Below are 57,671 nucleotides of genomic sequence, written 5' to 3'. Positions count from 1 at the left end.
AGAAGTATCTCCACGGACGGCGCCGATCCGGGAGCCGTGACGACGAATACCGTCTCGACGATGGGCTGGTTGCGTTCCACCGTGTCTGCGCCTGACATGGGGTTGACGTAGCGGTACTCGAAGTATGTGAAGGAACGGCCACGGAACTCCCCCGTGGTGTAGTGCCAGGCACTCAGATTGCTCCCGCGCCCGGGCATGGGCCCCGCGCCGCAATACCGGTCGATCCGGCCGTGCGTGCGCACCTCGTACGTCCACCCGCGTTCCGGAGCCATCCGGGCAAGCCGTGCGTAATCCTCTCTTGTCTGGGCCCTCTTCTTGCGGCCGCATGCGGACACCATGAACACGACGGTGAACACGCCCACGATGAACGCGACGAACAGCACCTTGACGAGAGTCCCAGCCCATTGCTCCATGGGCTCAGAGTATGGCGGACGGAGTCGTCTCGGGAATGCGGGCTTCCGCTTGGTCGCAACTGTCTGGGAGGCGGGGTGCTGTCGCGGCCGAGCCGGCGACCGCTGCTGCTCCACGGAGTGCGGAAGCGCGCCTGCCGAGCCGCACCGCTGGGACGCGTGTGTAAGTTCTGCGAAGATCGCGCAGCGGCGCCGCACGGACAGGGGCAGCGGTGTCCAGGATGGGCCGACGCCCCCGAGCGTGCAGGGCCGGCCACTCGTGCCACCGCCGCCAGCCACGCGCAAATCGGTCAAACCGCGACCCCTGGTGCGGTCTCGTAACCGAGTCAACACATATGCAGCTTGGACCCGTTGAGCAGGTTGACTAGAGTGGTCAAGTGCTGTGAGTCGCGGCTCGCTTTGCGATCGTACGGTGAGTGGACGACCGGTCTCGCGCTCGGTCGAGACTGATGGTGTACGGGGAAAACGGGGAGGAGCGTCGTGCTTCCGGCAGACATGGTGGGGGGCGTGTCGGCGACCAGGGCGGCGAACCTGGAAGCCAGCGGTGAGGCGCTGGATACGTTCGTGAAGCGGGTGGACAACGTCCTCAAGACCCTTGAAGGGTCGGCAGGCAACCCGGCGAAGATCGGTGCTCAGACGATCAACGCGGCGTCGCTGACGTCCGGCGGGAGGGACATCTTCCCCGAAGCGCACGGTCTGTACGACCAGTACAAGCGGGTCCATGGTGAGCTGACGCGGCTGTCCAGGAACCTGCATCTGCAGATCGAGGCGATCGGTATCGCGGTACAGGGTGCACGTGTCGGCTTCGACAACCTCGAAGAGGAGCAGCGCCAGCGCTTTTGGGCGATCCAGGCGCAGGTCGGAAAGGACCACGCTGCGGCGAATGACAAGAGCCACACCGGTAACGACGCGCAGAGCGGTGCAGGGTTGTAGCGATGACTGACAAGCACGACGCAGATCTGAAGCGAGTCGGCGATTGGAACAAAGCCACTGACTGGGTCAGCCGTTACGAGAGCGGCCCGCACCCGGGTGGACTCCTCTTCGGCGTGGTCGACGCAGCGATCAGGGCCACTCCGACGGGGCAGGGGGTGGCTATTCGGACTGACTTCGGCAAGAAGGACCTCCCGCTCAACGAGATGATCGATTTGGTTGAGCAGACCGATCCGGAGGACCTGGAATCCTCGGGCAAGGCCTTGTGGGATGCGCGTGACGCCATCAAGGGGGCAGCCGAGGAGCTTGACGGACACATTCAGAAGGTCCACTGGGTTGGTGAGTCGGGTGACTCGTTCCGCGAATGGGGCGGCAAGCTCGTCACACACGCCCACTATCTGAGTGAGTTCGCCGGAGCTGCGGGGGACCAGATCACGGCCGCCGCCGTGGGTCTTGCCGCCGTCCGGGGTGCCATGCCGCCTCGTGATACGGAGGCGAACCGGAAGCGCCCTGACCGGTTCACAGCGGCCGAGAAGGCGGCGGACAAAGAGGGATACGCCACTGCCGTAAAGGTGGAGAAAGACCGCCAAGAGGCGATCAACCAGATGAACCGGTTGGCGTCGTACTACGCAGTGTCTGAAGAGGTGCTGTCGACCTTGCCTGACAAGGAGAAGGCGACGTTCACCGCCATGCCCAATGTGGGGGTTCCCAAGCCCTCGCGGTGGAGCAGTGATGGTGACCCCTCGCCCGCCGCAAGCTCAGGCTTCACCTCACATGCAGGTACAGGATCGGTATCCGGCGGCGGCCATCACGCGGCAGTGCAGAGCGGTGACGTGACCCGGCACGTGACGAGCGTCAGCCCGACACCCACCCAGCACGTCCCCGACAAGGTTCCGCATGTCGACCAGCCTGTCGGCACGCACATCGATACCACTGCCACGTTGCCTCCGCCCACCACCACTACACCTGGGCCCAGCCACATGCCACCGGTCACGGGCACGCCGCCGACCAGTGGTGGCCAGCCCAATGTGTTCGACGGTGGTGGATACGGGCTTCCTATGCCCAATGCCTCCTCGGGCCGCGGTCTGAGTGGCGCCGGTGGCCTCCGTACGCCGCCGTCCGCCCAGGGGCGCACGGGAACGTCCCGTTGGACCAGCCCGGGTTCCGGGCGTGCCACCGGGGGAGGGCCCGTGGACGAGATGGGCCGCTCGACGTCGGCCGGCCAGTCCACTGCCAAGGGCACCGCTTCCGGGCTGCGGACGTCCTCGCCGATGGGCCGAGGGGTTACAGGCGGTACACCACGGCCAGGCGGTGCCGGGGCAGCACGCGCGAGCAGCGGGCCGGCCACCGGCGCCGGACGGTCCAACGGAGTCGTCGGGGGGCGGCCCTCCGCCACGAATCCGTCGTCGAAGAACGGGTCGAGACTTCCACGGGGCACGGTCATCGGTGGTGAGGAGGAGGTCAACTCCCGTTCCACGACTGGTCGGCTCGGCCAACGGGGTGTCTTCGGAGCGTCCGAGTCCACGGCGCGGCCAGGCGCGGGGGCGACCGGCTCCCGGCTTGGTGCGGGAACGTCCGAGCCTGTCACCGGCAGTGCCACCGCGCGCAACTCCGCGGCAGGCGCTGAGCGTAACGGCATGACCCGTGGTGGTGCCGGCCTCACTCGCGATGCCAGCCACAACCGAAAGCCCGGCGACACACGGAAGACGGACGGGTCGCCGCGGCCCGACTACCTCATCGAGGACGAAGAAACACACCTGCCCGACAAACCCCGGCGTGATGTGCCGCCGGTGGTCAACTGAGTGCGAACGAGGACAGAAAGACGATGAAGTCAGGGATCAGCCGACGAGCCGAGCAGGCCACGGTTCGCAGAACACGCCTTGCTGGACGAGTGCGTGTTGTGACCGCGGTCGTCGGTGCCCTGGCTGCCACGACGGTGGGCTTGGCTCCGGGCGCCTCCGCTGATGATGTGCAGTCGAAGCAGTGGTATCTCGGTCCGATGCAGGCCGAAAAGATGTGGAAGGTCAGCACCGGTGAAGGCGTGAAAGTCGCCGTCATCGACACCGGCGTGAACGCGAACACTCCGTCACTCAAGGGGCAGGTCCTGACCGACGAAGTGCCGAAATCGGTCGCGTACCGGGCCACTGACGATTACGTCGGCCACGGTACGACCATGGCCGAGTTGATCGCGGGTACCGGAGCAGGTGGTGGGCTGAAAGGCCTGGCGCCCGGGGCGAAGATCATCCCGTTCCGCGTCAAGTTCGACGGCATGAAGCGCAGTGCGCAGGAGAAGAAGAAAACGCCTGGTGCCACCGCCGCGATCAGGGCGGCGGCCGACACGGATGCGAAGATCATCAGCATGTCGTTCGGTTCCCCAGGGCCCGACTCCGACGAACAGGCCGCCATCAATTACGCGGCGTCGAAGGGGAAGCTGCTGATCGCGGCAGTCGGAAACGACGGCCGGAAGTCAGGCGACACCATTGGTTATCCGGCGGCTGACGATTACGTGATCGGTGTTGCGGCGACTGACGCGTCCGGCACGGCATCGAAATTCTCCTCGCACGGCGGATACGTCGACCTCTCGGCCCCGGGGCAGAACTTCCCAGGCTGGTGCGACGCCACATTCCGTTCGTACTGCGACAACGTGAACGGTACGAGTTCGGCCGCGGCCATCGCCTCGGCTTCGGCCGCTCTGATCTGGTCCGCCCACCCCGACTGGACGGTGAACCAGGTCACCCGCGCGCTGGTCGACACGGCAGGCCGTAGCTGGCCGAAGAACAAACCGAGCACATATCTCGGTTACGGTGCTGTGCGGCCTCGCGTGGTGCTGGCGAATCCCCACTACAACCCCGGCCCGGCGAACGTCGACCCCCTCCGCAAGGAGAACGGCGGCGACCTGCTGGCCAAGTCCGGCTCGTCCACCGCGACTTCGTCCTCCTCCGCTTCTGCATCAACCCCGTCACAAGCCGCGGAAAAGGGTTCAACCGGTGGCACTTCAGCGGCAGGATCAAGCGCGGAATCGTCGAATGACAGCAACTCCACCCTCTGGATCACGCTCGGCGCCGTCGCCGCAGTCGTCGTGATCGGCGGCGGAGGTGTGGCCCTCATGCGAGCACGACGCGCCAGGTGAACGCCCTCGGCTGACAACGGCCATAACGTCCAGTGCACTTCGGACAGGGCAGGCACTGCGTGCTCACCGCCGGAAGCGACAGGCGCCGGCGGTGAGCCGAACCCAATAGATCAACAACGGACACACGAAAGGCAGGGCCGACCATGGCCGGCGGAAAGCAGAAGCTCCAAGACGATGCAGTAATCCGGCTGCAGAAGCAGATGCTCGAGAAGTACGAGAACATCCAGAAGCGCGTGCACACGCTTCAGGGCGTCATCGACGGCCTCGAGGGCCAGTGGCAGGGTATCGGCCGTGCCGCGTTCGACAAGAAGCAGCTCGAGATCAACGAGTCGCTGCGCAACATCGGCAACATCCTCGGCGACGTCATCGAGGCCATGACCACGACGCGCAACATCAAGGACAGCAAGGAAGACGAGGTCCGCGCGGCCGTCAACAAGATCGACGTCCGCGACGGCGCCTCCTCGATCCCGCCGTCCGCCCTCAGCTCCTACTGAGTCGAGCGCGACACAGGACAACCGCCGGGAATCCGGCCCACTCACCAGGCACACACCAGCGAGACGAGGTAATCAGGCATGGCCAACAACGCTGAGGGGCTGTCAGTCACTTATGACGGGCTCGACACCGCGGCGACCAACATCGGTAACCAGGCGAGCCAGCTCGAGCAGGACCTGCACGACCTGCGCGGTCTGGTGGTGAACAGCCTGCAGTACTGGGAGGGCCAGGCCCAGGGCACCTTCCACGAGAAGCTGCAGCGCTGGGACAAGGAAGCCAACGACATCCACCAGGCGCTGGCCGGCATCGGTCACGTCGTCGCCCAGTCCGGCGGCACGTACATGGAAGGCGACAAGAAGGCGGCCAGCTACTTCCAGTAGGACGAGGCTCGCAGAACCAACTCCAGGGTGGGCGCGCGCGGGAGGCGCCCACCCTGCTGTTGTGCCCAGCCGCAGAAGCCGAGCTGCTGAAGAAGCCGAGCTGTCGGAAACGAGGACAGGAAAGACGATGAGGTCAGGGATCAGCCGACGAGCCGAGCAGGCCACGGTTCGCAGAACAGGCCTTGCTGGACGAGTGCGTGTTGTGACCGCGGTCGTCGGTGCCCTGGCTGCCACGACGGTGGGCTTGGCTCCGGGCGCCTCCGCTGATGATGTGCAGTCGAAGCAGTGGTATCTCGGTCCGATGCAGGCCGAAAAGATGTGGAAGGTCAGCACCGGTGAAGGCGTGAAAGTCGCCGTCATCGACACCGGGGTGAACGCGAACACTCCGTCACTCAAGGGGCAGGTCCTGACGGACGAAGTGCCGAAATCGGTCGCGTACCGGGCCACTGACGATTACGTCGGCCACGGTACGACCATGGCCGAGTTGATCGCGGGTACCGGAGCAGGTGGTGGGTTGAAAGGCCTGGCGCCCGGGGCGAAGATCATCCCGTTCCGCGTCAAGTTCGACGGCATGAAGCGCAGTGCGCAGGAGAAGAAGAAAACGCCTGGTGCCACCGCCGCGATCAGGGCGGCGGCCGACACGGATGCGAAGATCATCAGCATGTCGTTCGGTTCCCCAGGGCCCGACTCCGACGAACAGGCCGCCATCAATTACGCGGCGTCGAAGGGGAAGCTGCTGATCGCGGCAGTCGGAAACGACGGCCGGAAGTCAGGCGACACCATTGGTTATCCGGCCGCGGACCCATACGTAGTCGGTGTAGCCGCAGTGGACAAATCTCTCTCCGTTGCGAAGTTCTCTTCCGCCGGGAACTACGTCGACCTGTCGGCCCCAGGCCAGGGGTTCCCCGGCTGGTGCGACGCGACATTCCGCTCGTACTGCGACAACGTGAACGGCACCAGCTCGGCGACCGCGATCGCCTCGGGGGCTGCCGCTCTGATCTGGTCCGCCCATCCCGACTGGACGGTGAACCAGGTGACCCGTGCCCTGATCGACACGGCGGGCCGCACCTGGCCGAAGAACAAGCCGAGCAAGTACGGCGGTTACGGGCTCATTCGTCCCCGTCTGGTTCTCGCGAACCCGGCCTATAACCCCGGGCCGGCGCATGTCGACCCGCTCGCCAAGGACAACGGCGGCGACCTTCTGGCCAAGTCGGGCTCGTCCACCCCGGCTTCATCCTCCCCCGCTGCTGCATCCACCCCGTCACAAGCCCCGGAAAAGACTTCAACCGGCGGAACCTCAGCGGCAGGATCAAGCACGCACTCGTCGAACGACAGCAACACCACCCTCTGGATCACACTCGCCGCCGTCGCCGCAATCCTCGTGATCGGCGGCGGAGCTGTGGCCCTTGTGCGGGCGGGACGAGCGAGGTGACGCCCTCGGCTGACAACGGCCGGCCGAGCATGCGAGGAGCCGGGCCGAGTACGCGAGGTACCCGGCGGATCGGGCCGTACACGGTCGTCACGCGGCTCGACTCCGGGCTTCCCGCGCAGACCCCCGTCCCCGAGCACCGTTTCATCGCCCGCAGTGCCGACGGCGACCGGACCGTACTGCTGAGCACCCCCCTGGCCACGGCCGACCCGCAGCGGTTCATGGCCGAGGCCGACGCCTCCCGCTATCTCCTCGGCTCCTGGGTCCTCCCGGCCGTCGAACTCGCGGCCCCCGGCGAGCAGCCGTGGCACGCCCGTCCCTACGTGCCCGCGCTTCCGCTGCCCATCGCCCTCGCCCTGCACGGCGGCCCGCTGCCCGAGCGGACGGTTCGGGCGCTCGGGGTCGCGCTGGCCGAGAACCTCGCCGTCGTGCACGGGCAGAACCTGACCCACGCCGGGCTGTGCCCGGCCGCCGTACTGATCGCCGCCGACGGACCCCGGCTGACCTGTTTCGGGGCGGTGCGGGCCGCGGCGCCGGACGGTGCCGTACGACAGGACGTGCCCGGGCTCGACCCCGGCAGCCTGCCGCCCGAGCAGGCCGCGGGCGGACAGCCACGGCCGCTGGGCGACGTGTACGCGCTCGGTGCCACGCTGGCGTACGCCGCCACGGGATTCACGATGCCGGAGCGTGAGGAACTGCCGGACGCCCTGCGCTCGCTGGTCCCGCGCTGCCTGTCCCGCGACCCGGCCCACCGACCCCAACTCGCGGAGGTCATCGACGAGTTGGCGGGCGGACCCCAGCCCGACGCCCCCGCGGGCTTCGCTCCGCCCTCGCGCGCCGACGCCTTCCTGGTCCCCGGCTGGCTGCCCGCCCGGCTCGTCGCCGCCATCGTCCATCAGTCGGCGTCCGTGCTGGCCGCGGAAGTCCCGTTGCCGGCGCCGGTGCACACACCCTGGCCGCCCGGCGGGGCGCCGTCCACGGCCCCCGTACCCCACCCCAGCCACTGACGACGACAAGAACCCATGCCGACTCCTCTCACTCACGACGACCCCGTTGCCCTCGGCCCTTTCCGGCTCATCGCCCGGCTCGGCAGCGGCGGCATGGGCACCGTGTACGTTGCGCGCTCCGCAGGCGGTCGTACCGTCGCCCTGAAGACCATGCACGCCGCCATCGCCACCGATCCGGCGGCCCGCACCCGTTTCCGGCTGGAGGTGGACGCGGCGCGGGTCATCGGCGAGCAGTTCGGGGCACGGGTGATGGACGCGGATCCGCTCGCCGAGACACCCTGGCTGGCCACGGAGTACGTGCTCGGCCCCCCGCTCGACGAGGCCGTCGAGGCCGGCGGCCCGCTGCCCGAACAGTCCGTACGCGCCCTCGGCGCGGCCCTGTGCTCCGCGCTCGGGCAGCTGCACCGGTCGGACGTCGTACACCGCGACCTCAAGCCGTCCAACATCCTCCTGACCGCCTACGGCCCGAAGGTCATCGACTTCGGCATCGCCCGCGCCATCGGCGACGACCGGCTGACCCGGGCCGGCGTCGCCGTCGGCACCCCCGCCTTCATGTCGCCCGAACAGGCCACCGGCCAGGACCACGACGCGGCCGGCGATGTCTTCGCGCTCGCCGGAGTGCTGGTGTACGCGGCAACCGGGCGAGGCCCCTTCGGACACGGCCAGGCGGCGGATCTTCTGTACCGGGTGCGGTACGCCGAGGCGGACCTGAGCGGCGTACCGGCCGCGCTCGCACCGGTACTGGCCCAGTGCCTGGCCAAGGACCCGGCGGCCCGGCCGACCACGGCCCAACTCGCCGCTCAACTCCACGACGGCAGCGGTGAGTTCGCCGACCACCTGCCCCCCGAGCTGCTCGCGGACATCGGGCGCCGGGCCGCCGACGTCTGGCGGCTGACACCACAGCGGCTGCCGGCGCCGACAGCCGGTCCGGAGACCGCAGGGGGCACCACGACGGTCGGCCGTCGTCCCTCGCGCCGCGGGTTCCTCGCGCTCGGAGGGGCGCTCGCCGTCGGCGCCGCGGGCGCAGGCGCGTGGTGGTGGCAGCAGCGCCCCGCAGCGCGAGGCGACGCAGGTACGACCGACAAGGACGGCGGCGCCCAGACACGGAACCTCGCTCCGCTCTGGTCCTACCAGTTCGAGACCATGATGCTCACGGACGTCTTCGGCATGGTCGTCCCCCAGGGGACCGACGGGATGATCGTGGTTCCGATGGGCGGATACACCCATGGTGTGAATCCCCGGACAGGCGTGAGCAAGTGGCGGGTGTACAGCGAGGAGAGCGGCTGGCAGATGGCCGTGGCAGGCGGGCGCCTCTACGGGCTCACGCTGGGGGGCGAAACCGACGACGGGATCGGGTCGGCCGTCACCCTCCGGACCGTCGACCCGAACAACGGCAAGACAGCCAGGACACTGGTCCGCTTCCCGGGTACCAACAACGAGCTCTGGACACATCAGCTCCTCTGCGTCACCGACCGCGTCGCGTACGTCGCCGTCGGCGACGGCAAGGAGGACGGAACCGGCTACCTGATGGCCCGGCAGACCTTCACCATCCGCGCCGCCGACCTCAGAACCGGCAAACAGCTGTGGTCGAAAGCCCTGCCCGCACGGCCGGACAACAGCAAGAGGCTGCACTTCCTCACCGCCCGGGTCGTCGGCGACCGCCTGGTGACACTCCAGGAGGTGAAGGAGTGGACCGTACACGTCGTCGTACGCGACGCCTCGACCGGAGCCGTCGTCTGGGACAGGCCGTATGACATCGACGATCCCGACATCCTCCGCGGCGTGATCGCTGCGGACGGCGATCACGTGTATCTCGGTGGCAGCCGGCTGCGGGCTCTGCGGCTGAGTGACGGATCCGTGGCCTGGCAGAGCCCGGCCGGCCGTGCCTACAGTCCACCGGCGCTCAGGGCTGGCGTGGTGTACGCGGTGGGTGCGGGGGCCGGGCTGACGGCGTTCGACGCGGACAGCGGAAAACTGCTCTGGACCGAGAAGGGCGGCGTGGTCGACGGGGCGTCCACCGCATGGCAACCCATGCTCGGCACCGACTACGCGTACTACAAGAACGCGGCCCTGCTGCACGCGGTCAGCCTGACGAAACACACCACCGCGCTGACGTACCAGACGAGCAGCACGCAGTTCCACGTGGACCCGGACGCGAAGTTGCTCCTCGGTGTGAACAGCAGCAACCTGACCGCCTATCCGCTCAAGTGAAGTGACCGAAAGCGTTGAATCCGCACACGGAACTCAGCCACCCGCCACGGCCACGGACTCTGCGCTCGACCGTCCCCATCCGTCCCGTTCAGGCAGAAAGACCTTCCTATGAAACCCCTCGGTAGCGGCGACCCGCTCCGCCTCGGTCCCTATCGCGTCCTCGGGGTCCTCGGCGAAGGCGGCATGGGCAAGGTCTACGTCGGCCAGGACAACGCCGGCAGCCTCGCTGCCGTCAAGGTGCTCCGACCGGATCTCACCCACGACACCAACCTCGCCCAGCGGTTCGTGCGCGAGGCGCAGGCCGCACAGGCGGTGCGGAGCAGCGGCATCGCGAACGTGCTCGGCGCGTGGACCGAGGGGGGACGGCCCTGGATCGCCACCGAATATCTCGCGGGCCTGACCCTGGACCAGGCCGTCGACACCTATGGCCCGCTCGACGAGCCGGCGCTGCGTGCCCTGGCCAGTGCACTCGCGCGAACCCTCGCCGACATCCACGCGGCCGGGTTCATCCACCGGGACCTGAAACCGCCCAACATCGTGCTCACCTCGTCCGGACCGCGGATCATCGACTTCGGCATCGCTCGCCCCGAACACGGGTTGACCTTGACCACGACCGGGCAGGTGCCCGTCTCACCGGGGTACGGCGCCCCCGAGCAGGTGCTCGGCCGGCGGGTGGCTCCGTCGGCCGACGTGTTCTCCCTCGGCGCGGTGCTCGCGTACGCGGCAAGCGGCAGACGGGCGTACGACGGCTCGCATATCGCGGCCGTGCAGTACGAAGTGGTACACGGCGAGCCGCGGCTCGAAGGCATTGCCCCGCAGCTGAAGGCACTGATCCTGCCCTGTCTGGCCAAGGACCCCGCTGCCCGCCCTGTACCGGCCCAGATCGTCCAGGTCATGGCGGCGCCCAAGGGAGCCGACCGGGTGTGGCGGCGCGGACCGGTCGCCGACGCCATCAAGGAACGGGAGGCTGCGGCACGCCGGCTGACCACGCCCGTCACCATCGAGACGGGCCCGTCCGTCACCCGCAGGCGTCTGCTCACCGGCCTCGCCGCGGGAGGCGTGGTCCTGGCGGGCGGCGGTACGGCCGCGTGGTGGGCGGGCTCGACGAAGCTGAAGAGCGATCCCTTCGACATCCCCCCGGCTGTGCGCATGCCCGTGCAGAAGCTGGACGCCAAGGGCGTCAAGGACCCGTTCACCAACCACGTCCAGCTGACGGATCTGTGGGAGGTGAACAACGAAGCCGACGCCTACTCCCGACCGTTGCTGCCGGTAGGAGACGTCATCGTCTTCGGCGTCGCCACCGGTGGTGTCGCGGCTTTCGACATCACGAACGGCAAGCGCCGCTGGACCGCGCCTCACCTCAGAACGAAGAGCGGCTATCTGTCCCTCTCCGACCGGCTCGTCATCGGCGTCGACGGCAAGGGGGTGCTGCGTACCTTCGTGCCCTCCACTGGCGAACCCAAGTGGACGTGTCCGGCGGCCGAGGCGGCCACGCTCCTCGCGGCCGACGACGACGCGGTGTACTTCGTGACGAAGGACCACAGGCTGCGCAGCGTGAATCGCTCGGACGCCAAGGTCCGCTGGACGGCGCCGGTCGCCGCCGATTTCCGTGGCAAGTTGCTGAATCCGGCCGTGATCAGCCAGGGCATGCTCGTGATGTCGACCTCGGACGGCACCGTGCTCGTCGTGCGGACCAGCGACGGCCGCAAGGTGTGGGCCCGCCTCGACCACCAGGAAGTCACCGTCCGCCCGGCCGTCTACGGCGGCACCGTGTACATCAACGGCTCATCCCTGGAGGCCCGGCGGATCGGCGACGGAGAGAAGATCTGGAGCACCAAGCTGGGTAGCTGGGAGACCGACTGGAACACGTGGGGTGCCCCTGCGGCCTACGAGGACGCGGTCTATGCCAGCGCGGGTGACGGCATCCGGTACGTGTCGAAGAAGGACGGAAAGGTGTTGTGGAATGCCTTCGACTGCGCGGACCCCGAGAGTCCGGTGGTACGGCAGGGCCACGCGGTGTGGGCGCTCGAGTCCGACAACCGGCCGAACGATCCCGCCCTGCTGGTCCGTTCGGTGCGGGTGTCGGACGGACAGGATGCGCGAAGCTACGAGTTGCCCCAGACTGTGTACATCCGCATGGCCGCTGCCGGTAATCGTGTCTTCGTCCTGCACGACAGCTCGGTCATCGCCTTTGCGGCGTTCTGAGCGGGCTGACGCCGTCGTTCACGTGTCGAGTTCCGTGCACTCCTTGGATGTGGCTGCCGCATCGGTGAACTCGCTGATGGCCTTTTCCATGGCTGTGGTGCCGACCGAGCCGTGGTGCGTCCTGATCACCGCGAAGACCTCCGCGCCATCCTTCCGCTTGGCGGCGCACGCCACGTGTCCCACCGCGGCGGAGTCCGCGACGATGTACCTTTCGTTCTCTTTCTTGACGCTGTGGGCGGTGATCCCGTAGGTGCCGAAGGCGACCTTCGTGAGAGTGGTCCTCGGGCTCCAGCGTTCGATGATGCTCGAGAGGACGACCTTTCCGTCCACCGAGACCTGGCAGCGTGCGTAGCCGGGAGAACCGCTCTTCCGGGACGAGATCGTCTTCCCCGCCGGCAGGAGCGGTTCGAGAGCCGACGGAGGCATGGCTGTTCCGCACATCGACGAGGGAACAGCGTATTCGCGCTTCTTGTCCGAAGCTCCCGAGGAGCAGCTCGTCAGGGCTAGGCCGACGGCAAGGGCGCCGGCGACGCAGGCCATGGTTGATCGGGGGCGCAGGGGCGGCATCGGTTTCGATTCCTCACTAGGAGATTTCCGTCTGAAGGTCGTCGGCCATCCGCCGCCCGTCCGTGGAAGCGTCGTTGAAGCCGTCCTCGGTGCCGTAGCGTGCCCACTCGCCGACCCGGTCCGCATAGGGGGAGTGGTGTGCTTTGGCCGCCTCGGTTGCGGCCTTCTGCGCCAGGGCGATGTTGCGATCGCGGCTGTCCTCCCAGAGCCGGGCGGAGTCGAGGCCCTTGTCCTCCAGATGGCTGCCCTCGACGCCGTTGAACAGTTCACCGAGGACGACACCGCTGACGGTGCCGGCGACGCCACCGACGGCGGCACCGGCGGCGGGGGACGCGATGAAGCTGGTGCCTACTCCGATGCCGGTGCCGATGACGCCGTTCGCCACGTTCTGCCACTGCGAGACGGCGTGGTTGTAGTCCTCGTCCGCTTCCTTGGCGGGACCCAGCACGGCCTCCTGACGGCCGATGGCCAGACAGCCTCCGACCTCTGCCGAACGCCGGGATATCTCGGTGATGGTGTTCTCCATGCTCTGCCCGTACCGCTGGTCCGCCGGCAGATCCGGATTCAGGTGGTAATCCATCAGGTTCGCCATGTAGGCCTTCTGTCCGACCTCCACAGCCGAGTAGCCCTCCGGGTTCTGCCCGACGGCGATCAGGAAGCGGGACACGTCGGCGTGGTTCATCTCGGCCGACGCACCGGCGACGGGGAAGAGCTTCTCGATCTGCTGCCACTGCTCGGAGCCCGGATCGGGCTTCACGTCGGTGGTGGCCCGGTTGATGTCCGGCAGGTACTCCGACGCCATCTGCCCGATGCTGTCGGACATGTAGCCGTTCTTGGTCAGCCGGTCGGGGTCGTCGCTGATGGACGCGACCACGCTCGCCATGAGCTTGGCCTGCTGATCGTTGTGTGCCGGGGTGTCCGCCGTGGGCAGCTCGCCCGCCGGGTGACCGGTCGTGGCCGCTTCGATCGCCATGGCCAGGTTGTTCTGCCCGGGGTGGATGTCGTCGCCCTTGAGGTCGGTCTCCTTGGGCCACTCACGGTCCTCGAAGAGGTACGTGAAGTTGGAGACGGCCTCCTTGTGGTCCCCTCCCTTGGGCAGATACTCCTCGTTGAGGAAGTCCGTGGCCGCGTCCGGACTGGCGGACAGTGCCTTGAGATAGCCCGTCAGCGGGTCGTCGCCGCTGTCGTCGCCCATCCGGTTGAGCCACGGGTCCATGCCCATGTGCTGCCAGGCCATATTGGGGTGCTCCCCGTTGCCGGTGAGCTTGCGTTCGGTGGCCATGAGCGCGGTGCCGTAGCTCTTGAGGAACTGGTCGTCGTAGTCGCCCGCCCGCATGAGGTTGCTCATGACCTGGAAGCCCATGGGCCCCGTCTGGCCGCCGACCGGCTGGTCGCCGAGGGCGATCATCCTGCCCTTCCACTCGGTCATGGCGGCGGAGTCGCTCTGTGAGGCGGTGGCGAGCGTCAGACCGAGATTGCGCTGCAGGTCGTCGTACTGGTCGACCCGGGCCTGCCCCAGCTGCGCCGCCTTGTGGGGATCGTTGATCCCGGCCCAGAACTCGAGCGTCTTCTCCGGCCCGAGATCGGTGGCGAAGCGTTCCGCGAACAGCGGATCGCCGGCGTGCTCCTTCAGACCGGCGTTGAGCTTGTCGAACTCGGCGGGTGTCAGGTCCTCCGGGTCCTTCTTGGCGAGACGCGCCAGTTCGTCCGCGTCCTTGACGGCACCGGCGGCGGAGTCGCGGTCCTTGTAGGACGCGTCCGAGAAGCCGTAGTCGGTCTGGTCGACGAGGGCCATGAGGACGGTTTTCGCCGAGTTGTCGCTCTCGGTGGCGTCGCGGAGGATCTTCTGCACCTCGTCCCGCAGAGCGGTGACGTCGTGCTCGTCGTGTTCCGGTGGGGTGTAGCCGGACGCGGCCCGGTCAGGATGGACGTTCATGGTCACGGTGAAGGTGCCTTTGCCGGTGTCCATCACCGTGAGGTTCTTCTTCAGTCCGCGCTCGATCGCCGCGGTGAGCTGCTTCTGGTAACCCTTCAGCTCCCCGGCGGTGTCGCTCAGGATGTTGTGGATGGTCTGGGCCTGAGTGTGGGCGTCCTGGAACTCCCCGGCCGTCTTGCCGATGAACTCCTTGGTCACCTGCTGGTTCACGCCGGCCCAGTTGGCCTTGTTGGCGGCCTGGTGCAGGCCCTTGTCCGCGTCCTCGGCCAGGTCTTTCAGGTTCCGGACGATGTGTCCCCAGTCCTCGACGGCGTCGTCGAGCTGCTTGAAGTTGGCGAAGCGCAGAGCGTCGAGATCCATGAGTCGGTGTCCCCGTCGTGCGTCGAGATCAGTGCTTCTTCGGCGGGGCGTAGGCCGGGTTGGGCTTGCCAGGACCCCCGACACGCTCGTCGAAACCGGCGTCGAGAGTGTCGATGCTGCTCATCTGCCGCCAGATGTACGCCTCGTCGCCTGCGTGGATCTTCTTGGTGACCTGCATGTGATTGGAGATCTGGGCGCACGCGTCCAAGAGGGAGCCGAGTTGCGTGTCCCACTTGTCCGACACGTGCTGGAGGGCCGAACCGAGTGCGAAGCCCTGATCCGTCAGGTCGCGGGCCGCCGAGTCCACGTGGGTGTTCGACAACCGGGCCTTGTCCCAGAGTTGGTTGTAGAGGGTGTGGGCAGCGCTGCCGATCTTGGCCAGGTCGTGCTGGGTGACCTTGAGGTCGCCGGTCTGGCTAGGGAAGGCGGTGGAACCTCCGCCGGGGTCGTCCGGGATGTGGTTGAGCTGCATGTGTGCAGCCCCACCCTGCCGGCGCGTCAGCGCGTCCGACTTGAGCTGCTCCCATTCATCCCATGCCATGGATGACCCATCCCCGTGGAGTGCCTGACCGGTAATTGCGTTCCATTTGAATCGTCTAGTTCAGGCAAAAATAGCAAAACCTTGGCACGGACACGGCAGCAACTCCAACTGCCCCCGAAACCTCCACTTCCGTCCCACGGGTCCCCTGGGAACGACAAGATGCCGCGGACCAGACCAGTCCGCGGCATCAAGGCCAAGCCGGGCGCAGCTCCCCGGCGACGGGACGCGCTAGGACTCCACGAGGCCCACCTGCACCATCGGCTTGCCGCGCTTGCGGGACACGAAGATGCCGCGGCCCGCGGGCATCGGCCGGGGCCGGACGCCGCCCAGCAGTTCGCCCTCCGCGGGGTCGCCGGCGAGGACGACGCCCTGGGCGCCGAGTTCCTTCATGCGCTGCATGAAGGCCTCGTAGCCGGCGCGGCCCGCGCCCGCCGTGGAGCGGGCGATGATGAAGCGGACGCCGACGTCGCGGGCGAAGGGGAGCAGTTCGGTCAGGCCCGCCAGCGGGTTGCCGCTCGACGTGGAGACCAGGTCGTAGTCGTCGATGACCACGTACACCGTCGGGCCGCGCCACCAGCTGCGGTTGCGCAGCTGCTCCGGGGTCACGTCCGCCGTCGGCGTGCGGCGCTGCATCAGGTCGGCCAGCGCGTCCATGTGGTGCTGCATCTGGTTCGACATCGGGATGTACTCGGCCAGGTGCGAGTCCGGGGTCACTCCGAGCAGCGAGCGCCGGTTGTCGACCACGAACAGCTTGCAGCTGTTGCCGTCGTAGCGCTCGGTGAGACGCTTGATCAGCAGCTTCAGCAGGTTGGACTTGCCGGACTCGCTCTCGCCGAACACCAGGAAGAACGGGTCCTGTTCGAAGTCCACGAACACCGGCTCGAGGTTGTCCTCGTCGAGCGCGAAGGCGACGCCCCGGTTCGGGAAGCGGTCGCCCGGCGGGAGCTGGGCCGCCGGGAACTCGCGGGGCAGCAGGCGCACCTCGGGCGCGCCGGGCTCCTGCCAGTGCCGGGTGACCTCGGCGGCGAGCGCGGCGGTCGCCTCCGCCAGGTCCGTGTCGGAGGAGAGGCCGTCGATGCGCGGGACGGCCGCCATGAAGTGCTGCTTCTGCGGCGTCTGACCGCGGCCCGGCACCCCGGTGGGCACGTTGGCGGCGACCTTGCGGTCGATCTCCGAGTCCATGGGATCACCCAGCCGCAGCTCCAGGCGGTTCATCAGGTGGTCCTTCATGTTCGCCCGGACTTCCATCGAGCGGGACGCGGTGATGATCAGGTGGATGCCGTAGCCGAGACCGCGCGCGGCGATGTCCAGGACCAGCTGCTCCAGGGCCTCGTAGTCCGAACGGAAGTTGCCCCAGCCGTCGATGACCAGGAAGACGTCGCCCCAGGGCTGGTCGGTCACCGAGATGTCGCCCCGCGCGCGACGGGTGCGGAACTCGGCGATGGAGGAGATGCCCGCCGAGCGGAAGTACTCCTCGCGCCGGGTCATGACGCCGTACACCTCGGCCGCCGTACGCCGGACCTTCTCCGGGTCCAGGCGGGAGGCGACACCGCCCACGTGCGGCAGGCCGGCCACCGCGGCCATACCGCCGCCACCGAAGTCCAGGCCGTAGAACTGCACCTCGTACGGGGTGTGGGTGAGCGCGAACGACGCGATGATCGAGCGCACCAGCGTCGACTTGCCGGACTGCGGGCCGCCGATGATCTGCATATGGCCGGCCGCGCCGCCGAAGTCGAGCCACAGCGGGTCGCGCCGCTGCTCGTACGGCTTGTCGATGAGACCGACGGGGACGACCAGCCGGCCCGCGCCCTCGTAACCCGGCTGGGTCATGCCGCGGCCCGGGACCGGGGCGAGGCCCGGCAGCAGCGCGTCGAGCGACGGCGGGCTGTCCAGCGGGGGCAGCCACACCTGGTGGGCGGCCGGGCCCTGCGCCTCCAGGCGGCGCACGATCACGTCGAGGACGGTGTCGGCGAGCGCGTCGTCCTGCTGCTCGGCCGCCGACTCCTGGCGCTGCTTGGGGATCGCCGCGTAGTGCACCGGCACCTCGGCCGCGGTGAACAGCACCGGCCTGCGGTCGACGGGCAGCGGGCCGCCGAGCGCCGCGGCCTGCTGCGAACTCGTGCGGTACACGCCGGACACGTACGCCGCCTTGAACCGCACCATCTCGTCGGTGCCGAACTTCAGGAAGCCCGAACCCGGGACGTTCGGCAGTTCGTAGGCGTCCGGGACGCCGATCGCGGCGCGGGACTCGGCGGCCGAGAACGTGCGCAGACCGATGCGGTACGACAGATAGGTCTCCAGGCCGCGCAGCCGGCCCTCCTCCAGGCGCTGCGAGGCGAGCAGCAGGTGCACGCCCAGCGAACGGCCGATACGGCCGATCTGCACGAACATCTCGATGAAGTCCGGCTTGGCCGTCAGCAGTTCGCTGAACTCGTCGATCACCAGGACGAGGGAGGGAATCGGCTGGAGCGGTGCACCGGCCGCGCGGGCCTTCTCGTAGTCGTGGATGTTGGCGTAGTTGCCCGCGTCGCGCAGCAGCTCCTGGCGGCGGTTGAGCTCACCGCGGATCGAGTCGCCCATGCGGTCGACGAGGGTGAGGTCGTCCGCGAGGTTGGTGATCACGGCCGCCACGTGCGGCAGCTGGGCCATGCCCGCGAAGGTGGCACCGCCCTTGAAGTCGGCGAGGACGAAGTTCAGCGTCTCGGAGGAGTGGGTCACCGCGAGGCCGAGGACCAGCGTGCGCAGCAGCTCGGACTTGCCGGAACCGGTGGCGCCGACGCACAGGCCGTGCGGGCCCATGCCCTCCTGCGCGGCCTCCTTCAGGTCGAGCATGACGGGCCGGCCGTCCTCGCCGACACCGATCGGCACCCGCAGCCGCTCGGACTGCGAGCGCGGCCGCCAGGTCCGCTTCGGGTCGACCGAGGCCGCGTCGCCCAGGTTCAGCAGATCGGTGAACTCCAGGTTCGCCAGCAGCGGTTCGTCGTCGTCCCCGCCCGACGCCACCCGCAGCGGCGCCAGTTGGCGGGCGAGCGCCTCGGCGGCCTCGTACGACAGGACGTCCGGCGTCCCCTCGTAGACCATGCCGTGCGCGGACTCCAGGCGCAGTTCCTTGGGCTGCACGACGACGGACAGGTCGCCCCGGCCGGCGGTGAGGTCGCCCGGCACGATCTCCAGGACCGTCACTCCCTGCATGCCTTCGGGGCTGGCCAGCAACGACGTGGGCGGCAGGGAGACACCGTCGAGCACGACCACCACGTGCGGCTGTTCGGGGACCGGCGGTCCGCCGGGGTGGAAGCGCGGCCGGCCCTGGAGCCGCGAGGCGAGCCGGTCCTCCAGCTCGACGGGGTCGGTGCTGATCAGACGCATGCTGCCGGCGCCGTCGGCCAGGCCCTGCGCCTGCACGTGCGGCAGCCACTTGGCCCACTCCCACTCGGGCGCCGACTGCCGCTCGGCGGCGACGGCGATGACCAGGTCCTCGGGGGAGTGCAGCGAGGCGAGGGAGGCGGTGAGGGCACGGGCGGCGCCGCGCACGGTGCCGGGCTCGCCGCTGATCGTCACGTGGTAGAAGGCGCGCAGCGAGACCGCCATCGGCAGTTCGTCGAGGGTGCTGTGCGTGGCCAGGAAGCGCTGCATGGCGCCCGCGGTCAGCGGCTCCAGGTCGTCCACCGGGGCGGTCTGCGGCGGGATCAGGGGCGTGGCCAGGGACTGCGGGCCGAGGCCCACGCGCACCTGCCCGAAGTCCTCGTCGCCGGTGCGCCGCTCCCACACCCGGCTGCCCTCGGCGACCAGCGCCCACAGTTGCTCCGGCGAAGGGTGCAGGTAGTACTGCGCGTCCCGCTGGGCCTGCGCGGTCTCCAGGGCGGCGCGCCGGGTCTGGGACAGGTACCGCAGGTAGTCACGGCGCAGGTCGGCCATCTGCCCCTGGTTGCCGCGCCGGTAGCGGACCAGCATCGAGATGCCCATGGCGACGGTCGAGGCCACCATCACCATGCCCATGATCTTCATGAAGGGCTGGGCCTGGGGGTTGAAGAAGAACACCACCGAGCCGCCCATGCCCAGCATCGGCAGGAGCTGCATCCAAGCGCTTTCCTGCTGGCCGCGCGGCAGTTCCGGCGGAGCTTGCAGCACGACCTCGTCCGTGGGCACTTCCTTCGGCAGTGCCCGCGGTGGGCGCTTGACGACGATGTGGCTCACTACGCACCAATTCCCTTGCCGGACCGAATTTTTCGTCCGCCGCCCCGTGTCAGGCGAACGTCGATCGCGAAGCGCGATCCTACTGACAACCACTGACAACGGCTGGCGGTAGGGTGCCGGAGAGACGCGTGAGCAGTTGCGAATCGTTCCGGGAAAACCCGGGCAATCCGCAACGGTTCGCAGCAGGCGCCCGTCCGCGAACCCCGGCCGCGGCCACCGGGTTCACCGCCGGAGCGCGGGGCGCCGCACAACCTACACAGGATTCTTACGGGCGGACGGTGCGCGGCGGCGCCGCACGCCGCCCACCACCGACGAGGGGGAACAGCAGGTGAGCATGACGGCCTCCGCGCCGGCCGGCGCGCCCGGCGGACACGGCACCGGAGCCCCTTCCGGGGCCGGCATGGGGTTCGGGTTCTGCCGGGTCACCATCGTGGCGCCCGACAGCCGTATCGACGTGGCGCTGCCCGACGACGTGCCCGTCGCCGACCTCTACCCGGAGATTCTGCGCCTGTCCCAGCAGAGCCCCGCCGAGGGCGCTCCGGTCGGCTACCACCTCGTACGGCGCGACGGCACGGTCCTCGACGGCGCCCGGTCCTTCACGGCACAGCGCATCCTCGACGGCGAACTGCTCACCCTGCGCCCGTTCGCCGAGTCGCTGCCGCCCGCCGTCCTCGACGACGTCTCCGAGGCGGTGGCCGCCGCCGTCACCCGCGACCGCACCCTGTGGAGCGGTGAACTCACCCGCGCCGCCGGTCTCGTCGCGGGCGGCATCCTGCCCGCGCTGCTCGCCTTCGTGGCCTGGAGTTCCCAGGTCCGCCACGACATGCACAGCCTGCAGGGCATCATCGCGGCCGTCACCGGCATCCTGCTGGTCACCATCGCCTGCGTACGCGCGCGTGTGTACGACGACCGGGGCTCGGCGGTCGCGCTGGGGCTCGGCGCCCTGCCGAACATCGGCGTGGCCGGCTCCGGGCTGCTGCCGCTCGCCCACCACGAGGGCATCGGACGGCTCCAGTTCCTGCTCGCCTGCACGGCGGTCCTCGTCGCCTCCCTGGTGCTCACCCTGGTGTCGCCCGGCGGCGACGGACCCTTCGTGGCGTTCCTGTTCGCCTCCGCCGTCGGCCTCGTCACCACCTTCATCGCGACCCTCACCGACCTGCGGCCCATCGAGACGGCCGCGATCTGCGCCCCGCTGTCGGTGGTGGCGCTGGCCTTCCTGCCGGGGCTGTCCATGCGCTTCGCGCGGCTGCCCATCGGCTTCGAACCGCCCAACCCCTCCCGCGGCGGCTACGACACCGGCGAGCCCGCCCCGCAGGAGCCCGTGGACGCCGAGCGGATCGCCGCCCAGGCCCGGCGCGGCCACGAACTCCTCGTCGGCCTCGTCGGCGGCTGCGCCCTGGTCGCCGTGGGCGCGTCGATCGTCCTCGGTTTCTCCAGCAACGTCTGGGCGCAGCTCCTGGCCCTCGCGACGGGGGTGGCGATGCTGATGCGGGCGCACCTGTTCCGCTACACCGCGCAGGTCGGCGCCACGCTGGCCGCCGGCCTCGCGGCCCTCGTCTTCCTCGGCCTCGGTCTCGCCCTGAACCCGCCCCGGAACGATCTGATCGAGGCCTTCCAGGGGGACACCTCGGCCCTGGACATCCGCAGCCTCTGGCTCGCGGCGGCGGTCGGCGCGGCCACCGCGCTGGTCACCGCGATCGGCCTGATCACCCCGCGGCGCGGTGTCACCCCGTTCTGGGGGCGCTTCCTGGAGATCGCCGAGAGCTTCGTCCTGCTCACCCTGATCCCGCTGGCGCTGGCCGTGTTCGACGTGTACACGCGGGCGCGTGCGATGACCAGCTGACGACGGCATCCGGACGCGCCACGGGCAGGAGCGGGAGTCACGGAAAGGGGCGGCACGCACGCGTGCCGCCCCTTTCCCCGTTTCCGCCGGCTACGCCTCGAGCCCTCCGTTGCGCTCATTGGGCTCCAGGTCGAACTCCCCGTCCCGCGCCCCCAGCACGAACGCCCGCCACTCGGCCTCGGTGTAGCGCAGCACGGTGTCGTGGTCGAGGGAGGAGCGCATGGCCACCGCGCCGCCGGGCAGGTACGCGATCTCGACCCGCTCCTCGTGCTCCTCGGTGCCGGGCGCGCAGTGCCACTCCACGCCGGAGATGTCGAGGGAGTACAGCTCGTCCCGCTCCCGCTCCTTGCGCGCCTTGACGTCCTCCTGCGATTCCGGCGCCCACGTCCCGGCGCTCGTGCCCTGTGTCTCGGCCATGGTGAAGCGGCCCCCTTCGGCTACGGACAGCGTTGCGTGGTCACCCTACTGGCAGGGCACGCGCGCGTACGGTGAAACAACCTGGTCAACGCCCGCAGGAGGGTACGGCCGGAAACGCGGGGCGAACGGGGCCGCATGTGGCGGGGGAGCGGAGGTTTCGTCACAGGGAGGCAACAGGCGTGCCCATGCCATGCCATGCCCACGTAAATTCCAGGCCATGAGCATGCCCGGCACCGCCCCGTGGTCCCTGCCGTCGACCGACGTCCTCGCCCTGGGCGGCCGTCGGGGCCGCGGCGGTTACCACGGCGGCTATCACAGCAGCTACCACCACTACGGGAGCCACGGATCCGGCGGCGGCGTCGGCTGGTGGGCGGTCCTCCTGCTGGTCCTCGTGATCGTCGGCCTCCTGATCTGGAACGTCCAGCGCGACCGGTGACACGGGCGGCCGAAACGCCCTGGTACCCTGAGTGACGGCCGTTTGTGTACGCACCCCCGGAGCCTTCGGTTCTGGTGGCCGCGCCCAGCGGATCCCCGCCTCCCGAGTAACGGAAGCTCCCCCGAGAAGCAGACCGGGGGCACTCGGTGGCCACTCAGAGACTATGAGGAGTACGCGTGTCGCTCGACGCCGCTACGAAGAAGCAGATCATCGCCGAGTTCGGTACCAAGGAGGGTGACACCGGCTCCCCCGAGGTCCAGGTCGCTCTGCTCTCCCGTCGGATCTCCGACCTGACGGAGCACCTCAAGACCCACAAGCACGACCACCACTCCCGTCGTGGCCTGCTGATCCTCGTCGGTCAGCGCCGCCGCCTTCTGCAGTACCTGGCGAAGAAGGACATCCAGCGCTTCCGTACGCTGGTCGACCGCCTCGGCATCCGCCGTGGTGCGGCGGGCGCCAAGTAAGACGCCGTGAAGGGAGCGGTTCCCGGCAGGACCCGGGAGCCGCTCCCTTCGTCGTACACGGGAAACCCTCTCGTCGCACGGAGGAGACCCTCGCCGTACATGCGGAAACGTGCGGAGTGTCACTCACGCTTTGTAGTGTGGTAGCACAACGCACTACGTGCGACACGGAACGGCGTATCACAGCGCCGTTCACCCAGAACGAGGAGAAGCGCACCTCGCCGCCGCCGGTCCTCGGTAGTGGCCCCCGGGGGGAAGTGAGCCCCGGGTGCTTCGATCGAAGACCGGCCCGCACCAGACGGCGCGCTTCTCCACCACCGTCCCCCTGCCACACGGGCAGCCAAGGGACGAAAGACGATATGTAACGGAGAAAACGCTAGTGGAGAACGAGACCCACTACGCCGAGGCCGTCATCGACAACGGCGCCTTCGGTACCCGCACCATCCGCTTCGAGACGGGCCGCCTGGCCAAGCAGGCCGCCGGTTCCGCCGTGGCGTACCTGGACGACGACACCATGGTGCTGTCGGCCACCACCGCCTCCAAGCAGCCCAAGGACCAGCTGGACTTCTTCCCGCTCACCGTCGACGTCGAGGAGCGGATGTACGCGGCCGGGAAGATCCCCGGCAGCTTCTTCCGCCGTGAGGGCCGGCCCTCCGAGGACGCGATCCTCACCTGCCGCCTCATCGACCGCCCGCTGCGCCCGTCCTTCAAGAAGGGCCTGCGCAACGAGATCCAGGTCGTCTGCACGGTCATGGCGCTCAACCCCGACCACCTGTACGACGTCGTGGCGATCAACGCCGCGTCCGCGTCGACGCAGCTGGCCGGCCTGCCCTTCTCCGGCCCGATCGGCGGCGTCCGCGTCGCGCTGATCCGCGGCCAGTGGGTCGCGTTCCCGACGCACACCGAGCTCGAGGACGCCGTCTTCGACATGGTGGTCGCCGGCCGCGTCCTGGAGGACGGCGACGTCGCGATCATGATGGTCGAGGCCGAGGCCACCGAGAAGACCATCAAGCTGGTCGAGGGCGGCGCCGAGGCGCCGACCGAGGAGGTCGTCGCCGCCGGTCTGGAGGCCGCCAAGCCCTTCATCAAGGTCCTGTGCCGCGCCCAGGCCGACCTCGCCGCCAAGGCCGCCAAGCCGGTCGGCGAGTTCCCGATCTTCCTGGACTACCAGGACGACGTCCTGGAGGCCCTGACCGCCGCGGTCAAGCCCGAGCTGGCCCAGGCGCTCACCATCGCCGGCAAGCAGGAGCGCGAGGCCGAGCTGGACCGCGTCAAGCAGCTCGCCGCCGAGAAGCTCCTGCCGGAGTTCGAGGGCCGCGAGAAGGAGATCTCCGCCGCGTACCGCGCGCTGACCAAGACCCTGGTCCGTGAGCGCGTCATCAAGGAGAAGAAGCGCATCGACGGCCGCGGTGTCACCGACATCCGCACGCTGGCCGCCGAGGTCGAGGCCATCCCGCGGGTGCACGGCTCCGCGCTGTTCGAGCGTGGCGAGACCCAGATCCTGGGCGTCACCACCCTCAACATGCTCCGCATGGAGCAGCAGCTGGACACCCTCTCCCCGGTGACCCGCAAGCGCTACATGCACAACTACAACTTCCCGCCGTACTCCACCGGCGAGACCGGCCGCGTCGGCTCCCCGAAGCGCCGCGAGATCGGCCACGGCGCCCTCGCCGAGCGCGCCCTGATCCCGGTCCTGCCGTCGCGCGAGGAGTTCCCGTACGCGATCCGCCAGGTGTCCGAGGCCCTCGGCTCCAACGGCTCGACGTCCATGGGCTCGGTCTGCGCCTCCACCATGTCGCTGCTGAACGCCGGTGTGCCGCTGAAGGCCCCGGTCGCCGGCATCGCCATGGGCCTGATCTCCCAGGAGATCGAGGGCGAGACGCACTACGTCACCCTCACCGACATCCTCGGCGCCGAGGACGCCTTCGGCGACATGGACTTCAAGGTCGCCGGCACCAAGGACTTCGTCACCGCCCTCCAGCTCGACACCAAGCTGGACGGCATCCCGGCCTCCGTCCTGGCCGCGGCCCTCAAGCAGGCCCGCGACGCCCGCCTGCACATCCTCGACGTGATGATGGAGGCCATCGACCGGCCCGACGAGATGAGCCCGCACGCCCCGCGGATCATCACCGTCAAGATCCCGGTCGACAAGATCGGCGAGGTCATCGGCCCCAAGGGCAAGATGATCAACCAGATCCAGGAGGACACGGGCGCCGAGATCACCATCGAGGACGACGGCACGATCTACATCGGCGCCGCCGACGGCCCCTCCGCCGAGGCCGCCCGCGCCACGATCAACGGCATCGCCAACCCGACGATGCCCGAGGTCGGCGAGCGCTACCTCGGTACGGTCGTCAAGACGACCACCTTCGGTGCGTTCGTCTCCCTGCTGCCCGGCAAGGACGGCCTGCTGCACATCTCGCAGATCCGCAAGCTCGCCGGCGGCAAGCGCGTGGAGAACGTCGAGGACGTCCTCGGCGTGGGCCAGAAGGTCCAGGTCGAGATCGCCGAGATCGACTCCCGCGGCAAGCTCTCCCTCGTTCCGGTGATCGAGGGCGAGGAAGGCTCTGACGAGTCGAAGGACGACGCCGAGCAGTGACGTCCCGTAGCTCCCAGGTGACGGCCCGCCCCTCTTCGGAGGCGCGGGCCGTCGCCCGTACCCAAACCCTCATCAAGGGCCAGAACGGCATCGGCACCGTCCGCAAGACCACCCTCCCCGGCGGCCTGCGCATCGTCACGGAGACCCTGCCCTCGGTCCGCTCCGCGACCTTCGGCATCTGGGCACACGTCGGCTCCCGCGACGAGACGGCGGCCCTGAACGGCGCCACGCACTACCTGGAGCACCTGCTCTTCAAGGGCACGCAGCGGCGCAGCGCGCTGGACATCTCCGCCGCGATCGACGCCGTCGGCGGCGAGATGAACGCGTTCACGGCGAAGGAGTACACGTGCTACTACGCGCGCGTGCTCGACACCGACCTGCCGCTCGCCATCGACGTCGTCTGCGACATGCTGACCGGCTCGCTGATCCTCGAGCAGGACGTCGACGTCGAACGCGGCGCGATCCTCGAAGAGATCGCCATGACCGAGGACGACCCGGGCGACTGCGTGCACGACCTGTTCGCGCACACCATGTTCGGCGACAACGCCCTCGGCCGCCCCGTCCTCGGCACGGTCGACACCGTCAACGCCCTCACCGCCGACCGCATCCGCCGCTTCTACAAGAAGCACTACGACCCCACCCACCTGGTGGTCGCCTGCGCCGGCAACATCGACCACGCCAAGGTCGTACGGCAGGTCCGCGCGGCCTTCGAGAAGGCGGGCGCCCTGCGGAACCAGGACGCCCGGCCCATCGGCCCGCGCGACGGCAGCCGTGCGATCCGCACGGCCGGCAAGGTCGAGCTGCTCGGCCGCAAGACCGAGCAGGCCCATGTCGTCCTCGGCATGCCGGGCCTCGCCCGCACCGACGACCGCCGCTGGGCCATGGGCGTGCTCAACACCGCCCTCGGCGGCGGCATGTCCTCCCGCCTCTTCCAGGAGGTCCGGGAGAAGCGCGGCCTGGCCTACAGCGTCTACTCGTACACCTCCGGCTTCGCCGACTGCGGTCTGTTCGGCGTCTACGCCGGCTGCCGGCCGAGCCAGGTGCACGACGTGCTGCGGATCTGCCGCGACGAACTCGACCACGTCGCCGTCAACGGCCTCACCGACGACGAGATCGCCCGCGCCATCGGCCAGCTCCAGGGCTCCACCGTCCTCGGCCTGGAGGACACCGGCGCGCTGATGAACCGCATCGGCAAGAGCGAGCTGTGCTGGGGCGAGCAGATGTCCGTCGACGACATGCTGGACCGGATAGCCGCGGTCACCCCGGACGAGGTCCGCTCGGTCGCCCGCGACATCCTGGGACAGCGCCCGTCGCTGTCGGTCATCGGCCCGCTGAAGGACAAGCAGGCCGCGCGGCTGCACGACGCCGTCGCCTAATCACTCCCGTAAGGAAGCACAAGAGATGAGCAAGCTGCGCGTGGCGGTCCTCGGAGCCAAGGGCCGGATCGGCTCCGAGGCGGTCCGGGCGGTCGAGGCCGCCGAGGACATGGAACTGGTCGCGGCCCTCGGCCGGGGCGACACGCTGGAGACGCTGACCGCGTCCGGCGCCCAGGTCGCCGTCGAACTGACCACGCCCGACTCCGTCATGGACAACCTCGGCTTCTGCGTGCGCCACGGCATCCACGCCGTCGTCGGTACGACGGGCTGGACCGAGGAGCGCCTCGCGCAGCTGAAGGCATGGCTGGCCGAGTCCCCGCAGACCGGCGTGCTCATCGCCCCGAACTTCTCCATCGGCGCCGTCCTCACCATGAAGTTCGCGCAGATCGCCGCGCCCTACTTCGAGTCGGTCGAGGTCGTCGAACTGCACCACCCCAACAAGGTGGACGCCCCGAGCGGTACGGCCACGCGCACCGCCCAGCTCATCGCCGAGGCCCGCAGGGCCGCCGGCACGGCCCCGGCGCCGGACGCCACGGCCACGGCCCTGGACGGCGCGCGGGGCGCCAGCGTCGACGGCGTCCCCGTCCACGCCGTACGGCTGCGCGGTCTCCTGGCGCACCAGGAGGTGCTGCTCGGCGGCGAGGGCGAGACCCTGACCATCCGCCACGACTCCCTGCACCACAGCAGCTTCATGCCGGGCATCCTGCTCGGCGCCCGCCGCGTGGTGTCCGCTCCCGGCCTGACCTTCGGCCTGGAGCACTTCCTGGACCTGAGCTGAGACCGCCCTCCATGCGTGCGAAGATCACCTACCTCGTCACGGCCGCCGTCCTGGTCTTCTACTTCGTCCTGGTCGGCAGCCGCGGCGTGATGCTCATCCAGACCGGCACGGCCCTCACCGTCACCTTCGGGATCGCGGTGCTGATCCTGCCGGTCATCGGCCTGTGGTTCCTGTGGAAGAACACCCAGTTCGTCCGCAGGGCCAACGCCCTCGCCGCGGAGCTCGACGCCGAGGGCGGACTTCCGGTGGACGAACTGAAGCGCCTGCCCAGCGGCCGGATCGACCGCGACTCCGCCGACGAGGTCTTCGCCAAGCGCAAGGCCGAGACCGAGGCCTCCCCCGACGACTGGCGCTGCTGGTTCCGCCTCGCCGTCGCCTACCACGACGCCCGCGACACGCCCCGGGCACGTAAGGCGATGCAACGCGCCATCGCCCTGCACGACGGAAAGTCCGCCCAGGCTTGACACTGGCGCCTGCTCGTCGAGCCGGCCCGGGCCGTGAGCGAGTGCGCGTGCGCGGAGGGCTGGTCGTGCGGTTCCCCGCGCCCCTTCGGGGCGCTCAGCGGCGCCTGTGCGCGTACTCCGCCGCCCACGCCTCCACCGTGTCCGCCGCGCGGTCGAACGCCGCCGGGCGGCCCAGGAAGTCCAGCGTGTGCGTGGTCAGCAGCGGCGGCGTGTCCTCGGCCGGCCGGTCTCCCCGGACGAGCGCCAGCGCCTGCCCCTGGACCGTCCGCGGCAGCCCCAGCCAGCGCACCGGCTGCTGCACGGTGCGCACCGAGACCACACGGGCCCACGGCGCCGTACGCGTCACCAGGAAGCCGACGTGACGCAGCCCGCGCCCGCTCACCCACACCCCCATGCGCAGCAGCCGCAGCGCCCCGGCGATGACCACGCACGCCCCGCCGACCACCGCTCCGGCCGAGGACGCCGAGCCGGTCAGGGCGAGGGCCACCGCCGAGAACAGCACGAAGGAGGCCAGCAGCAGCACCAGCGCCGCGATGCCCACCCGCCAGGGACCGGGACGGTAGGGACGCCGCCAGCGCTCCCGGTCGTCGAACGGCAGCGCGCTGTCGGAAGCGGCCTCCAAGGCAGGGTCGGCCGTCAGGAAGGACAGGGGCACGGCAGATCCTCACTCGATCCTCGCGTGGACTGTGCCGGTGAGGCTATCCGCCGCTGTCGCCGCTCACCACCCTTGGGCGGCTGTCGGTGGTCAGTGCCCCTGCGAGGCCTGGGACTGCTGCACGGGCGTATGGGACGGCGTGGACATCGCGGGCTCGCCGAGTATCAGGGCGCCCACCAGCCCGGCCACGATCGTCAGGCCCAGCAGCCAGCGCCCGGCTATCTCCGCGAGGGACGCCCGCGGCCGGGGCGGGGGAGTGACATTGCTGCGGAACCTGTCCGTCTCGGCCAGGAAGGCGAAGGGTACGGGCTCGCGCCGACCGAACATCGCGGGTACGTCTCCTTTCGTGATCAACGTTTTCGGCTCGAACGAGCGGGCCTCACCGATACAGACGCTCGAGTAACACAAAAGGTGCCCATGTCGGAAAAAATCCCTGGTGGGATTTTTGGGGCCGGGCACTGCCGTGGCCGGGGCGGGTGCCCCGTAAGGTGGACGCGAACCACAGCTGTGATGGGAAGGACCCCGACCCCCCGTGACCACCCCCGAGTCGCTCACGTTCCGCAGTGACGTCACCGTCGAGCTGGTCAAGTCCAGCGCTTCGGACGCCGACGTCCTCTTCGCCGCGCGGGTCTCCACCGCCGGCGAGCAGTCCCTGGACGAGCTGAAGAAGGACCCCGAGCGCTCCAAGGGCCTGATCAACTTCCTGATGCGCGACCGGCACGGCAGCCCGTTCGAGCACAACTCGATGACGTTCTTCGTCAGCGCCCCGATCTTCGTCTTCCGCGAGTTCATGCGGCACCGGGTCGGCTGGTCGTACAACGAGGAGTCCGGCCGCTACCGGGAGCTCCAGCCCGTCTTCTACGTCCCCGCCGCCGACCGCAAGCTCGTGCAGGAGGGCCGCCCCGGCAAGTACGTCTTCGTCGAGGGCACCCCGGCCCAGCACGAGACCGTCAGCAGCACGCTGCGGGAGTCGTACGAGCAGGCGTACACGGCCTACCAGAAGATGCTCGCCGAGGGCGTCGCCCGCGAGGTCGCCCGCGCGGCCCTCCCCGTCGGCCTCTACTCCTCGATGTACGCCACCTGCAACGCCCGCTCCCTGATGCACTTCCTCGGCCTGCGCACCCAGCACGAGCTGGCCAAGGTGCCGTCCTTCCCGCAGCGGGAGATCGAGATGGTCGGCGAGAAGATGGAGGCGGAGTGGGCCCGGCTCATGCCGCTCACGTACGCAGCCTTCAACGCGAACGGGCGCGTGGCCCCGTAGAGCCCGTAAGGAAGGCCTGCGAAGCCCCGTTCCCCGGCCAGGAACGGATGTACGGATCAGCCTCGCGAGGTGTCCGTATTGCGGCATTTCGAGAAGTTCATCTAGCCTGATCAAAGGGACCCGGCACTGCTTGAACCCCCGAGCAGGCAGTGCCGGGCTCCGCATTTGTCCTGACTTTCCCGACCCCCCGAGGGCAGACCCCGCAGGGAGCACCGAGTAGCGTGTTACCCATGGCTCCGACCTCGACTCCGCAGACCCCCTTCGGGCGGGTCCTCACCGCCATGGTCACGCCCTTCACGGCGGACGGCGCACTCGACCTCGACGGCGCGCAGCGGCTCGCCGCCCACCTGGTGGACGCAGGCAACGACGGCCTGATCGTCAACGGCACCACCGGCGAGTCCCCCACCACCAGCGATGCGGAGAAATCGGACCTCGTACGAGCCGTCCTGGAGGCAGTCGGCGACCGCGCCCACGTCGTCGCCGGCGTCGGCACGAACGACACCCACCACAGCGTCGAGCTGGCCCGCCAGGCCGAGCGCGACGGCGCACACGGCCTGCTGGTCGTCACGCCGTACTACAACAAGCCCCCGCAGGAGGGCCTGTACCGGCACTTCACCGCCGTGGCCGACGCCACCGGCCTGCCGGTCATGCTCTACGACATCCCCGGCCGCAGCGGCGTCCCGATCAACACCGAGACCCTCGTCCGGCTCGCCGAGCACCCCCGGATCGTCGCCAACAAGGACGCCAAGGGCGACCTCGGCCGCGCCAGCTGGGCCATCGCCCAGTCCGGCCTCGCCTGGTACTCCGGCGACGACATGCTCAACCTGCCGCTGCTCTCCGTGGGCGCGGTCGGCTTCGTCTCGGTCGTCGGCCACGTCGTCACCCCCGACCTGCGCGCCCTCGTCGACGCGTACGTCTCCGGGGACGTGCAGAAGGCCACCGAGATCCACCAGAAGCTGCTTCCGGTCTACACGGGCATGTTCCGCACCCAGGGCGTGATGACCACCAAGGCCGCGCTCGCCCTCCAGGGACTGCCCGCGGGGCCGCTGCGCTCACCCATGGTCGAGTGCTCGCCCGAGGAGATCGCCCAGCTCAAGATCGATCTTGCCGCCGGCGGGGTACAGCTCTGACAACAGACTTGGCGCCACCCGGGCTTCACAACTGAAGAACAACAGAAAACAGCGGGCCACCGGTGCCCGCACCCCACAACGACAACTGCTTCTGCACGAACGTCTCACGCGCCACGTGCCCGACCGGTACGTGGCGCGTGTGGTGAGGAGAGTCTTTTGAGTCATCCGCATCCTGAACTCGGCCCGCCCCCGCCGCTCCCCGAAGGCGGCCTGCGGGTCACCCCGCTCGGCGGCCTCGGCGAGATCGGCCGGAACATGACGGTCTTCGAGTACGGCGGCCGTCTTCTGATCGTCGACTGCGGAGTGCTCTTCCCCGAGGAGGAGCAGCCCGGAATCGACCTGATCCTGCCGGACTTCTCGTCCATCCGGGACCGCCTCGACGACATCGAGGGCATCGTCCTCACCCACGGCCACGAGGACCACATCGGCGGTGTCCCCTTCCTGCTCCGCGAGAAGCCGGACATCCCGCTGATCGGCTCCAAGCTCACCCTCGCCCTCATCGAGGCCAAGCTCCAGGAGCACAGGATCCGCCCGTACACCCTCGAGGTGGCGGAGGGGAACCGCGAGCGCATCGGCCCCTTCGACTGCGAGTTCATCGCCGTCAACCACTCCATCCCGGACGCGCTGGCCGTCGCCATCCGCACCCCCGCCGGCATGGCGGTGCACACCGGCGACTTCAAGATGGACCAGCTCCCGCTGGACAACCGCCTCACCGACCTGCACGCGTTCGCGCGGCTGAGCGAGGAGGGCATCGACCTCCTGCTCACGGACTCCACGAACGCCGAGGTCCCGGGCTTCACGCCGCACGAGCGCGACATCTCCAACGTGCTGCGCCAGGTCTTCGCCGGCGCCCGCAAGCGGATCATCGTGGCGAGCTTCGCCAGCCACGTCCACCGCATCCAGCAGATCCTGGACGCCGCGCACGAGTACGGCCGCCGCGTCGCCTTCGTGGGCCGCTCCATGGTCCGCAACATGGGCATCGCCCGGGACCTCGGCTACCTGAAGGTCCCGCCGGGCCTGGTCGTCGACGTCAGGACGCTGGACGACCTCCCGGACCACGAGGTGGTCCTGGTCTGCACGGGCTCCCAGGGCGAGCCGATGGCGGCCCTGTCCCGCATGGCCAACCGCGACCACCAGATCCGCATCGTCGAGGGCGACACGGTCATCCTGGCCTCGTCGCTCATCCCCGGGAACGAGAACGCGGTCTACCGCGTGATCAACGGCCTGACCCGCTGGGGCGCCAACGTCGTCCACAAGGGCAACGCCAAGGTGCACGTTTCCGGCCACGCGTCCGCGGGCGAGCTGCTGTACTTCTACAACATCTGCCGCCCCAGGAACCTGATGCCGGTCCACGGCGAATGGCGCCATCTGCGCGCCAACGCCGAGCTGGGGGCGCTCACCGGAGTCCCGCACGACCGGATCGTCATCGCCGAGGACGGCGTCGTGGTCGACCTGGTCGAGGGCAAGGCCAAGATCTCCGGGAAGGTCCAGGCGGGTTACGTCTACGTCGACGGCCTCTCCGTCGGCGACATCGGCGAGCCGGCCCTCAAGGACCGCAAGATCCTCGGTGACGAGGGCATCATCTCGGTCTTCGTGGTCGTGGACGCCTCCACGGGCAAGATCACCGGTGGCCCGCACATCCAGGCGCGCGGCTCCGGCATCGAGGACTCGGCCTTCGCCGACGTCATCCCGAAGATCACCGACGCGTTCGACCGGTCCGCCCAGGACGGCGTCGTCGAGCCGCACCAGCTGCAGCAGCTCGTCCGGCGCACCCTCGGCAAGTGGGTCTCGGACACGTATCGCCGCAGGCCGATGATCCTCCCTGTGGTCGTGGAGGTCTGACGGTCCGTCGGAGCATCACCCGAGCGGGGCGCCTCGATTTGCATCGAGGCGCCCCGCTCCAGTACGTTTACGGCTCCGCCCGACCGGGAACCCCAGCACTTCGCGTGCTGGACGCGGTTGCCCGGAGGGGGTGGGAAAACCGACTCAGAACTTCTGATAAAGTCGGATCCGCCGGAAAGGAAACCGCGAAACAAACGCGGGAACCTGGAAAGCGCCGAGGAAATCGGATCGGAAAGATCTGATAGAGTCGGAAACACCGAAGGGAAGCGCCCGGAGGAAAGCCCGAGAGGGTGAGTACGAAGGAAGCGACCGTTCCTTGAGAACTCAACAGCGTGCCAAAAGTCAACGCCAGATATGTTGATACCCCGTCTACTGGATTGTTCCGGTGGCGAGGTTCCTTTGAAAAAAACACAGCGAGGACGCTGTGAACGGTCGGGCTTATTCCGCCTGACTGTTCCGCTCTCGTGGTGTCGCCCCGATCACGGGGAAGCATTCACGGAGAGTTTGATCCTGGCTCAGGACGAACGCTGGCGGCGTGCTTAACACATGCAAGTCGAACGATGAACCTCCTTCGGGAGGGGATTAGTGGCGAACGGGTGAGTAACACGTGGGCAATCTGCCCTGCACTCTGGGACAAGCCCTGGAAACGGGGTCTAATACCGGATACGAGCCTGGGAGGCATCTCCCGGGTTGGAAAGCTCCGGCGGTGCAGGATGAGCCCGCGGCCTATCAGCTTGTTGGTGAGGTAACGGCTCACCAAGGCGACGACGGGTAGCCGGCCTGAGAGGGCGACCGGCCACACTGGGACTGAGACACGGCCCAGACTCCTACGGGAGGCAGCAGTGGGGAATATTGCACAATGGGCGCAAGCCTGATGCAGCGACGCCGCGTGAGGGATGACGGCCTTCGGGTTGTAAACCTCTTTCAGCAGGGAAGAAGCGAAAGTGACGGTACCTGCAGAAGAAGCGCCGGCTAACTACGTGCCAGCAGCCGCGGTAATACGTAGGGCGCAAGCGTTGTCCGGAATTATTGGGCGTAAAGAGCTCGTAGGCGGCTTGTCGCGTCGGTTGTGAAAGCCCGGGGCTTAACCCCGGGTCTGCAGTCGATACGGGCAGGCTAGAGTTCGGTAGGGGAGATCGGAATTCCTGGTGTAGCGGTGAAATGCGCAGATATCAGGAGGAACACCGGTGGCGAAGGCGGATCTCTGGGCCGATACTGACGCTGAGGAGCGAAAGCGTGGGGAGCGAACAGGATTAGATACCCTGGTAGTCCACGCCGTAAACGGTGGGCACTAGGTGTGGGCAACATTCCACGTTGTCCGTGCCGCAGCTAACGCATTAAGTGCCCCGCCTGGGGAGTACGGCCGCAAGGCTAAAACTCAAAGGAATTGACGGGGGCCCGCACAAGCGGCGGAGCATGTGGCTTAATTCGACGCAACGCGAAGAACCTTACCAAGGCTTGACATACACCGGAAACACTCAGAGATGGGTGCCCCCTTGTGGTCGGTGTACAGGTGGTGCATGGCTGTCGTCAGCTCGTGTCGTGAGATGTTGGGTTAAGTCCCGCAACGAGCGCAACCCTTGTCCCGTGTTGCCAGCAGGCCCTTGTGGTGCTGGGGACTCACGGGAGACCGCCGGGGTCAACTCGGAGGAAGGTGGGGACGACGTCAAGTCATCATGCCCCTTATGTCTTGGGCTGCACACGTGCTACAATGGCCGGTACAAAGAGCTGCGATACCGTGAGGTGGAGCGAATCTCAAAAAGCCGGTCTCAGTTCGGATTGGGGTCTGCAACTCGACCCCATGAAGTCGGAGTCGCTAGTAATCGCAGATCAGCATTGCTGCGGTGAATACGTTCCCGGGCCTTGTACACACCGCCCGTCACGTCACGAAAGTCGGTAACACCCGAAGCCGGTGGCCCAACCCCTTGTGGGAGGGAGCTGTCGAAGGTGGGACTGGCGATTGGGACGAAGTCGTAACAAGGTAGCCGTACCGGAAGGTGCGGCTGGATCACCTCCTTTCTAAGGAGCACTTCTTACCGGGTTCGCTCGGTCAGAGGCCAGTACATCAGCGAACGTCTGATGCTGGTTGCTCATGGGTGGAACGTTGACTACTCGGCACACTCGGTCTGCTTCTCTTCCTAGTACTGCTTCGGCGTGGAACGGAACGGTGAAGAGGCGAGGGTGTCGGGCACGCTGTTGGGTGTCTGAGGGAATGAACTTCTCCTCAGTCGCCGGCCCCAGTGAACTCGAACCGGTTGGTTCGGGGTGGTGGGTGGCTGGTCGTTGTTTGAGAACTGCACAGTGGACGCGAGCATCTGTGGCCAAGTTTTTAAGGGCGCACGGTGGATGCCTTGGCACCAGGAACCGATGAAGGACGTGGGAGGCCGCGATAGTCCCCGGGGAGTCGTCAACCAGGCTTTGATCCGGGGGTTTCCGAATGGGGAAACCCGGCAGTCGTCATGGGCTGTCACCCATACCTGAACACATAGGGTATGTGGAGGGAACGCGGGGAAGTGAAACATCTCAGTACCCGCAGGAAGAGAAAACAACCGTGATTCCGGGAGTAGTGGCGAGCGAAACCGGATGAGGCCAAACCGTATGCGTGTGAGACCCGGCAGGGGTTGCGTATGCGGGGTTGTGGGATCTCTCTTCCACGGTCTGCCGGCCGTGGGACGAGTCAGAAACCGTTGATGTAGGCGAAGGACATGCGAAAGGTCCGGCGTAGAGGGTAAGACCCCCGTAGTCGAAACGTCAGCGGCTCGTTTGAGAGACACCCAAGTAGCACGGGGCCCGAGAAATCCCGTGTGAATCTGGCGGGACCACCCGCTAAGCCTAAATATTCCCTGGTGACCGATAGCGGATAGTACCGTGAGGGAATGGTGAAAAGTACCCCGGGAGGGGAGTGAAATAGTACCTGAAACCGTGTGCCTACAAGCCGTGGGAGCGTCGGAAGCACTTCGGTGCTTCTCGTGACTGCGTGCCTTTTGAAGAATGAGCCTGCGAGTTTGCGGTGTGTTGCGAGGTTAACCCGGGTGGGGAAGCCGTAGCGAAAGCGAGTCCGAACAGGGCGCTGTAGTAGCACGCTCAAGACCCGAAGCGGAGTGATCTAGCCATGGGCAGGTTGAAGCGGAGGTAAGACTTCGTGGAGGACCGAACCCACCAGGGTTGAAAACCTGGGGGATGACCTGTGGTTAGGGGTGAAAGGCCAATCAAACTCCGTGATAGCTGGTTCTCCCCGAAATGCATTTAGGTGCAGCGTCGTGTGTTTCTTGCCGGAGGTAGAGCACTGGATAGGCGATGGGCCCTACCGGGTTACTGACCTTAGCCAAACTCCGAATGCCGGTAAGTGAGAGCGCGGCAGTGAGACTGTGGGGGATAAGCTCCATGGTCGAGAGGGAAACAGCCCAGAGCATCGACTAAGGCCCCTAAGCGTACGCTAAGTGGGAAAGGATGTGGAGTCGCACAGACAACCAGGAGGTTGGCTTAGAAGCAGCCACCCTTGAAAGAGTGCGTAATAGCTCACTGGTCAAGTGATTCCGCGCCGACAATGTAGCGGGGCTCAAGCGTACCGCCGAAGTCGTGTCATTGCAGCATGTACTCCCAACGGAGGCTGTGATGGGTAGGGGAGCGTCGTCTGCCGGGTGAAGCAGCACCGGAAGGTAGTTGTGGACGGTTGACGAGTGAGAATGCAGGCATGAGTAGCGATACAAACGTGAGAAACGTTTGCGCCGATTGACTAAGGGTTCCTGGGTCAAGCTGATCTGCCCAGGGTAAGTCGGGACCTAAGGCGAGGCCGACAGGCGTAGTCGATGGATAACCGGTTGATATTCCGGTACCCGCTGTGAAGCGTCAAACATCGAATCCAGTGATGCTAAGCCCGTGAAGCCGCCGGGGCGCGTCTTTGACGTGTCTCGGAGTGGTGGAGCCGGTGACCCGAGCTGGTAGTAGGTGAGTGATGGGGTGACGCAGGAAGGTAGTCCATCCCGGGCGGTGGTTGTCCCGGGGTAAGGGTGTAGCCCGAGTGGTAGGCAAATCCGCCACTCATGCAGGGTGAGACCTGATGCCGAGCCGATTGTGGTGAAGTGGATGATCCTATGCTGTCGAGAAAAGCCTCTAGCGAGTTTCATGGCGGCCCGTACCCTAAACCGACTCAGGTGGTCAGGTAGAGAATACCGAGGCGTTCGGGTGAACTATGGTTAAGGAACTCGGCAAAATGCCCCCGTAACTTCGGGAGAAGGGGGGCCAGTCCTGGTGATCGGTCTTGCACCGTGAGCTGGGGGTGGCCGCAGAGACCAGCGAGAAGCGACTGTTTACTAAAAACACAGGTCCGTGCGAAGCCGTAAGGCGATGTATACGGACTGACGCCTGCCCGGTGCTGGAACGTTAAGGGGACCGGTTAGCTCACTTTCGGGTGGGCGAAGCTGAGAACTTAAGCGCCAGTAAACGGCGGTGGTAACTATAACCATCCTAAGGTAGCGAAATTCCTTGTCGGGTAAGTTCCGACCTGCACGAATGGCGTAACGACTTCTCGACTGTCTCAACCATAGGCCCGGTGAAATTGCACTACGAGTAAAGATGCTCGTTTCGCGCAGCAGGACGGAAAGACCCCGGGACCTTTACTACAGTTTGATATTGGTGTTCGGTTCGGCTTGTGTAGGATAGCTGGGAGACTGTGAAGCATGCACGCCAGTGTGTGTGGAGTCGTCGTTGAAATACCAGTCTGGTCGTGCTGGATGTCTAACCTGGGTCCGTGATCCGGATCAGGGACAGTGTCTGATGGGTAGTTTAACTGGGGCGGTTGCCTCCTAAAGGGTAACGGAGGCGCCCAAAGGTTCCCTCAGCCTGGTTGGCAATCAGGTGTTGAGTGTAAGTGCACAAGGGAGCTTGACTGTGAGACCGACGGGTCGAGCAGGGACGAAAGTCGGGACTAGTGATCCGGCGGTGGCTTGTGGAAGCGCCGTCGCTCAACGGATAAAAGGTACCCCGGGGATAACAGGCTGATCTTCCCCAAGAGTCCATATCGACGGGATGGTTTGGCACCTCGATGTCGGCTCGTCGCATCCTGGGGCTGGAGTCGGTCCCAAGGGTTGGGCTGTTCGCCCATTAAAGCGGTACGCGAGCTGGGTTTAGAACGTCGTGAGACAGTTCGGTCCCTATCCGCTGTGCGCGTAGGAGTCTTGAGAAGGGCTGTCCCTAGTACGAGAGGACCGGGACGGACGAACCTCTGGTGTGCCAGTTGTTCTGCCAAGGGCATGGCTGGTTGGCTACGTTCGGGAGGGATAACCGCTGAAAGCATCTAAGCGGGAAGCCTGCTTCGAGATGAGGACTCCCACCCACTTGATGGGGTAAGGCTCCCAGTAGACGACTGGGTTGATAGGCCGGATCTGGAAGCACGGTAACGTGTGGAGGTGACCGGTACTAATAGGCCGAGGGCTTGTCCTCAGTTGCTCGCGTCCACTGTGTTGGTTCTGAAACCACGAACAGCCCCGCCCGGTGAGGGTGGTGCGGCGTTCACAGTTTCATAGTGTTTCGGTGGTCATAGCGTGAGGGAAACGCCCGGTTACATTCCGAACCCGGAAGCTAAGCCTTACAGCGCCGATGGTACTGCAGGGGGGACCCTGTGGGAGAGTAGGACGCCGCCGAACAATTCTTCCAAAAAGGTCGGATCCTGAACTTCGGTTCGGGGTCCGGCCTTTTTACCGTTTGCTTAACGTGTCGTTCATGTTGCGCCCCCAGCATCCAGCACATGGGAACTGCTGCAATGCTCAGGGCCGCCGGCGTCGGAGTCGGTGACGAGGTCGTCGTACCTGCCTTCGGGAACACCGAGGTCGCCGAGGCCGTGACCCTGGCCGGTGCACTCCCGGTGTTCGCCGACATAGATCCCGTGACCTACTGCCTCGACCCCGGCGCCGTCGAGGCAGCGATAACTCCGCGTACCGCCGCGGTCGTTGTGGTGCACCGCTTCGGACGGCGCGCCGACGTACCGCGGTTGCACGCGCTTGGGCAGCGGCACGGCGTGCTCGTGCTGGAACAGGGCGAGTCCGAGGCGCCGTACGACGAGATAGCCCAGCGCCGGGAGCGCGCCGCCTACCTCGACGCCAAGCTCAGGGGCGTGCGCACACCGGACGGCGGCGATGGGCACACCTACCAGCAGTACGTCGTGCGGGTTCCGGGGAACGGCCGGCCGGACCGCGACGCCTTCGCACTGGCCTTGCGGGCCAAGGGAGTCCAGTGCCGCGTTCCGGTCAAGACGCCCGTGCACCGGCTGCCGGAATTCCGTCGGTGCGTGTCCCTGCCGGAGACCGAACAGGCCGCCGACGAGACCCTGGCGCTGCCCGTGGACGCCTCGCTCACCAAGCGCGAGATGCAGCGGATCGTGTCCGCGTGCAACGCGCTCGGCGGGCTGCTGCAGCCCGCCTTCTGAACGGGGTCCGAACGAATTTGGGAACTGGGCCCGGCTCGGGGTACAGTTCCTTCGTCGCCGCGAGGGAAACCTCGAAAACGACAAGCCCCTATAGCTCAGTCGGCAGAGCGTCTCCATGGTAAGGAGAAGGTCAACGGTTCGATTCCGTTTGGGGGCTCCGAAAAAAGGCCTCACCCGAAAGGGTGGGGCCTTTTTCGTGCCCGCAGCGGCCTCACGCCTCCGTGTGGACTTCCGGGACGCGCATGGCCAGGATCGCCATGTCGTCCGACGGGGCGTCCGACGCGAAGCGTTCCACCGCGCGCATGATGCGTGCAGCGACCGCGCCCGCCGTCAGGCCCGTGCAGGTCGTGAGGACGTCGGCGAGACCGTCGTCGCCCAGCATGCGCGTGCCCTCGCGGCGCTCGGTGACGCCGTCCGTGACGCACAGCAGGACGTCACCGGGATCGAGGGTGACGGTCTCCTCGTACAGCTCCAGGTCCTCGATCACGCCCAGCAGCGGCTGCGGTTCGGCGGCCGCCGTCACCGTGCCGTCCTGGCGCAGGCGCAGCGGGAGCGGATGGCCGGCGCACACCACCTTCAGCTCGGCGCTGCCGTCCTCCTGCGGGCGCAGCTCGCCGTAGAGGAGGGTCAGGAAGCGGCTGCGGTCGCCCTCGTCGAGGATCGCGGAGTTCAGGCGCTCCAGGACCGCCGGTCCGCTCAGGCCCTCACGGGCCAGCAGGCGCAGCGCGTGCCGGGCGAGGCCGGTGACCGCCGCCGCGTTCGGGCCCGTGCCGCAGACGTCGCCGATGGCGAAGCCGTACGCGCCGTCCCCGATCGGGAACAGGTCGTAGAAGTCGCCGCCGACCTCGTTGCCCTCGCCGGCCGCGCGGTAGATGACCTCCACCTCGACGCCGTCGATCTGCGGCAGGCCCGGCGGAAGCAGGCTGCGCTGGAGGGACTGGCTGATGGCCGTGCGCTCCGAGTACAGCCGGGCGTTGTCCAGGGCGAGCGCGGCCCGGCGGGACAGGTCCTCGGCCAGTTCCAGGATCTCCTGGCGGAAGTGTTCGTCCGTGGGCTTGCCGAGGGTCAGCATGCCGATGACGCGGTTGCGGGCCACGAGCGGCAGGACGACCGTCTCCCCGCCGACCGCGGAGGCCGTGGCGAGGGTCGGGCCGATACCCGAGGAGACCTGCCGCGTGGGCCCGCCGGACAGCCCCAGGCTGCGCATGGAGCTGCGCAGGGCCGCCCGGTGGGCGACCTCGCCGGGCGCCGTCCAGACGCGCGCGCCGGGGGTCGGCACCGGATCCGGCGGGGGCACCTTGGAGAGCAACGACTTGATGCCGTCGATGAGTTCCTCGTCCTCGTGCAGGACGTACGACAGGTACGGCTCGGAGGCCTGGTCGGCGATCGTGTAGACGGCGCACCAGGTGGCCAGTGTGGGGACGGTCATCTGGGCCATCAGGGCCAGCGTCTGGTCGCGGTCCAGGGTGCCGGCCAGCAGGTCGGAGGCCTCGACCAGGAAGCTCAGGGAGCCGCGGCGCAGCCGCTCCAGCTCGCCCAGGCGGGCCGACTCGACGGCCAGGGCGATGCGGTCGGCGGCGAACTGCAGGCGCAGCGCCTCCTCGTTCGTGTACCGGCCCGGCGCCTCGGCCGCGACGCCGAGGGAGCCGGTGAGGCGGCCCTCGACCTTCAGCGGGACGGTGACGACCGAGCGCATGCCGGTGCCGGCCAGCAGCGGTACGGCCCCGGGAACGGACGTGAGGTCGTCGTGGACGGCCGGCATGCGCGCGGAGCCGTAGCGCCCCGGACCGGCCTCGACGGGCACGCGTGCGAAGCGCTGGCGGGCGGAGGGCAGGCCGGTGGAGGCGCGCACCTCCAGCTCGGTCTCGTCGTCGGTTGCCAGCAGCAGGAACGCGGAGTCGCCGTCCAGCATGTCGCGGGCGCGCTCCACGGTGCGCTGCAGGAGGCCGTCGAGGTCGTCCGGGGCGGGGGAGCCGATGAAGACCTCGAAGGGGTCGGTGCTCTGGCCGTCGGAGGACTGGGCCTGGTCGCTGGCCGGGACGCGCGACGGCGTCTGCAGGACGGCGCGCTCGTGGTCGCGGACCAGGAGGCAGACGGTGGACGGCTCGCCGCCGGTGTCGCGGACCCTGAGGTGCGAGGCGTACACCTGGACGACCCGGCCGTCGGCGCCGCGGATGCCGTAGCTGCCCTCCCAGCGGGAGAGCTGGAGGGCCTCGGCGACGCCGGTGCCGGTGCCGGGGGTGTGCGGCCAGGCCGCCAGTTCGGTGAGGGGCCTGCCGGTGACCTCGGCGGCCGGATAGCCGAACAGTTCTTCGGCGTCCTCGTTCCAGGACGTGATGGTGCCCTTGCGGTCGACCTGGAGGACGGCGACGCGGACCCGGCCGTCGGCCAGCGGGAGCAGGTCGGCGGGGAGGGAGGGGCCGGCGGTGCGGGTGCCGACCGGGCGTTCGGGGAGGTTGAGCTGGAACCAGACGTTCTTGTGGGTGGGCGTGTAGTCGACGCCCCAGCGGGTGGCGAGGGCCGCGCACAGCTGCAGGCCGCGGCCGCCCTCGCGGTCGGGGCTGCCCATCGAGACGGCGCTGTGCTGGAGGGGCACCTCGCGCTCGGGGTAGCGGTCGGAGACCTCGATGCGCACACCGTCCTCGGTGCGCAGGCAGAGCACCTCCGCGTGCGTGCCCGCGTGAACGACCGCGTTGGTCACCAGTTCGCTGGTGAGGACCACGGCGTCATCGACGATGTCGGCGAAACCCCACCCCTGGAGGGTGTCGCGGACGAAGGACCGGGCGGTCGCCACCGACCGCCCGACGGGCTCGAAGGTGGCGGCCGCGCGCGCGGTGATCACAGAACTCCTCGGCCGGTTGTCGACGGACAGGGCGTGGCCGGGCGGCTCCCGCCGCTGCTGCGGCATCAGCTCACCCGTCCCCTGTGGCTCCGGGGACTGTCCCCCAGGGATCACTCCGGTGGTCATGGTCTGCGGCCGCCCCTCCGATACCCGCTCGTACTGGTGCCACCGCCCAGGCCGGTCGGACCGGTGCGGCTGGACAGCCGCATGCAAGGTTACTTACCTTCGCCGTCCGAGCGGATGCCGGTCGCCGGTGTTTACCCCCCAGGTGTGCGGACGGTGTGCGAAGCTGCCGAACTGTTATGGCCTGGTTGAGCGAGGGTGAAACACTGGGCAGGCTTCTGATGAAGGTCCGGGCCGGCCTGCGTGCGTTCCGTGCACGACGGGCAGCAGCCCCTGGTGTGGCCGGATCTCGTCTGGCAGAAATACGCAGCAGTAACCGGTACGCGGAAGTAGCCGGTATGCCGAACAGCGGCACGCCGGGCCGAAGCGGCCGAGCACAGCAGTAACGGTCTACCCCTCCGGGAGGGACACAGTGGAGTCTGGCGCGGCGACGCGTGGCACGAAGACGCGCGCGAAAGGCGGACCGTCCCTGGGCAGGCGCGGCGACACCACCACCGTGGACACGGCTGCCCTGAACCGGCTGCTGGCGGCGCTCGTCTCGATGCGCGACGGGAACTTCCGCAAGCGGCTCACCGTCTCCGGTGACGGTGTGATGTCGGAGATCGCGGCCGTCTTCAACGAGGTGGCCGACCGGAACCTGCACCTCACCGGCGAGCTGTCCCGGGTACGGCGGATGGTGGGTCGTGAGGGCAAGCTCACGGAGCGGCTGGAGACGGGGGCCTGCGAGGGCTCCTGGGCGGCGGCGATCGACGCCTCCAACGCCCTGGTCGACGATCTGGTGTGGCCGGTGTCCGAGGTCGGCCGGGTGCTCACGGCGGTCGCCGAGGGCGATCTGTCGCCCCGGATGGAGCTGCGGACGCAGGCCCCGGACGGCGGGACCGGGCACCCGTTGCGGGGCGAGTTCCTGAAGGTCGGCCGTACCGTCAACAACCTGGTCGACCAGCTGTCGACGTTCACGGACGAGGTCACGCGCGTGGCCAGCGAGGTCGGCACCGAGGGCAAGCTCGGCGGTCAGGCCCGGGTGCGCGGTATGTCCGGTTCGTGGAAGGACCTGACCGAGTCCGTCAACACCATGGCGCGGCAGCTCACCGCGCAGGTGCGCGACATCGCGCTGGTGACGACGGCGGTGGCCCGGGGCGATCTGTCGCGCAAGGTCACCGTGCAGGTCGCCGGCGAGATGCTGGAGCTGAAGAACACCGTCAACACGATGGTGGAGCAGCTGTCGTCGTTCTCCGTCGAGGTGACCCGGGTGGCCCGCGAGGTGGGCACCGAGGGCATCCTGGGCGGTCAGGCGCAGGTGCCGGGCGTGGCCGGTGTGTGGAAGGAGCTGACCGACTCCGTCAACACGATGGCCGGCAACCTGACGGCCCAGGTGCGCGGCATCTCGCAGGTCACGACCGCGGTCGCCAACGGCGATCTGTCGCAGAAGGTGACGGTTCCGGCGCGCGGCGAGGTGGCGCAGCTCGCCGAGACGATCAACCAGATGACCGAGACGCTGCGGATCTTCGCGGACGAGGTCACGCGCGTGGCGAACGAGGTCGGCGCGGAGGGCCGGCTGGGCGGTCAGGCGAACGTGCCGGGGGCCGCCGGCACCTGGAAGGACCTGACGGACTCCGTCAACACGGTCTTCCGGAACCTGACCACGCAGGTCCGCGACATCGCCACCGTGACGACGGCCGTGGCCAACGGTGATCTGTCGCAGAAGGTCACGGTCGACGTGGCCGGCGAGATGCTGGAGCTGAAGAACACCGTCAACGGGATGGTGGACCAGCTGTCGGCGTTCGGCGCCGAGGTGACGCGGGTCGCGCGGGAGATCGGCGTCGAGGGCGAGCTGGGCGGCCAGGCGCAGGTGCCGGGCGCGGCCGGCGCCTGGAAGGACCTGACGGACTCCGTCAACACCGCGTTCCGCAACCTCACCGGCCAGGTGCGCAACATCGCCCAGGTGACGACGGCGGTGGCGAACGGTGATCTGTCGCAGAAGGTCACGGTCGACGTCTCCGGCGAGATGCTGCAGCTGAAGAACACCGTCAACACGATGGTGGACCAGCTGTCGAGCTTCGCCGACCAGGTCACGCGGATGGCCCGGGACGTGGGTACGGAGGGCCGCCTCGGCGGTCAGGCCCGGGTGGACGGCGTGTCGGGCACCTGGAAGGAGCTGACGGACTCCGTCAACTTCATGGCCGGGAACCTGACGTCGCAGGTGCGGCAGATCGCCCAGGTGACGACGGCGGTGGCGCGCGGCGACCTGTCGCAGAAGATCGACGTCGACGCGCGCGGCGAGATCCTCGAGCTGAAGAACACGATCAACACGATGGTCGACCAGCTGTCCGCCTTCGCCGACCAGGTGACCCGGGTCGCCCGTGACGTGGGTACCGAGGGCCGCCTCGGCGGGCAGGCGCAGGTGCCCGGCGTCGCCGGTGTGTGGCGGGACCTGACCGACTCCGTGAACGGCATGGCCGGGAACCTGACGGCCCAGGTGCGCAACATCGCGCAGGTGGCCACCGCCGTGGCCCGCGGTGACCTCTCGCAGAAGATCACCGTGGACGCGCGCGGGGAGATCCTGGAGCTGAAGAACACCCTGAACACGATGGTGGACCAGCTGTCGTCGTTCGCCCAGGAGGTCACGCGTGTGGCCCGTGAGGTGGGTACGGAGGGCATCCTCGGCGGTCAGGCCGAGGTGCAGGGTGTCTCCGGCACCTGGAAGGACCTCACGCAGTCCGTGAACTTCATGGCGAACAACCTGACCATCCAGGTGCGCAACATCGCCGAGGTCACGACCGCGGTCGCCAAGGGCGACCTGTCGAAGAAGATCACTGTTGACGCGAAGGGCGAGATCCTCGAGCTCGTCACGACGGTCAACACCATGGTCGATCAGCTGTCCAGCTTCGCCGAGCAGGTGACCCGGGTGGCCCGTGAGGTGGGCACCGAGGGCATCCTGGGCGGCCAGGCGCACGTGCCGGGCGTCACCGGCATCTGGAAGGACCTGAGCAACAACGTCAACCTGATGGCCAACAACCTGACCATGCAGGTGCGGAACATCTCGCAGGTCGCCTCGGCCGTCGCCAACGGCGACCTGACGCGGCAGGTGACGATCGAGGCGCGCGGTGAGGTGGCGCAGCTCGCCGACACCATCAACATCATGGTCAAGACGCTGAGTTCGTTCGCCGACCAGGTCACCAAGGTGGCCCGTGAGGTGGGCACGGACGGCATCCTGGGCGGCCAGGCGCACGTGCCGGGCGTGGCCGGGACCTGGAAGGACCTGACCGAGTCCGTGAACCAGATGGCGTCCAACCTGACCGGTCAGGTGCGCAACATCGCCATGGTGACCACGGCGATCGCCAAGGGCGACCTGACGAAGAAGATCGACATCGACGCCCGCGGCGAGATCCTCGAGCTGAAGACGACGATCAACACGATGGTCGACCAGCTGTCCAGCTTCGCCGAGGAGGTCACGCGCGTGGCCCGCGAGGTGGGCACCGAGGGACAGCTCGGCGGCCAGGCACGCGTGCGTGACGTCGACGGCACCTGGCGGGACCTGACCGAGTCCGTGAACGAGATGGCCGGGAACCTGACCCGGCAGGTGCGTGCCATCGCGCGCGTGGCGACCGCGGTGACCCGCGGCGACCTGAACCTGAAGATCGACGTCGACGCGTCCGGCGAGATCCAGGAACTGCAGGACTACATCAACAAGATGATCGCCAACCTGCGCGACACCACGATCGCCAACAAGGAGCAGGACTGGCTCAAGGGCAACCTGGCCCGCATCTCCGGCCTCATGCAGGGCCGCCGGGACCTGGAGGACGTGGCCTCGCTGATCATGAGCGAGCTGACGCCGGTGGTGTCCGCGCAGCACGGCGCGTTCTTCCTGGCGATGCCGCTCATGGAGGGCAAGGACGTCGGTGACGGCGAGGACAACTACGAGCTGCGGATGCTCGGCTCGTACGGCTACTCGATGGGCTCCATGCCGACGTCGTTCCGGCCCGGTGAGGGGCTGATCGGCACGGCCGCCCAGGAGAAGCGCACGATCCTGGTGGACAAGGCGCCCAGCGGCTATCTGAAGATCTCCTCCGGCCTCGGCGAGGCCCCGCCGGCGCAGGTGATCGTGCTGCCGGTGCTGTTCGAGGGCAACGTGCTCGGCGTGATCGAGCTGGCCTCCTTCACGCCGTTCACGCAGATCCAGAAGGACTTCCTCAACCAGATCGCCGAGATGATCGCGACCAGCGTCAACACGATCTCGGTCAACACCAAGACCGAGCAGCTGCTGAAGCAGTCGCAGGAGCTGACCGAGCAACTCAGGGAGCGCTCGGAGGAGCTGGAGAACCGTCAGAAGGCGCTGCAGGCCTCCAACGCCGAACTGGAGGAGAAGGCCGAGCTGCTGGCCCGGCAGAACCGCGACATCGAGGTGAAGAACACCGAGATCGAGGAGGCCCGGCAGGTCCTGGAGGAGCGCGCCGAGCAGCTCGCGGTGTCGATGCGCTACAAGAGCGAGTTCCTCGCCAACATGTCGCACGAGCTGCGTACGCCGCTCAACTCGCTGCTGATTCTGGCCAAGTTGCTCGCCGACAACGCCGAGGGCAACCTCTCGCCGAAGCAGGTGGAGTTCGCCGAGACCATCCACGGCGCCGGCTCCGACCTGCTGCAGCTGATCAACGACATCCTCGACCTGTCGAAGGTCGAGGCGGGCAAGATGGACGTCTCGCCGACGCGTATCGCGCTCGTCCAGCTTGTGGACTACGTGGAGGCCACCTTCCGGCCGCTGACCGCGGAGAAGGGCCTGGACCTGTCCGTACGGGTCTCCCCGGAGCTGCCCGCCACCCTGCACACCGACGAGCAGCGGCTGCTGCAGGTGCTGCGCAACCTGCTGTCGAACGCGGTGAAGTTCACCGACTCCGGGTCGGTGGAGCTGGTGATCAGGCCGGCCGGCGCGGACGTGCCGGCGGGCATCCGGGAGCAGTTGCTGGAGGCGGGGTCGCTGACCGATCCGGACGCGCCGCTGATCGCGTTCTCGGTGACCGACACCGGCATCGGCATCGCGGCCAGCAAGATGCGGGTGATCTTCGAGGCGTTCAAGCAGGCGGACGGCACGACCAGCCGCAAGTACGGCGGCACCGGCCTCGGCCTGTCCATCTCCCGGGAGATCGCCCAGCTGCTCGGCGGCGAGATCCACGCGCAGAGCGAGCCGGGCCGCGGCTCGACGTTCACGCTGTACCTGCCGCTGCACCCGAGCGAGCTGCCGCCGCAGGGCTACCAGCAGTCCGTGCCGCCGCTGGGGGCCGGCGAGCTGGTCGCCTCGACGACGGAGCAGTCCTCGGAGCTGTCCGCCGTGGAGATCGAGACGCCGGCCGAGGTGAAGTCGTACCGGGAGACGCAGAACGGACCCGCGGCCCTCTTCCGGCGCCGGCGCCGGGGCCTGCCGCAGGGCGAGCAGCGGGCCGAGCACTGGTCGGCGCCCGAGCAGGAGAGCACGCCGCAGTCCGCGCACGGGGTGCGGTTCGCCGGCGAGAAGGTGCTGATCGTCGACGACGACATCCGCAACGTGTTCGCGCTGACCAGCGTCCTGGAGCAGCACGGCCTGTCGGTGCTGTACGCCGAGAACGGCCGTGAGGGCATCGAGGTGCTGGAGCAGCACGACGACGTGGCGGTCGTGCTGATGGACATCATGATGCCGGAGATGGACGGGTACGCGACGACCACGGCGATCCGCAGGATGCCGCAGTTCGCCGGGCTGCCGATCATCGCGCTGACCGCGAAGGCGATGAAGGGCGACCGGGAGAAGGCGATCGAGTCGGGCGCCTCCGACTACGTCACCAAGCCGGTCGACCCGGACCATCTGCTGGCGGTGATGCAGCAGTGGATGGGGGAGAAGTGACGAGATCGGCGCACCGGGACGTGAACGCCGGGGGAACCCTTGGCGTGGGTCGGGAGTTGCCCACTTGAGCCGAGGGCGCCGGTACGACTTAAGGTGGCCTGCGGACGCAGGGGAATGCGGGATTCCGGGAACCGACCCGGGTCCCGCCGCGTTTCCCCTATGTGCACAGTGACATCGCGGTGACAGGGTGTGTCGACAGGCGGGGTGCGGCTACGATGACCGGCACAAGGACGGGCGGCGAAAGGGAGTCGTCCCCTGGGGCGGCGCCCGGTGTACCGCCGGGGCGAGGAGGGCGGGCCATGGTGCAGAAGGCCAAGATCCTCCTGGTCGATGACCGGCCGGAGAATCTGCTGGCGCTGGAGGCGATCCTCTCTGCGCTCGATCAGACGCTGGTGCGGGCATCGTCCGGGGAGGAAGCGCTCAAGGCACTGCTCACGGACGATTTCGCGGTCATTCTGCTGGACGTCCAGATGCCGGGCATGGACGGTTTCGAGACGGCGGCGCACATCAAGCGGCGGGAGCGGACCCGGGACATCCCGATCATCTTCCTCACGGCGATCAACCACGGCCCGCACCACACCTTCCGGGGCTATGCGGCGGGCGCGGTGGACTACATCTCCAAGCCGTTCGACCCGTGGGTGCTGCGCGCGAAGGTCTCGGTGTTCGTCGAGCTGTACATGAAGAACTGCCAACTGCGCGAGCAGGCGGCGCTGCTGCGGCTGCAGTTGGAGGGCGGCGGCAAGGGCGCGGTCGGCGGCAAGGAGTCCGCGGGGCTGCTGGCCGAGCTGTCCGCGCGGCTCGCGGCCGTCGAGGAGCAGGCCGAGGCGCTGTCCAAGCAGTTGGACGACGACTCGGCGGACGCGGCGGCGGTGGCCACGGCGGCCCATCTGGAGCGCAAACTCACCGGGCTGCGGCGCGCCCTGGACGCCCTGGAGCCGGGCGCAGGCACCGGCGGCTCGTCGATGCCGGCGCAGAACTGACGTACGTCCGGTCGGCGGTGCCCGTGAGCGTGCGTCAGTTCCGGTCCTGCGCAAGGGCGACACGAACGGGTGAAGCTGTGGGCACACGTGTCCGCTGTCGTCTCCCCCGGTAACCTCACACCCATGGCCTCACGTCCCTCCGCAGCCAAGAAGCAGCCCGCCAGGAAGGCGGCCGCTCCCTCGAAGGCTCCGGCGAGGAAGGCCGCAGCGAAAAAGGCCCCGGCCAAGAAGGCGCCCGCCAAGAAGGCCCCGGCGAAGAAGGCCGCGCCGCCGAAGCCGGTGCCCAGCCCCACCGGGGGCGTGTACCGGCTCGTGCGCGCCCTCTGGCTGGGCCTGGCGCACGCCGTCGGCGCCGTCTTCCGCGGCATAGGGCAGGGCGCGAAGAACCTCGACCCCGCCCATCGCAAGGACGGCATCGCGCTGCTGCTGTTCGGCATCGCACTGATCGTCGCCGCCGGCACCTGGGCGGACCTGAAGGGCCCGGTCGGCGACCTCGTGGAGATCCTGGTCACCGGCGCCTTCGGTCGGCTCGACCTGCTGGTGCCGATTCTGCTCGGGGTGATCGCCGTACGGCTCATCCGGCACCCGGAGCGGCCGGAGGCCAACGGGCGGATCGTGATCGGCCTGTCCGCGCTCGTCATCGGCGTGCTCGGGCAGGTCCACATCGCCTGCGGCTCGCCCGCCCGCAGCGACGGCATGCAGGCCATAAGGGACGCCGGCGGCCTCATCGGCTGGGCGGCGGCCACTCCGCTGACGTACACGATGACCGACGTCCTCGCCGTACCCCTGCTGGTGCTGCTGACGATCTTCGGGCTGCTCGTGGTGACCGCCACCCCGGTCAACGCCATCCCGCAGCGGCTGCGCACCCTCGGCGTACGCCTGGGCGTGCTGCACGACCACGAGACGTACGAGTACACCGAGGACGACGAGCGCTACGACGACCAGTGGCGCGAGGCGCTGCCCGCGCGCCCGCGCAAGCGCTCCTCCGCCCCCAGGGCGTACGACCCCGACGGCGCCGAGGAGGAGGCCCTCTCGCAGCGCCGCGGCCGCCCCAGGCGCTCCGCGGTGCCCCAGCCCGATCCGCAGCGCCGGATGGACGCCGTGGACGTCGCGGCGGCCGCGGCGGCGGCGCTCGACGGAGCGGTGCTGCACGGCATGCCGCCGTCCCCGCTGGTCGCCGACCTCACCCAGGGCGTCAGCGTCGGCGACCGCGAGGAGACGACCCCGGTACCGGTCCCCGCGCCGGAGCCGGCCCCCGCGGCCGAACCGGCACCCGAGCCCTCGCCGGTCCCGGCCGCGCGCCCCAAGCAGGAGAAGCTCCCGGCCGGCACCGTCCCCGACCTGACCAAGAAGGCCCCCGAGCAGCCACGCGACCTGCCCGCGCGCGCGGAGCAGCTCCAGCTCTCCGGGGACATCACCTACGCGCTGCCGTCGCTGGACCTGCTCACCCGCGGCGGCCCCGGCAAGGCGCGCAGCGCCGCGAACGACGCGGTCGTCGCCTCGCTCACCCAGGTCTTCACCGAGTTCAAGGTCGACGCGCGCGTCACCGGCTTCACCCGCGGCCCGACGGTCACCCGCTACGAGGTGGAACTCGGCCCCGCCGTGAAGGTCGAGCGGATCACCGCGCTGACCAAGAACATCGCGTACGCCGTCGCCAGCCCGGACGTGCGGATCATCAGCCCCATCCCCGGCAAGTCCGCGGTCGGCATCGAGATCCCGAACACCGACCGGGAGATGGTCAACCTCGGCGACGTGCTGCGCCTCGCGGAGTCCGCCGAGGACGACGACCCGATGCTGGTCGCCTTCGGCAAGGACGTCGAGGGCGGGTACGTGATGCACTCGCTGGCGAAGATGCCGCACATGCTGGTCGCCGGCGCCACCGGCTCCGGCAAGTCGTCCTGCATCAACTGCCTGATCACCTCGGTCATGATGCGGGCGACCCCTGAGGACGTCCGGATGATCCTGGTCGACCCCAAGCGCGTCGAGCTGACCGCCTACGAGGGCATCCCGCACCTGATCACGCCGATCATCACCAACCCCAAGCGGGCGGCCGAGGCCCTGCAGTGGGTCGTACGCGAGATGGACCTGCGCTACGACGACCTCGCGGCCTACGGCTTCCGGCACATCGACGACTTCAACCAGGCCGTCCGCGAGGGCAAGGTCAAGCCGCCCGAGGGCAGCGAGCGGGAACTGCAGCCGTACCCGTATCTGCTGGTGATCGTGGACGAGCTGGCCGACCTGATGATGGTCGCCCCGCGCGACGTGGAGGACGCGATCGTGCGCATCACCCAGCTCGCGCGCGCGGCCGGCATCCACCTGGTGCTCGCCACCCAGCGTCCGTCGGTGGACGTGGTCACCGGTCTGATCAAGGCCAACGTGCCCTCCCGGCTGGCCTTCGCCACCTCCTCGCTCGCCGACTCCCGGGTCATCCTCGACCAGCCCGGCGCCGAGAAGCTGATCGGCAAGGGCGACGGCCTGTTCCTGCCGATGGGCGCGAACAAGCCGACCCGTATGCAGGGCGCGTTCGTCACCGAGGCCGAGATCGCCGCCGTCGTCCGGCACTGCAAGGAGCAGATGGCGCCGGTGTTCCGGGACGACGTCACGGTCGGCAGCAAGCAGAAGAAGGAGATCGACGAGGACATCGGCGACGACCTCGACCTGCTGTGCCAGGCGGCCGAGCTGGTCGTCTCCACCCAGTTCGGGTCGACCTCGATGCTCCAGCGCAAGCTGCGCGTCGGCTTCGCCAAGGCCGGGCGGCTCATGGACCTCATGGAGTCCCGCAACATCGTCGGGCCCAGCGAGGGATCCAAGGCTCGTGACGTTCTTGTGAAGCCTGACGAGCTGGACGGCGTGCTCGCCATGATTCGCGGGGAGTCTGAGGGGTAGGGCGGACGGCCGCCCGGCGGACGCCGGGACGCCGGGTGGCAGACCGTCGTGATCCACCCGTTAGGGATCGGTGAGCAACCGTTTCCCTGCGTCGTACGTCCAGTTGAGCGAAAGGACAGTTGGGGGTCCCACCATGGGGTACCTGCCTGTCCAATCATAGGAATGTCCGGCCGTTCCTATGGTCTGCAAAGTCCCACCCGCCCGGTTGCCCCACCCTTTCGTACCCCCCCTAGACTGAGCTTCCAGCACAGGTGGCTACACGCTCGAAAGGCGCCCCCGTGTCCATCGGCAACTCCCCTGAAGACGAGCGTCCGTTCCCAGACGAGTCCCAGGAAGCCCGCGTCTCCGTGGGCCGTGCCCTGCAGCAGGCGCGGATCGCGGCCGGGCTCACCGTGGACGATGTCAGCAGCGCCACTCGTGTCCGTATCGCCGTCATCCACGCCATCGAGGCGGACGACTTCGCCCCGTGCGGCGGCGATGTGTACGCCCGCGGGCACATCCGCACGCTGGCCAAGGCCGTCCACCTCGATCCCGCACCGCTGATCGCCCAGTACGACGCCGAGCACGGCGGCCGGCCCGCGCCCACGCCGGCGGCGCCCCTGTTCGAGGCCGAGCGGATCCGGCCGGAGCGGCGGGGGCCGAACTGGACCGCCGCCATGGTCGCCGCGATCGTCGTGGTGATCGGCTTCGTCGGCTTCACCGCCGTCAAGGGCGGCGGCTCCGGCAGTGATGCCAAGTCGCAGGTCGCCCAGGGCGGCACGTCCGCCGCGAGCAAGTCGCCCTCGCCGCGGCCGAGGAAGTCCAAGCCCGCCACCCCGAGCCCCGCACCCTCCGACAGCGCCATCGCCGCCGCGCCCCAGGACAAGGTGACCGTCCAGGTCAGCGCGCCGAACGGACGCAGCTGGATCTCCGCCAAGGACCACAACGGCCGGATGCTCTTCGACGGGCTGCTGAACAAGGGCGACTCCAAGACCTTCCAGGACAGCTCCAAGATCAACCTGATCCTGGGCGACGCCGGGGCGATCGAGCTGTACGTCAACGGCAAGAAGATCGACGACAAGTTCCAGCCGGGCCAGGTCGAGCGCCTCACCTACACCAAGGGCGACCCGGTGGCGGGCTGAGCGGTACTTCGGGGCGGAGCGAGTGTGACGGGGTCGGCCAACCCCGTCGACGTGGGCTGTCAGTGAGACGAAGTAGTCTTGAGCCCATGCCTGAACGCCGTACCGTCGCACTCGTCACTCTTGGCTGCGCCCGCAACGAGGTGGACTCGGAGGAGCTCGCAGGCCGTTTGGAGGCGGACGGCTGGCAGCTCGTCGAGGACGCCGCGGACGCCGACGTCGCCGTCGTCAACACGTGCGGCTTCGTCGAAGCCGCGAAGAAGGACTCCGTCGACGCCCTCCTCGAGGCCAACGACCTCAAGAGCCACGGCAGAACCCAGGCCGTCGTGGCGGTGGGCTGCATGGCCGAGCGGTACGGCAAGGAGCTGGCCCAGGCGCTGCCCGAGGCGGACGGCGTGCTCGGCTTCGACGACTACGCGGACATCTCCGACCGTCTGCAGACCATCCTGTCCGGCGGCATCCACGCCTCCCACACCCCGCGCGACCGCCGCAAGCTGCTCCCGATCAGCCCCGCCGAGCGCCAGGAGTCGGCCGCGGCGGTCGCCCTTCCGGGGCACGGCCCGGCCGACCTGCCGGAGGGCGTCGCGCCCGCCTCGGGGCCCCGCGCGCCGCTGCGCCGGCGCCTGGACGGCTCCCCGGTCGCCTCGGTGAAGCTGGCCTCCGGCTGCGACCGGCGCTGCTCCTTCTGCGCCATCCCGTCCTTCCGGGGCTCCTTCATCTCCCGCCGCCCCAGCGACGTGCTGAACGAGACGCGCTGGCTGGCCGAGCAGGGCGTGAAGGAGATCATGCTGGTCTCCGAGAACAACACCTCCTACGGCAAGGACCTGGGCGACATCCGCCTGCTGGAGTCCCTGCTGCCGGAGCTGGCCGAGGTCGACGGCATCGAGCGGGTCCGGGTCAGCTATCTGCAGCCGGCCGAGATGCGCCCGGGCCTGATCGACGTACTGACCTCGACCCCCAAGGTCGCGCCGTACTTCGACCTGTCCTTCCAGCACTCCGCGCCCGACGTGCTGCGCGCCATGCGCCGCTTCGGCGACACCGACCGCTTCCTGGAACTGCTCGACACCATCCGCTCCAAGGCCCCCGAGGCCGGCGTGCGGTCCAACTTCATCGTCGGCTTCCCCGGCGAGAGCGAGGCGGACCTGGCCGAGCTGGAGCGCTTCCTGAACGGCGCCCGCCTGGACGCCATCGGTGTCTTCGGCTACTCCGACGAGGAGGGCACGGAGGCGGCGACGTACGACAACAAGCTGGACGAGGACGTCGTCGCCGAGCGCCTGGCCCACATCTCCCGGCTCGCCGAGGAACTCGTCTCGCAGCGCGCCGAGGACCGCGTCGGGGAAACGGTGCGCGTGCTGGTCGAGTCCGTCGACGAGGAAGAGGGCGTGTACGGCCGTGCCGCGCACCAGGCGCCCGAGACCGACGGACAGGTTCTGCTCACGAACGGCGAGGGCCTGAGCGTCGGACGTATGGTCGAGGCGAAGGTGGTCGGTACGGAAGGTGTCGACCTGGTGGCCGAGCCGCTGACCGGCTCGCTCGCGTGTAGTGAGGAGGCGGGCAGATGACCGGAATCCCGGCATCCGCCGCGGGCGGCTCCTCCGGCGCGCACGGCGCCCGGGGGCCCGCCGCCCCCGCCGACGGCACACGGTCCGAGGCCTCCGGCTCCGCCCCGGGTCCCGGCAGCGGCGGCAAGCCCGCGCGCGGCGGGAAGATCGCGGCCGCGGCCGTCAACCAGGCGAGCGTCTGGAACGTCGCCAATCTGCTGACCATGCTCCGGCTGCTCCTGGTGCCCGGCTTCGTGGCGCTGATGCTGGCGAACGGCGGCTACGACCCGGCCTGGCGCTCGCTGGCCTGGGCCGCCTTCGCCATCGCCATGATCACTGACCTGTTCGACGGACATCTGGCGCGCACCTACAACCTGGTCACCGACTTCGGGAAGATCGCCGACCCCATCGCCGACAAGGCGATCATGGGAGCGGCGCTGATCTGTCTCTCGGCCCTGGGCGATCTGCCGTGGTGGGTGACGGCCGTCATCCTCGGCCGGGAACTCGGCATCACCCTGCTGCGTTTTCTGGTCATCCGCTACGGCGTGATCCCGGCCAGCCGCGGGGGCAAGCTCAAGACCCTCACCCAGGGCGTGGCGGTCGGGATGTACGTTCTGGCGCTGACGGGCTGGCTGGCCACTCTGAGGTTCTGGGTGATGGCCGTGGCGGTCGTCCTCACCGTCGCCACCGGTCTCGACTATGTAAGACAGGCCATTGTGCTGCGCAGGCAGGGAATCGCGGAGCGCGCCGCGGCGTTGGAGGAGAAGGAAGCGTGAGTTCGAAGGCCACCGAACTGGTGCGACTACTGACTGTGAGGGGCGAGACCCTCGCCGTCGCCGAGTCGCTCACCGGTGGCCTGGTGGCCGCGGAGATCACATCGGTTCCCGGAGGGTCCAAGGTGTTCCGGGGTTCGGTCACCGCCTACGCCACCGAACTGAAGCATGAGCTGCTGGGCGTCGACGCCACTCTGCTGGCCCAGCGAGGAGCGGTGGATCCGCAGGTCGCGGCCCAGATGGCCACCGGCGTACGGAAGGCTCTGGGCGCCGACTGGGGCCTCGCGACCACCGGAGTCGCCGGCCCCGAACCGCAGGACGGCAGGCCTGTCGGGACGGTCTTCGTGGCCGTCGACGGGCCGCTCACCTCGCGTCCCGGTTCTGCCGGTGGCGGAAAAGTGGAGACCCTGCGGTTGAACGGCAGCCGTGCGGAAATTCGTATGGAGAGTGTACGGAGCGTACTCGCACTGCTCCTCGAGCAGCTTGCGGGCGAACAGACTGGGAATGAGCGGGCACAGGATACGGAACGGAACGGGGGGTTTTGATGTTTGCAGCCCTGAGTGAACACGACATCGCTCCCCGCACGGCCGCGGCGCGAGGCGGTACGGTGGGGCGAGAAGGATGCGGCTACGCGGTCCGAGGAGGGAGCCACCGATGATCCTGCTCCGTCGCCTGCTGGGTGACGTGCTGCGTCGGCAGCGCCAACGCCAGGGCCGTACTCTGCGCGAAGTCTCCTCGTCCGCCCGAGTCTCACTCGGCTATCTCTCCGAGGTGGAGCGGGGGCAGAAGGAGGCTTCCTCCGAACTGCTCGCCGCCATCTGCGACGCGCTGGACGTACGGATGTCGGAACTCATGCGAGAAGTGAGCGACGAGCTGGCGCTCGCCGAGCTGGCCCAGTCCGCCGCGGCCACCGAGCCCGTGGCGACGCCGGTCCGGCCGATGCTGGGATCGGTGTCGGTGACCGGTGTGCCACCGGAACGGGTGACCATCAAGGCGCCCGCGGAGGCTGTGGACGTGGTCGCCGCGTGACGCACGCGCACGCGGCCTAGCGAACCGAGACATACGCGGCCCCGGCTGCGTGCCCCAGGGAAGACCTGGAGCAGGCAGCCGGGGCTTTCGCTTGCCCGGGTCTCCTGTGTGAGGTTCATCGCTTTTGCGTCCGTTTGCCGGGCTTGGGTGGGGCGGTCATGGTGGGAGGGACATGGCGGCGCCCCAGTACCGGAGGAAGCGGATGTACGTCGTGAAGAGCCCGTTGGCCGACGCGGACCTGAAGACGGTGGCCGAGGCGCTGCAGGGCGCCCTCGTTGACCTGGTCGACCTCGCCCTGGTCGCCAAGCAGATCCACTGGAACATCGTCGGACCCCGTTTCCGCTCCGTCCACCTGCAGCTCGACGAGGTCGTCGCCTCCGCGCGCACCCACTCCGACACGGTGGCCGAGCGGGCCTCGGCCCTGGGCGTACCGCCCGACGGACGCGCCGCCACGGTGGCCTCCGGCAGCGCCATCGCCATCACTCCGGCGGGCTGGATCAAGGACGGCGACGCGGTCCGGGCGATGGTGGACGCGCTCGGCGCGGTCATCACCCGGATGCGGGAGCGGGTGGCCGCGACCGGGGAGCCGGACCCGGTGACCCAGGACATCTTCATCGGGATCACCGCGGACCTGGAGAAGCACCACTGGATGTTCCAGGCGGAGAACGCCTAGGCCGGCGCCGCACGGGCCGGCTCGTGTGCACCGGTGAGCCCGCAGTGCGCCTCCCGCGCCGGGCGGGCGGCGGTCTAGCGTCCGGCAGGAGGTGGTGGCGCGCATGGTGGGGCGCACAGTGCGCTGGACGCTTCGGCTGGGACTCACGGCCGTGTGGTGGTGGGCCGGGCTGCGGCTCGCGCTCGGGCAGGGCCCGGGTGTGCTGGAAGGGGCCGTCGTGGCCGGCGGGTGGGGGCTGAGCGTGCTGCCGGTGCACTGCATGCCGGAGGCCCGGGCGGCCGGGGCGCTGCCCACGGGGAGCTGGGCGGCCGCCTGGCGGGTGAGGGGCGCCGGCAGGGCATCGCGGGGCCCTCGTCCGG

39 protein-coding genes, 1 tRNA gene and 3 rRNA genes (2 of these 43 cut by a window edge) are annotated in these 57,671 nt (G+C 68.6%); 34 read left to right on the top strand and 9 right to left on the bottom strand.

The features are described from left to right. Window positions 1-413: the 5' portion of a hypothetical protein gene (locus OG956_RS09300; protein WP_330337476.1), read on the bottom strand. It extends 304 nt beyond the left edge of the window; the window shows 413 of its 717 coding nt (coding positions 1-413); the start codon lies at window positions 411-413; the stop codon falls past the left edge of the window. A gap of 477 nt (window positions 414-890) precedes the next feature. Between OG956_RS09300 and OG956_RS09295 the strand changes: the two genes are divergently transcribed. The 9 genes from OG956_RS09295 to OG956_RS09255 all read left to right on the top strand — a co-directional run bounded on the left by OG956_RS09295 (window position 891) and on the right by OG956_RS09255 (window position 12,194). After that, entirely contained in the window at window positions 891-1,343 is a 453-nt protein-coding gene (locus tag OG956_RS09295; protein WP_330337475.1) for a hypothetical protein, read from the top strand. A gap of 2 nt (window positions 1,344-1,345) precedes the next feature. Then, the gene (locus OG956_RS09290) at window positions 1,346-3,142 is read left to right on the top strand and encodes a hypothetical protein (RefSeq protein ID WP_330337474.1); all 1,797 of its coding nucleotides are present in this window, start codon (window positions 1,346-1,348) and stop codon (window positions 3,140-3,142) included. Between the two features lie 89 nt (window positions 3,143-3,231). Next, window positions 3,232-4,470, top strand: coding sequence for a S8 family serine peptidase (locus OG956_RS09285; RefSeq protein WP_443065670.1), 1,239 nt, complete (start codon window positions 3,232-3,234; stop codon window positions 4,468-4,470). Between the two features lie 143 nt (window positions 4,471-4,613). After that, on the top strand, window positions 4,614-4,964 hold the full coding sequence (locus OG956_RS09280; RefSeq protein WP_330337473.1) for a WXG100 family type VII secretion target: 351 nt from the start codon (window positions 4,614-4,616) through the stop codon (window positions 4,962-4,964). A gap of 78 nt (window positions 4,965-5,042) precedes the next feature. Then, window positions 5,043-5,342 carry a WXG100 family type VII secretion target gene (locus OG956_RS09275; protein WP_330337472.1) on the top strand — a complete coding sequence of 100 codons (300 nt, stop codon included), beginning with the start codon at window positions 5,043-5,045 and terminating at the stop codon, window positions 5,340-5,342. A 193-nt stretch (window positions 5,343-5,535) separates the two neighbouring features. Further along, a complete protein-coding gene (locus OG956_RS09270) occupies window positions 5,536-6,774 on the top strand; it encodes a S8 family serine peptidase (RefSeq protein WP_443065545.1) in 1,239 nt (412 codons plus the stop codon). Between the two features lie 29 nt (window positions 6,775-6,803). Continuing rightward, window positions 6,804-7,778 (top strand): serine/threonine protein kinase, encoded by a 975-nt coding sequence (locus tag OG956_RS09265; protein ID WP_330342786.1) that lies wholly within the window; start codon window positions 6,804-6,806, stop codon window positions 7,776-7,778. Between the two features lie 15 nt (window positions 7,779-7,793). Continuing rightward, window positions 7,794-9,989, top strand: coding sequence for a protein kinase domain-containing protein (locus OG956_RS09260; RefSeq protein ID WP_330337471.1), 2,196 nt, complete (start codon window positions 7,794-7,796; stop codon window positions 9,987-9,989). 108 nt (window positions 9,990-10,097) lie between these two features. Continuing rightward, entirely contained in the window at window positions 10,098-12,194 is a 2,097-nt protein-coding gene (locus OG956_RS09255) for a serine/threonine-protein kinase (protein ID WP_330337470.1), read from the top strand. 18 nt (window positions 12,195-12,212) lie between these two features. Here OG956_RS09255 and OG956_RS09250 read toward each other — a convergent pair whose 3' ends face one another. The 4 genes from OG956_RS09250 to eccCa form a co-directional block, all read right to left on the bottom strand. Then, window positions 12,213-12,734 carry a hypothetical protein gene (locus tag OG956_RS09250; protein WP_330337469.1) on the bottom strand — a complete coding sequence of 174 codons (522 nt, stop codon included), beginning with the start codon at window positions 12,732-12,734 and terminating at the stop codon, window positions 12,213-12,215. Between the two features lie 43 nt (window positions 12,735-12,777). Then, window positions 12,778-15,057, bottom strand: a complete 2,280-nt coding sequence (locus OG956_RS09245) for a DUF6571 family protein (RefSeq protein ID WP_330337468.1) — start codon at window positions 15,055-15,057, stop codon at window positions 12,778-12,780. 28 nt (window positions 15,058-15,085) lie between these two features. Then, on the bottom strand, window positions 15,086-15,598 hold the full coding sequence (locus OG956_RS09240; RefSeq protein WP_330337467.1) for a hypothetical protein: 513 nt from the start codon (window positions 15,596-15,598) through the stop codon (window positions 15,086-15,088). A 228-nt stretch (window positions 15,599-15,826) separates the two neighbouring features. Continuing rightward, window positions 15,827-19,792, bottom strand: coding sequence for a type VII secretion protein EccCa (gene eccCa, locus OG956_RS09235; protein WP_330337466.1), 3,966 nt, complete (start codon window positions 19,790-19,792; stop codon window positions 15,827-15,829). A gap of 334 nt (window positions 19,793-20,126) precedes the next feature. On the opposite strand from eccCa, the gene eccD reads away from it, so the two are divergent. After that, complete coding sequence (gene eccD / locus OG956_RS09230; RefSeq protein WP_330342785.1) at window positions 20,127-21,635, top strand: type VII secretion integral membrane protein EccD; 1,509 nt, start codon at window positions 20,127-20,129, stop codon at window positions 21,633-21,635. 90 nt (window positions 21,636-21,725) lie between these two features. On the opposite strand, the gene OG956_RS09225 is transcribed toward eccD, so the two are convergent. Then, window positions 21,726-22,052, bottom strand: coding sequence for a DUF397 domain-containing protein (locus OG956_RS09225; protein WP_330337465.1), 327 nt, complete (start codon window positions 22,050-22,052; stop codon window positions 21,726-21,728). Between the two features lie 217 nt (window positions 22,053-22,269). Between OG956_RS09225 and OG956_RS09220 the strand changes: the two genes are divergently transcribed. The 6 genes from OG956_RS09220 to OG956_RS09195 all read left to right on the top strand — a co-directional run bounded on the left by OG956_RS09220 (window position 22,270) and on the right by OG956_RS09195 (window position 28,166). Beyond that, on the top strand, window positions 22,270-22,488 hold the full coding sequence (locus OG956_RS09220) for a hypothetical protein (RefSeq protein ID WP_330337464.1): 219 nt from the start codon (window positions 22,270-22,272) through the stop codon (window positions 22,486-22,488). 176 nt (window positions 22,489-22,664) lie between these two features. After that, window positions 22,665-22,952: a 30S ribosomal protein S15 gene (gene rpsO / locus OG956_RS09215; RefSeq protein ID WP_030619140.1), complete on the top strand. Its 288-nt coding sequence runs from the start codon at window positions 22,665-22,667 to the stop codon at window positions 22,950-22,952. A gap of 376 nt (window positions 22,953-23,328) precedes the next feature. Then, window positions 23,329-25,548, top strand: a complete 2,220-nt coding sequence (locus OG956_RS09210; protein ID WP_330337463.1) for a polyribonucleotide nucleotidyltransferase — start codon at window positions 23,329-23,331, stop codon at window positions 25,546-25,548. Then, on the top strand, window positions 25,545-26,924 hold the full coding sequence (locus OG956_RS09205) for a M16 family metallopeptidase (protein ID WP_330337462.1): 1,380 nt from the start codon (window positions 25,545-25,547) through the stop codon (window positions 26,922-26,924). Before OG956_RS09210 ends, OG956_RS09205 begins: the two co-directional genes overlap by 4 nt. A gap of 25 nt (window positions 26,925-26,949) precedes the next feature. Beyond that, window positions 26,950-27,702, top strand: coding sequence for a 4-hydroxy-tetrahydrodipicolinate reductase (gene dapB, locus OG956_RS09200; protein WP_330337461.1), 753 nt, complete (start codon window positions 26,950-26,952; stop codon window positions 27,700-27,702). A gap of 11 nt (window positions 27,703-27,713) precedes the next feature. Further along, window positions 27,714-28,166, top strand: a complete 453-nt coding sequence (locus tag OG956_RS09195; protein ID WP_330337460.1) for a hypothetical protein — start codon at window positions 27,714-27,716, stop codon at window positions 28,164-28,166. A 94-nt stretch (window positions 28,167-28,260) separates the two neighbouring features. Here the strand turns inward: OG956_RS09195 and OG956_RS09190 are convergent, their stop codons facing one another. Both OG956_RS09190 and OG956_RS09185 read right to left on the bottom strand, forming a co-directional pair. Then, on the bottom strand, window positions 28,261-28,821 hold the full coding sequence (locus OG956_RS09190) for a hypothetical protein (protein WP_330337459.1): 561 nt from the start codon (window positions 28,819-28,821) through the stop codon (window positions 28,261-28,263). Window positions 28,822-28,911: 90 nt separating this feature from the next. Then, window positions 28,912-29,148, bottom strand: coding sequence for a hypothetical protein (locus tag OG956_RS09185; protein WP_330337458.1), 237 nt, complete (start codon window positions 29,146-29,148; stop codon window positions 28,912-28,914). Window positions 29,149-29,353: 205 nt separating this feature from the next. Between OG956_RS09185 and thyX the strand changes: the two genes are divergently transcribed. The 8 genes from thyX to OG956_RS09145 all read left to right on the top strand — a co-directional run bounded on the left by thyX (window position 29,354) and on the right by OG956_RS09145 (window position 39,635). Beyond that, on the top strand, window positions 29,354-30,082 hold the full coding sequence (gene thyX, locus OG956_RS09180; RefSeq protein WP_330337457.1) for an FAD-dependent thymidylate synthase: 729 nt from the start codon (window positions 29,354-29,356) through the stop codon (window positions 30,080-30,082). 230 nt (window positions 30,083-30,312) lie between these two features. Further along, window positions 30,313-31,212 carry a 4-hydroxy-tetrahydrodipicolinate synthase gene (gene dapA / locus OG956_RS09175; RefSeq protein WP_330337456.1) on the top strand — a complete coding sequence of 300 codons (900 nt, stop codon included), beginning with the start codon at window positions 30,313-30,315 and terminating at the stop codon, window positions 31,210-31,212. A gap of 156 nt (window positions 31,213-31,368) precedes the next feature. Beyond that, entirely contained in the window at window positions 31,369-33,054 is a 1,686-nt protein-coding gene (locus OG956_RS09170) for a ribonuclease J (protein ID WP_330337455.1), read from the top strand. 492 nt (window positions 33,055-33,546) lie between these two features. After that, window positions 33,547-35,073 (top strand): 16S ribosomal RNA (locus OG956_RS09165). A 300-nt stretch (window positions 35,074-35,373) separates the two neighbouring features. After that, window positions 35,374-38,496, top strand: a 23S ribosomal RNA gene (locus tag OG956_RS09160). A gap of 86 nt (window positions 38,497-38,582) precedes the next feature. Then, window positions 38,583-38,699 (top strand): 5S ribosomal RNA (rrf, locus tag OG956_RS09155). Together the 16S, 23S and 5S rRNA genes form the textbook arrangement of a ribosomal RNA operon. Window positions 38,700-38,815: 116 nt before the next feature. Further along, window positions 38,816-39,478, top strand: a complete 663-nt coding sequence (locus tag OG956_RS09150) for a DegT/DnrJ/EryC1/StrS family aminotransferase (protein WP_330342784.1) — start codon at window positions 38,816-38,818, stop codon at window positions 39,476-39,478. 84 nt (window positions 39,479-39,562) lie between these two features. Then, window positions 39,563-39,635 (top strand) — tRNA-Thr (locus OG956_RS09145). A 54-nt stretch (window positions 39,636-39,689) separates the two neighbouring features. Here OG956_RS09145 and OG956_RS09140 read toward each other — a convergent pair. Further along, complete coding sequence (locus tag OG956_RS09140) at window positions 39,690-42,446, bottom strand: SpoIIE family protein phosphatase (protein ID WP_330337454.1); 2,757 nt, start codon at window positions 42,444-42,446, stop codon at window positions 39,690-39,692. A 409-nt stretch (window positions 42,447-42,855) separates the two neighbouring features. On the opposite strand from OG956_RS09140, the gene OG956_RS09135 reads away from it, so the two are divergent. The 10 genes from OG956_RS09135 to OG956_RS09090 all read left to right on the top strand — a co-directional run. Further along, window positions 42,856-48,312: a HAMP domain-containing protein gene (locus OG956_RS09135; protein ID WP_330337453.1), complete on the top strand. Its 5,457-nt coding sequence runs from the start codon at window positions 42,856-42,858 to the stop codon at window positions 48,310-48,312. Window positions 48,313-48,611: 299 nt separating this feature from the next. Continuing rightward, window positions 48,612-49,292: a response regulator gene (locus tag OG956_RS09130; RefSeq protein ID WP_330337452.1), complete on the top strand. Its 681-nt coding sequence runs from the start codon at window positions 48,612-48,614 to the stop codon at window positions 49,290-49,292. A 123-nt stretch (window positions 49,293-49,415) separates the two neighbouring features. Then, window positions 49,416-52,178 carry a DNA translocase FtsK gene (locus OG956_RS09125; RefSeq protein ID WP_330337451.1) on the top strand — a complete coding sequence of 921 codons (2,763 nt, stop codon included), beginning with the start codon at window positions 49,416-49,418 and terminating at the stop codon, window positions 52,176-52,178. A gap of 278 nt (window positions 52,179-52,456) precedes the next feature. Then, window positions 52,457-53,299, top strand: a complete 843-nt coding sequence (locus tag OG956_RS09120; RefSeq protein WP_330337450.1) for a helix-turn-helix domain-containing protein — start codon at window positions 52,457-52,459, stop codon at window positions 53,297-53,299. Between the two features lie 86 nt (window positions 53,300-53,385). Then, window positions 53,386-54,858 (top strand): 30S ribosomal protein S12 methylthiotransferase RimO, encoded by a 1,473-nt coding sequence (rimO, locus tag OG956_RS09115; RefSeq protein ID WP_330337449.1) that lies wholly within the window; start codon window positions 53,386-53,388, stop codon window positions 54,856-54,858. Continuing rightward, complete coding sequence (pgsA, locus tag OG956_RS09110) at window positions 54,855-55,613, top strand: CDP-diacylglycerol--glycerol-3-phosphate 3-phosphatidyltransferase (protein WP_330337448.1); 759 nt, start codon at window positions 54,855-54,857, stop codon at window positions 55,611-55,613. Before rimO ends, pgsA begins: the two co-directional genes overlap by 4 nt. Continuing rightward, window positions 55,610-56,155, top strand: coding sequence for a CinA family protein (locus OG956_RS09105; protein WP_330337447.1), 546 nt, complete (start codon window positions 55,610-55,612; stop codon window positions 56,153-56,155). Before pgsA ends, OG956_RS09105 begins: the two co-directional genes overlap by 4 nt. 109 nt (window positions 56,156-56,264) lie before the next feature. Beyond that, the gene (locus OG956_RS09100; protein WP_330337446.1) at window positions 56,265-56,639 is read left to right on the top strand and encodes a helix-turn-helix domain-containing protein; all 375 of its coding nucleotides are present in this window, start codon (window positions 56,265-56,267) and stop codon (window positions 56,637-56,639) included. A 202-nt stretch (window positions 56,640-56,841) separates the two neighbouring features. Beyond that, entirely contained in the window at window positions 56,842-57,312 is a 471-nt protein-coding gene (locus tag OG956_RS09095; protein ID WP_330342783.1) for a Dps family protein, read from the top strand. Window positions 57,313-57,415: 103 nt separating this feature from the next. After that, window positions 57,416-57,671, top strand: partial view of a hypothetical protein gene (locus tag OG956_RS09090; protein ID WP_330337445.1) — the 5' portion only. The gene runs 23 nt beyond the window's last position; 256 of the gene's 279 nt are visible here — the first part of the coding sequence; it begins with the start codon at window positions 57,416-57,418; the stop codon falls past the right edge of the window.

This window comes from Streptomyces sp. NBC_00557 (genome assembly GCF_036345995.1).
GTDB lineage: Bacteria > Actinomycetota > Actinomycetes > Streptomycetales > Streptomycetaceae > Streptomyces.
The sequence above is the reverse complement of the archived record's forward strand: the minus strand, read 5'-3'. Positions and strand labels throughout refer to the sequence as shown.

Bases quoted from the DNA above. Each gene is read 5' to 3' on its own strand.
- OG956_RS09290 (WP_330337474.1), top strand. From the start codon at position 1,346: ATGACTGACAAGCACGACGCAGATCTGAAGCGAGTCGGCGATTGGAAC.
- OG956_RS09280 (WP_330337473.1), top strand. From the start codon at position 4,614: ATGGCCGGCGGAAAGCAGAAGCTCCAAGACGATGCAGTAATCCGGCTG.
- OG956_RS09275 (WP_330337472.1), top strand. From the start codon at position 5,043: ATGGCCAACAACGCTGAGGGGCTGTCAGTCACTTATGACGGGCTCGAC.
- OG956_RS09265 (WP_330342786.1), top strand. From the start codon at position 6,804: ATGCGAGGAGCCGGGCCGAGTACGCGAGGTACCCGGCGGATCGGGCCG.
- OG956_RS09260 (WP_330337471.1), top strand. From the start codon at position 7,794: ATGCCGACTCCTCTCACTCACGACGACCCCGTTGCCCTCGGCCCTTTC.
- OG956_RS09255 (WP_330337470.1), top strand. From the start codon at position 10,098: ATGAAACCCCTCGGTAGCGGCGACCCGCTCCGCCTCGGTCCCTATCGC.
- OG956_RS09250 (WP_330337469.1), bottom strand. From the start codon at position 12,734: ATGGCCTGCGTCGCCGGCGCCCTTGCCGTCGGCCTAGCCCTGACGAGC.
- OG956_RS09245 (WP_330337468.1), bottom strand. From the start codon at position 15,057: ATGGATCTCGACGCTCTGCGCTTCGCCAACTTCAAGCAGCTCGACGAC.
- OG956_RS09240 (WP_330337467.1), bottom strand. From the start codon at position 15,598: ATGGCATGGGATGAATGGGAGCAGCTCAAGTCGGACGCGCTGACGCGC.
- eccD (WP_330342785.1), top strand. From the start codon at position 20,127: ATGACGGCCTCCGCGCCGGCCGGCGCGCCCGGCGGACACGGCACCGGA.
- OG956_RS09225 (WP_330337465.1), bottom strand. From the start codon at position 22,052: ATGGCCGAGACACAGGGCACGAGCGCCGGGACGTGGGCGCCGGAATCG.
- OG956_RS09220 (WP_330337464.1), top strand. From the start codon at position 22,270: ATGAGCATGCCCGGCACCGCCCCGTGGTCCCTGCCGTCGACCGACGTC.
- dapB (WP_330337461.1), top strand. From the start codon at position 26,950: ATGAGCAAGCTGCGCGTGGCGGTCCTCGGAGCCAAGGGCCGGATCGGC.
- OG956_RS09195 (WP_330337460.1), top strand. From the start codon at position 27,714: ATGCGTGCGAAGATCACCTACCTCGTCACGGCCGCCGTCCTGGTCTTC.
- OG956_RS09185 (WP_330337458.1), bottom strand. From the start codon at position 29,148: ATGTTCGGTCGGCGCGAGCCCGTACCCTTCGCCTTCCTGGCCGAGACG.
- dapA (WP_330337456.1), top strand. From the start codon at position 30,313: ATGGCTCCGACCTCGACTCCGCAGACCCCCTTCGGGCGGGTCCTCACC.
- OG956_RS09150 (WP_330342784.1), top strand. From the start codon at position 38,816: ATGCTCAGGGCCGCCGGCGTCGGAGTCGGTGACGAGGTCGTCGTACCT.
- OG956_RS09140 (WP_330337454.1), bottom strand. From the start codon at position 42,446: ATGACCACCGGAGTGATCCCTGGGGGACAGTCCCCGGAGCCACAGGGG.
- OG956_RS09130 (WP_330337452.1), top strand. From the start codon at position 48,612: ATGGTGCAGAAGGCCAAGATCCTCCTGGTCGATGACCGGCCGGAGAAT.
- OG956_RS09125 (WP_330337451.1), top strand. From the start codon at position 49,416: ATGGCCTCACGTCCCTCCGCAGCCAAGAAGCAGCCCGCCAGGAAGGCG.
- rimO (WP_330337449.1), top strand. From the start codon at position 53,386: ATGCCTGAACGCCGTACCGTCGCACTCGTCACTCTTGGCTGCGCCCGC.
- pgsA (WP_330337448.1), top strand. From the start codon at position 54,855: ATGACCGGAATCCCGGCATCCGCCGCGGGCGGCTCCTCCGGCGCGCAC.
- OG956_RS09100 (WP_330337446.1), top strand. From the start codon at position 56,265: ATGATCCTGCTCCGTCGCCTGCTGGGTGACGTGCTGCGTCGGCAGCGC.
- OG956_RS09095 (WP_330342783.1), top strand. From the start codon at position 56,842: ATGTACGTCGTGAAGAGCCCGTTGGCCGACGCGGACCTGAAGACGGTG.